Here is a 57671-nt window from a genome sequence, read left to right as displayed (position 1 = left end):
TGAGGTCCTGTGGGCGTCCACGCGCGAGCTTATCAACATTTACCAGGCCGAGGCCTGCGGTTGCCAGATCATCACGGTGCCCAACAGCATCCTGGCCAAGCGCAAGAACATCGGCCGTGACCCGTACGAGGTCTCGCTCGATACCGTACGCGGTTTTGCCAAGGATATCGCCGCTTTGGGTTTCCATATTCTGCCCTAAGCAAGGGTACCCCCTGCGGCGACGTGCAAAATCGCGAGTTTTCAGCATGGTAAAGACTTTTACCAGCTGGTTGAAGCGCGGAACGGCCCCCGTTTTGGCCCTAAAACGCCAAAACGGGGGCCGTTTTTGCTTTTATGGCCCTCTGAAGCGCCGCGGGGCTATCGGGAGATGCTGAATACTCGCAATTTTGCACGCCGCGAAGAGGGGGACGTCCGCTTTGGCGGCTATTTGCCCTGCACCATGGTAAGCGAGATCTTCTTGCGGTCGCGATCGACCTTTTCGACCCACACCTTGACCGTGTCGCCGACGCGCACCACGTCGCTGGGGTGCTTGACGAAGCGGTTGGCCAGCTTGGAGATATGCACGAGGCCGTCCTGGTGCACACCCACGTCGACGAAGGCGCCAAAGTCCACGACGTTGCGCACTGTGCCCTTGAGCTCCATGCCGGGTTCCAGGTCGTCGATGGAAAGTGCTGAGCGGCTAAAGACCACCTCGGGCGCGTCGTCGCGCGGGTCTCGGCCGGGCTTCTTGAGCTCGTTGACGATGTCGATGAGCGTGAGGGTGCCGCAGTCCAGGTCGCTTGCCAGCGCCGAGATGCTGCCGATGCGTCGCTCGATGTCGGGCACGCCGCCGCGGCTGAGCTCGCTTGCCGCCACACCCGCACGCTCCAGGACGGCCGTGGCCACCTCGTAGCTTTCGGGGTGGACGCTCGTCGCATCGAGCGGGTTCTTACCGCCGCTGATGCGCAGGAAGCCCGCGGCGTTGAGATATGCCTTGGGTCCCAGCTTGGGGACCTTCTTGAGCTGGCGGCGATCGGTAAAGGCGCCGTTCTCTTCGCGGTAGGCCACGATGTTTTTGGCTACGCTCGGCGTGATGCCCGATACGTATCCCAGCAGGCTCGCACTTGCGGTGTTTACGTCGACGCCCACGCGGTTGACGACGTCCTCTACCACATGTCCCAGGGTGCGCGAAAGCTCGGCCTGGTCAAGGTCGTGCTGGTACTGGCCAACGCCGATGGATTGGGGCGGAATCTTGACGAGCTCTGCCAACGGGTCTTGCAGGCGGCGGCCCAGGCTCATGGCGCCACGCACGGTGACGTCCAGGTCGGGATATTCCTGACTGGCGAGCTCGGAGGCGGAGTACACCGATGCGCCGGCCTCGTTGACGATGGTGTATCGCAGTCCAGGCGCCTGCTCGGCGATGAACTCCGAGACGACTTCTTCGGTCTCGCGGCTGGCGGTGCCGTTGCCGATGACAATGGTGTTGACGCCGTCCTTCTTGACGAGGCGGGCGAGCTCGCGCTTGGTGCCGGCGACGTCGTGGCGCGGCTTGGTGGGGTAGACCACGCCGTGGTCGAGTAGCTTGCCGGTCTCGTCCATGACGGCGACCTTGCAGCCGGTACGGTAGCCCGGATCGAGTGCGAGCACACGGGCGCCGCGCACGGGGCGTGCCGAGAGCAGGCCCTCGAGATTCTTGGCAAAGACGTTGATGGCCTCGGTCTGCGCGCGGACGGTGAGCTTGGCGCGGGCCTCGCGCTCCAGTGAGGGGGCCATGAGGCGCTTGTAACCGTCGGCGATGGCGGCATCAAAGACGGGTGCGAACACGCCCTGGCGTCGGGGCCAACGGCTGCCGAGGCGTGCCGTGGCGGCAGTGCCGTCGACGTTCACGCGCACGCGGAGTTTGCCCTCGCGCTCACCGCGGTCGATAGCCAGCACGCGGTGGTTGGGTATACGGCGCAGCGGCTCGTCATAGCTGTAGTACGGCTCGTAGGGAGTCTTCTCGGTGGGGTCGGTGGCCTCGACGACGATGTCGGCGGTGTCCTGCGTAAAGGCGCGCAGGTCGGCGACGTTCTCGGGGTCCTCGGCCACCGTCTCGGCCACGATGTCCGCCGCGCCGGCAAGCGCCTTTTCGGGCGTGTCGAAGCCGGCCTCCTCGTTGACGTATGCCGCGGCGGCGTCGAGTGCGCTGCCCTTGGCCGAGGCCTGCATGATGATCATGTTGGCGAGCGGCTCAAGGCCTGCCTCGCGGGCCTTCTGCGCGCGAGTCATGCGCTTTTTGCGGTAGGGCTTGTAGAGGTCCTCGACGCGCTGGAGCTGCGTGGCCTCGCGAATCTGCTGCTCGAGTTTGGGCGTGAGTTTGCCCTGGGCGTCGATGAGCAGGATGACGTCCTCTTTACGCTGCTCAAGATTGCGCAGGTAGGACAGGCGCTCGTCGAGTGCGCGCAGGGCGACGTCGTCCATGCCGCCCGTGGCTTCCTTGCGGTAGCGCGAAATAAAGGGGATGGTGTTGCCCTCGTCGATGAGCTTGACGGCTGCCTCGATGTTGGCGGCCTTAAGGTTGAGCTCGTGGGCAAGCTGGGCGATAAGATCCATGGGACTCCTTGCGTTTAAGGTGCGTTTGCAGCACAGGGCTACCAAGGATACCACCCGACGTTCTGCCAAAGCAGTCTTTTTGGGACGGGGCTTTTTTAGCTACGGGACTGCGGACGGGAGACGGTGGAGTCCCTCTTTACAAAACGAGGCCCTGGCCAAACGGCCAGGGCCTCACCACTTCTCTTCAGGCTGCGATAAAAGACCGTGTGCGCAGGCGCTCCCCGAGGGAGACGGGGGTGTTTGCTCCGCGCGCAGTTTCGCAGCGAAGCGAGAATGTTTGAGCACGGAGTAAACACCCCGTCTCCCTCGGGGAGCTCCGTTGGGAGCGTAGGGGATGTTTTGAGCTACTCCAGCTCAAACGCTCCGGTATAGAGCTGGTAGTAATATCCGCGCTTGGCGATCAGCTCGTCGTGGTTGCCACGCTCGATGATGCGGCCGTGATCCAGGCAGATGATTGCGTCGGCGTTGCGCACGGTGGACAGGCGGTGCGCGATGACAAACGTCGTGCGGCCCTCCATGAGCTTATCCATGCCCGCTTGCACGATGGCCTCGGTGCGGGTATCGATGCTCGACGTGGCCTCGTCCAGAATCATTGCCGGCGGATCGGCGACGGCAGCGCGTGCGATCGAAATCAGCTGTCGCTGGCCCTGCGACAGCTGCGCGCCGTTGCCGGTGAGCATGGTGTCGTAACCGTCGGGCAGGCGGGTGATAAAGTCGTCGGCGCCCGCGAGCTTGGCCGCCGCGATGCACCCCTCGTCGGTAGCGTCCAGGTTGCCGTAGCGGATGTTGTCCATCACAGTGCCGGTGAACAGGTTCACGTCCTGCAGCACCACGCCCAGCGAGCGGCGCAGATCTGCCTTGCGGATCTTGTTGACGTTGATGCCGTCGTAGCGGATCTTGCCGTCGGCGATGTCATAGAAGCGGTTGATGAGGTTGGTGATGGTCGTCTTGCCGGCACCGGTGGCACCGACAAACGCGACCTTCTGGCCCGGCTTGGCAAACACGGACACGCCGTGCAGCACCTCGTGGTCGGGCGTGTAGCCAAAGTCGACGTTGTCCATGACCAGGTCGCCGCGCAGCGGTACGTACTCGATCTCGCCGGTTGCACGGTGCGGATGTTTCCACGCCCACATGCCAGTGTGGTGGTCGGCCTCCTCGAGCTGCCAGGTATCGGGGTTCACCTGCGCGTTGACGAGCGTTACATAGCCTTCGTCGGCCTCGGGCTTCTCGTCGATGAGCTCAAAGATACGGTCGGCGCCGGCGAGACCCATGACCACGGCGTTGATCTGCTGCGAGATCTGACCGATCTGTCCGCAGAACTGCTTGGTCATGTTGAGGAACGGCACTACGACGGCGATGGACAGCGTCATGCCCGAGATGCTCAGGTTGGGCACGCCCAGCGCCAGGAAAATGCCGCCCGCCAGCGCGACCAGCACGTAGAGCAGGTTGCCCAGGTTCATAAGGATGGGCATGAGGATGTTGGCGTACATGTTGGCCTTTTGCGATACCTCGAAGAGCTTTTCGTTGCGCTCGTCAAAATCGGCCTCGGCGGCAGACTCGTGGCAGAATGCCTTTACGACCTTCTGGCCGTTCATGACTTCCTCGATATGGCCCTCGACCACGCCGAGCTCGGTCTGCTGCGCAATAAAGAAGCGCGCGGAGTTGGAGCCGAGCAGCTTGGTCATAAAGGTCATAAAGGCGACGCCGGCAATAATCACCAGACACATCCACACGCTGTAGTACAGCATGATAAAGAACACCGTGACGATGACGATGGTCGTCATGAGCAGGTTGGGCAGCGACTGGCTGATCATCTGGCGCAGCGTGTCGATGTCGTTGGTGTAGTGGCTCATGATGTCGCCGCGCTGGTGCGTGTCGAAGTATCGGATCGGCAGGTCCTGCATGCGGTTGAACATCTTCTCGCGCAGCTTTTCCAACGAGCCCTGCGTGATGATGGCCATGGCGCGGTTCCAGAACAGCGAGGACAGGATGCCGACGCCGTAGATGCAGGCGAGGGTGGTCACGAGCTGTGCGATCTTGGGCTGTGCGGCTTCCCAATCGCCCGACTGCCACGATTCGCTAATAATCTGCAGGGCGCTCTGAAGGAAGGTCGCGCCGATGGAGTTGATGACGGCGCAGAGCACCACGCCGGCGACGACGAGGGGCAAAAGCACGGGGTAGAAGCCAAAGAGCGTCTTGATGAGGCGCGACATGGTGCCGCTCTTGCGGTTGAGCGCGCGCTCGGCGGTGGTTGCCTTACTCATGTGCCTCGCCTCCTTCCTGGTTCTGGGCTTGCGTTGCGGATGCCTCGGTGTCGGCCTCGACGGCCCCTTCGCCCTCGGCAGACATCTTGTTTTGCGAGGTAAAGGTCTCGCGGTAGATCTCGCTCGTCTTGAGCAGCTCGTCATGGTTGCCGATCTGAGCGATACGGCCGCCCTCCATGACGATGATGCGGTCTGCGTCCTGCACGGAGCTGATGCGCTGGGCGATGATGAGCTTGGTCGTGTTGGGCAGATAGCTTGCCAGCCCTGCGCGGATCTTGGCATCGGTCTTGGTGTCGACGGCGCTGGTGGAGTCGTCCAGGATCAAGATCTTGGGGCGACGCAGCAGGGCGCGCGCAATGCACAGGCGCTGCTTCTGGCCGCCGGAAACATTGGAGCCGCCCTGCTCGATCCAGGTGTCGTAGCCCTTGGGGAAGCCGTCGACAAACTCATCGGCGCAGGCCAGATGTGCCGCCTCGCGGACTTCCTCGTCGGTGGCGTTCGGGTCGCCCCAGCGCAGATTCTCGGCGATGGTGCCGCTAAACAGCACGTTTTTCTGCAGCACCATGGCTACCTGGTGGCGCAGGGCGTCCAAGTCGTAGTCGCGCACATCCACGCCGCCCACGCGCACGGTGCCCTCGGTGGCGTCGTACAGGCGGGCGATGAGGTTTACAAGCGTGGACTTGGCCGAGCCGGTGCCGCCGATGATGCCGATGGTCTCGCCGCTCGTAATGTGCAGGTCGATATCGTCGAGCGCCTGGCGCTTCGCATGCGCAGAATACTTAAAGCTCACGTGGTCAAAGTCGATGGAGCCGTCGGCAACCTCGAGCACGGGTTCGGCGGGATTGGCGATCGTGGGCTCGGCGGCCAGCACCTCGGTAATGCGGTGCGCCGATTCGTCGGCCATAGTTACCATGACAAAGATCATCGACAGCTGCATCAGGCTCATAAGGATCTGGAAGCCATAGGTAAAGATCGAGGAGAGCTGGCCCACGTCGAACAGCGTGCCCTGGCTCGTGATGATGAGCTTGGAGCCCAGGTAGATGATGACGACAAATGCGCCGTTGACGCAGATGTTCATCATGGGGTTGTTAAAGGCGAGCAGCTTCTCGGCGCGGGTGAAGTCCATCTGGACGTCGCGTGCGGCGGTCGCGAACTTCTCCTTCTCAAAGTCTTCGCGCACATAGCTCTTGACCACGCGCATGCCGGTGACGTTTTCCTCGACGGACTCGTTAAGGGCGTCATACTTGTGGAACACACGCGAGAAGATGGGGCGCACCTTAAAGATGATAAAGAACAGCCCAAAGCCCAGCAGCGGAATGATAACCAGGTAGACCATGGCAACGCTGCCGCCCATGATAAACGCCATGGTAAAGGCGAAGATCAATACCAGCGGCGCGCGCACGGCGATACGGATGATCATCATAAAGGCCTGCTGCACGTTGTTGATATCGGTGGTCAGGCGCGTGACGAGCGAGGAGGTCGAGAACTCATCGATGTTGGCAAAGCTGAACGTCTGGATCTTGTAGAACAGGTCGTGACGCAGGTTCTTGGCGAACCCGCAGCTTGCATGGCTGCAGGTGACGCCGGCAGCGGCGCCAAAGGCAAGCGACGTCAGCGCGATGAGCACCAAAAAGCCTGTGGTGGGAAGCATTTCGGCTACGGTGGCGCCGTCTTTGATGGCGTCGATCAGGTTGGCGGTGATAAATGGAATCAGCATCTCGCAGAGCACCTCGCCAAGCACGAGCAACGGCGTGGCAACGGTGACTTTCATATAGTCGCGGATGCTGCCCATGAGGGTTTTAATCATCCAGTTCCTCCCAGGTTTTGCGGATTTTATCGAGCATTTCGGCGAGTTGCTCGCGCTCGTCGTGGGTGAGCGCGCTAAAGGCCCGTTCTCTAAAGCGGATGCGGGCCGCCTGGTCGATGCGGGCGTTTTCCCGGCCGATTTCGGTCAGTCGAATGGTGAGTTGCCGTCGATCCTTGGGGTTACGGCTGCGCTCGATGAGGCCGTTGAGCTCGAGCTTGGACAGGATCTCGGAAAGCGACCCCGGCTTGAGGCCGAAGTGCATGCCGAGTTCCTGCTGCGACATCTCGCCGCCGGGCTGCTTGGCCAGTAGGCAGATGATGGGCGCCTTGCCGGACACGCCTCCGCCATGAAAATGCATGTAATGGCCGCAAAAGCCCAGGTTATTGAGGATGCGCTTGGCAAGCTTGTCTTCCGAGCTAACCGCTTCGGATACATCCGCCGGCTGTGACGGGTCGCCGCCGGGCTCGTGCGAACAATGGCTAAGAGGTTCATCGCACATGAATGAGTGCTGCTCCTTTCTTTAGTTAGGTAGTGGAATTGTTTTGTGCCTAACCAATTTAGGAGCGTGAGAAATCAAAGTCAAGGTACCAAACTAGTGGTTACGCGGTTTTACCAAACCGCGTAACGGCTCGACGCTGCAAACCCGCCAGAGCGGCAATCTGCCTTTCAACTTCGGCGGCATGACCAGAAGGTCAATGCCGCCTCGTTTCAAGGCACCTTGCTCACTCTGGCGGGTTTTCGCTGACTTCGCCAAAACATCGGCGTTGCCCTTGTTGGGATAGTCGTTGGGGACGTTCTTGTTTGACTAGTCGTTTAAGAACGTCCCCAACGACTAACTTAAAAACTATGCCGGATTACGGGGCTGAATGACGGATTGCCGACCATGCCGAAATTGGTAAAAAGAAAACCGCAGGTAGAAGGTTCGCTATGATTTGAAAATAAGGGGTGTGGTTGGCTCATTCAGGTTCAGCCCCGTAATCCGGCATAGTTTTGAAATGGCACTGAATAAGTGGCGGCAAATGAGCCGCAATGAAGCAAGCTAGCCCCTCGTTTCCAAAACCTTTCCGCAACAATGTGGCCTCCACGGCGCCGGCGCCCGCCTGCCGTGCTCCCTGCGCTACACTTAGTTGCACTGTGGCGCCGTTGCGCCGCGCCCGATCCAAGGGGGACACTCATGAAGAACACTCAGCTGTTGCTAATCAACGATATGTGCGGCTACGGCAAGGTCGCGCTTTCCGCCATGCTGCCGGTGCTGTCGCACATGGGTTACCATATCCACAATCTGCCGACGGCACTTGTGTCCGATACGCTCAACTATCCCAAGTTCTACATCCACGACACCACGGAGTACGTGCGTCAGAGTCTTGCCATCTGGGAAGAACTCGGATTTGAGTTCGACGCCATCTCGACCGGCTTTATCGTGACCGAGGAAGAGACGCGCATCATCTCGGACTTTTGCCACCGCCGTGCGCAAAAGGGCACCAAGGTGTTCGTCGATCCCATCATGGGCGACAACGGCAAGCTCTATGCGGGCGTGCCCGAGTCCACGATTGGCCTTATGCGGCACCTGCTGGAGTGCGCAGACTACGCGGTGCCCAACTATACCGAGGCGTGCCTGCTTGCCGATAGGCCTATTGCCGAGCAAATTACGCCCGAAGAGGCCCGCGCCCTTGTGGACGCCGTGCGCGAGCTGGGTGCCAAGTCGGTGGTCATTACGAGCACCGTGGTCAATGGCACGAACGCGGTTATCGGTTACGACCATGTAGCGGGGGAGTACTTTACGATTCCCTTTGAGCTCATTCCGGTCTATTTCCCGGGCACGGGCGATACGTTCTCGGCAGTGCTCGTCGGCCGCGTTATGGCAGGTTGGAGTCTGCAGCGCGCGACGTCCGATGCCATGCGTGTGGTGGCCGAGCTTATCGAGCGTAATGCCGACCAAGAGGACAAGTCGGCCGGTCTTCCCATCGAGGCCTGCCTGGATGTGATTGACCATGAGTAATGCTGGCGAGGGCGGCATCAGGCCTGCGGGCGAGAACAAGCCACTCGGCGCGCCGCGTGGCAAGCGTCCGCGTATCCGCGTGAGCTGCGTGGACCAGTTGGGGACGTGCCGCTGCCACCATGGTCACAAGCCGGGCGACGTCTTCGACTTCGACCGCGATCGCGGCAAGATGTGCGCCATGGCCTGTCACGTTGGCTTTCCCTATATCGACATTCTGCGCTATGGCGGAACTGTGCCCGGCAACGAGCCCGGCACGGCAAAGTTCTGCTGCCCCGAGGTCGATACGCTGAACGTCTGGCTTGCCGAGATCGTCGACGAGTAGTTGAGCGCAATGTGACAAAGGGACAGTCCATTTGCCACGTTCGCCGGTGGTGCCCCGTCTTTTTTGCTTATAATCTCAAATCTCTGCATTTCATCCGATTTTAGGTTCTAAAAATTCTGCGTTTCATCGATAATCAATCGTATAAAACTTTGCATTTCATTTGATGACACTGAGGGGGGAGCCTATGCTGCGCAGGAAAATAGCGGCAGAGCTGGAGCGTTGGCTGAAGTCTTCCGAGCAAAAGGCCTTGTTCATTACGGGTTCTCGCCAGATTGGCAAAAGCTATTCGATTCGCGCATTTGGCAAAGCCAACCATGCAACCTACATCGAGCTTAACCTCATGGAAAACCGCCAGGCAAAAGATGCTCTTCTCGAGGCGCGGGATGCCGATGATTTCATCAGCAGGGTGACGCTTCTTTCGGGAAAGTCGATTGCGCCAGGCAAAACACTCGTGTTTATCGATGAGGTCCAAGAGGCCCCCGACATCATGACGATGGCAAAGTTCCTTGTTGAGGACGGGAGGTGCCGTTGGGCGTTTTCGGGGTCAATGCTCGGGACTCAGTTCAAGGGCGTCAGGTCCTATCCCGTGGGGTATGTCCACGAGCTTAGGATGTTCCCGCTCGATTTTGAGGAGTTTTGCTGGGCAATCGGGGTGAGCGAGGGGGCTCGCCAAACGATACGTGACGCGTGTATCAGCGAGAGGCCCATTCCTGATTACATTCATGACGCGATGATGGCAAACTTCAGGACCTATGCCGTTGTCGGCGGAATGCCGGAGGTCGTGCAGCGTTTCCTTGACACGCAGGGCGACCTTGCCTCTGTTCGTCAGCTACAGTCAGAGCTCAACGAACAGTACCGGCGGGATATCTCCAAGTATGCAAGCGGGCGAGCCCTTCAGGTGCAGAGCATCTACGATCAGCTCCCTATTATGCTCGAGGGGGAAAACAAGCGCTTCGTGCTCAATTCCATTGACCCCAAGGCTCACTACGAGAAGTATCAGCGAGATTTTGTATGGCTTGTCGATGCCGGCGTTGCTCTCAAAGCCGATATCGTAACCGAGCCAAAATCGCCCCTGTTCAAGACGGCACGGCCATCGCAGTTCAAGCTATATCAATCGGATACGGGCATGTTGATGGCGCGCTACCCCGTTGGAGTCGCCCAAGCGGCGTATCTTGATAGCAAGGAGCCCAATCTGGGCGGCATTTACGAAAACGTGGTGGCCCAGCAGCTGGCTGCCCAAAATCGCCAGCTTTACTACTATCAGACAAAAAAGCGCGGTGAGGTGGACTTTGTGGTCGATGGACCGGATGGGACGGCTGTTCCGATCGAGGTTAAATCGGGCTCCTATTACCACGCGCACGCAGCGCTCGGTCATGTGCTTGATACGGCTGAATATGGCGTAAGGCTCGGGATTGTTTTCTCGAGAGGCAACGTTGAGCGCAACGGAGCAGTTCTCTATTTGCCGCTATATGCGACCTGGGCCCTTTCGGATGTTTTGGGCGACTCCTGCGCCGAGGGGATAAAGCTGGAGGTCAAGCCGGTCTAGGGCTAGTCCCTTTGTCACATTCATGAGCGTGGGTTTTCTCCCGTTTAGAGCGCACTTGAACGCTCAAAGTGGGAGAAAACCCACGCTCATTTTTCATGTGGAAGATTATCCGCGCTTGTTTCGCGCCGAAGGCGTGGCCCGCGACCTCGCTTGCCTACAGCCGCTCGAGCATGGCCGTGCAGCCGGCGAGCACGTCGCGGTACGTGGCATCGAAATTGCCGGTGTACCAGGGATCGGCCACGTCGCCGGGGCGCTCGGTCCAATCGAGCAAGCGCGTAATCTTGCCGTCGGGGTCGTCGCCAAAGATGCGACGCAGGCCACGCGCGTTCTCGTCGTCCATATAGACAATGTGGTCCCAGTCGCCATATTCCGCGCGACGCACCTGGCGTGCGCGGTGGGCGACGACGGGAATCCCGACTTCGCGCAGCTTGGCAACGGTGCCGTGGTGTGGCGGGTTGCCAAGCTCCTCGGTCGAGGTCGCTGCGGAATCGATGACAAACTCCGCCTCGCGCCCAGCGCGGTGCACCAGCTCGGTAAACACCGACTCGGCCATCGTCGAGCGGCAGATGTTCCCATGGCAGACAAACATGATTTTTATCATTCTATGAAACCTCTCATATATCAGGATATCCGCAGGTAAACGGCATATTGTTGATTCCTCGATTAAATACAGAGTATCAAATCAATTCATAAATGAGCGGGTTTTTTCCGCCGTCAACGTCGTAAGAATCGTCGTAAACAGAGACATTTTACGATTTCCTACGCCGCCCCGGATTCATAACCGAGCATGTCCGCCTTCACGTCCTCGAAACCGAGGTGGGTATACGTATTGAACGTCACCTCTATGTCGGAATGGCCCATAATATATTTCAGTTTCGCGGGATTCATGCCCTTACGTGCCATCTTCGAGCAGAAGGTATGGCGGCAGACATGGGGCGTGATCTTCGGAAGCTCCTCCTTATAGATGCGGTTGTGCTTCGTCACCGCGTACTGAAAATACTTCTGCCAATGCAGGGCGACGCGGGGCATCTCGTTCTTATCGAGAAATAGGAAGCCGCTTACCCCGTCGACCACGGGTTCGCACGCAGGGCGCGGGCGATTCGCGAGAACACGCTTGAAGCTCGCGGAGACGGCGTTCGTCATGGGAACGTAGCGGACACCGCTCTCCGTCTTAGGACGCTCAATGTAATAGCGCATGTCGCTGGATCGCTGGAGCTGCTTGTTCACCCGTATGCTGCCCTCTTTGAAATCGAGATCATCCACCGTGAGGCCGCAGAACTCGGAAATGCGGAGCCCGGTGTTCAAGAGGATGAAGAAGGCGTCGCAATAGCGCTGGTAGTGCTTGTCGTTCGCCACGAAATCAAGGAACCTGCGCTCCTGCTTGGGGGTAAGGGCCTCGCGTGCGACCATGTCGTTCACCAACACGGTGGCAAGCTCGAAGTTGAAGGGGTTCCGGCGGATGAGGTCGTTCTCCTCCGCCATCTGAAACGCGGGCCTCAAGACCCCGCGTATTGTGTGAATGGAGCTGTAGCGCTTCCCGTGGACGTTTTGGAGGTCGATGAGCCATTTCTTGGCCTCGAAAGACGTGACGTCGCCAATACGGCGCGAGCCGAACTCGTCCTTTGCAAGGTAGTTGAGTACAGTCTTGTAGCCAGCGCGGGTGGTTTGCTTGACCGCGGTTTTCGTCTCGGTGTAGCGCAATGCGAGATCGTAGACCGTCATGTCGTCCGGCGCGACGTTATCGAACAGGTCGCGCTGTATTCCCTTCTCAAGATCCCGCAAGCAGGGGCCGGTCTTCTTCCCTTTCGGTGTAAGGTCGCGAGTTGTCAAGGTCCACGAGTAGACGCAGCGCGTCCGCCCCTTTACGTCGACGTACTTGTAGCAGTAGCGCCCGTCTTTCCTCTGCGTCTCCCCACGTCGGAGGAGGCGGCCTTTGCTGTCCTTTCTGATAGCCACTTTTCGGCTCCTTTCGGTGTTGAAAAGAGCCCCGATGCGATAGTCCGATTCTATCGCACGGGGCCAGAATTGTTAGTCTGCCGAGTCGGCACTGGTTCCGAGGATCGACTCGTAAACCTTCGTGGGGTCAGCGGAGGAATCGTCGCCGCGTGCGAATCTCGAATACGGGTTCGGGCGGGTGTAATCGGGCATGGGCAAATACCAGCCGTTTCCCGCATACTGGCAGAGGCATATCTCTCGCTGCTGCATCTCGATCACCGCGGCGAGGCGTCTCTCCAGCTGATCGAAGCCGTCGGTATCGGCGTTGTTGCCCTGTTCATGGAAGAACTCGTAAGGGCTATAGGGGGACGTGATGACGATGAGATCCGCCGCCACGGGTTTGTCCGAGTAGCGGGACGGTGCCATTACCTCGTGCCCTATGGCGAAGGGGTCCGTGAGGCGGAGCAGGTCGGCGTAGGGGATGGATTTGGGGCGGAGCTCGTCGAGGATGACGGAGTGCTCGCCCGCATAGCCTTGAAAAATGTCGCGGGTAGATCCCGATACGAAGCAGCGACCTCCCTTGCGACGCGCGTACTGCTCGGCAAGGGTCGACTTGCCGGTCCCCGCGGGGCCGAAAATCCACACCGTCTGGACCCTGCGGCCCTCCTCGACCATCTTCGCGCGCCATTCGACGGCCTGGACCTGCAAGCGTCGTGCGTAAACGTCTTCGACCTGGCGCTTCGCACGGGCGTATTCGGAGCCGGAAAGCTGCGAGACCAGCGCTTCCTTGTCGATCCGCCCTTCAAGGAGGTCGTCGAGCAGAATCTTGATGTTACTGTGCGATCGCGCCCGGGTCACGCGGGATTCGATGGAGGCGAGCAGGGCGGGATAATCGAAGTTGGCGCGAACGAGGCCCGGGTCGTACTGGTGCTTCGATCTCGCGCCGTCGGTCTTATGGCATAGATACGAGAAGCCGTTCTCGACCCCGGCCTTCCACGCCTCGATGCGCTCGGGCTTGTCGCCAAGCGCCTTCGCGATGCTTCGGACGGAGCGCGGGTTCGCGAACTCCATCATCACATGCAGATGCGCGGCGGTAGGTCGGCCTGCGTCGGTCTGGTCGCAGTCGTGCACGATCCCCGCATAGCGCTTCGGCGAAAGGGCCGCGATCTTGCCATACATGTCATCGACGGAAGCCGGCAGATGGGAGAGCTGCTGCTCGTACATCATCGCACGAGTCTTAATAGGTGAAGAGCCACTCATGGTTCCACTCCCTTTCTCAAATACGAGGCTTTTTGCCTGTTTTCTGGAACGCGCACCCAGGTGCGCCTTGGGATAACAAGCCCCCCCAAGGCGCATGTCTAGGCGAAATTTCAAAAAATGGAACAATGCGGTGGTGCCCGCCTTTGCTGCGCTCGGCGGGCACCACGTTAGTTACTTGATGAAGTACAGGTCGAGAAGACGCCCAAGCTCGCGGTACACGCGGAACCTCATCACGGGAAAATGCACGAAGCTGATACGGTCGTGCACGCCGTCCGTGCTGCTGAACCATGCATCGCCCGGACCGTAAGTGCGGGGAGCCGCGAGGTCGGCCAGCCTGTCCGCGTCCCATATGAGGCGCGCCTCGGGCAGGGTCGGGCGAAACAGTATGCGGGTGCTGCAAGCGGACCGCACCATCGACGGAAGCCCGCCCTCCTCGACCGACGCCTCCGCGATCGAGATGATGGCGTAGCACCCGGCGCTCGCGCCCATCGTCACGATGCGCTTGACAAGCCCGTCGAACGTGGCGAGGCAGTAATCGGGGTCCTCCTTGCTGGCGCGCTTGGGGAACATGGTGCGCAGCGCCACGTATTCGTCCAGGAAGAGCACAGAGACATGGAATCCCGCATCCCACCAGTGAACCGCGTCCCCTGTTTCGGCAGAGCGGTCGTTGAGGACGCTCTGCCGCTTCTTGATGCTATCGGCGAAAAGGGCGAGCGCCTCGAGAATCGCATGGGCGTCCCCATCCGGCCCCAAGGAAACGACATGCGGCAGGCGGGAAAGCTCGGCCTGCTTCGGGTCGATGATGAGCACTTGAGAACCGTATTCGTCCGGCCCGGAAAGGAGGGCCTGGATCAGCAGGGCGATGACGCCCGTCGTCTTCCCGCTTCGGGTCTTTCCGGCCACCAGCATGGAGCCGGAGGTGCGAAGGTCTATATTGGTGCCGTCCTGGACCCGAAGCTCGTAGGCGCTTGGAGGCGACATCTCTTCGACGCTGCTCGCCTCAATCTCATGGTGAAGCGTCACATCCTGGACGAAGAACGTCACGTGGTTGCTCGCCACGTCGGCTTCCGTGAGAACGACCGCATAGCGCGAGAACCGACCGCAAAGTCGTGCGCTGATGCACTCAGCGAGCTTCGCCACCTCGTCAACGGTAGAAGACAGGGTGGAGATTGAGATCTCGAATCTCCCCGCCTCCGTTTCCTTGCATACCACGCGAGGAACAACCTCCCCATCGCGAAGATGCAAGGGGTTACCGAATCGCGGATCGAATATCCCGGCACGCACGCGCGTGCAAAGCTTCTTCGAAGCGGGCAGCTTGGAGTTGATCGCAATCCCAGCTATTACGGTAATGCCCCCGATAGCGCCAAGCGCAATTGCAGCGGCGACGTAGTTCCCATGAGCCATCAGAACGTCTGATGATTCAGCGGCGATGGGCGCGAACCATTCAATGATCAGGTGTCCGATACCGAGCAAGCAACCGGCAATCAATAACAGTACGGCCCCCAGCACGAAAAGCTTCGTGCCGAGGGCCGCATACAGAATAGCCGGTGCGTTAATGCTGTAACGCACGGCTTCTCACCTAGCCCTTCTTGGCAATGACGGTGAGACCGCTTGCCGTTACGGAGAGAAGATTGTGATAGTCTCCGTAGACCTTGGCAACTACCCCGGTGGGCATCACGTACTGATCGACCGGAATGTCGATATCATCCGAAACCTTGATGGCGAGCTTCTCGAAACGATTGCTCACAATCTCGCCCTCGGCGTGTCGATACTCCGTGTTATCTACAGCGATCACCACTTCGATCTTCGTGCCGCGGTGCTCCTTGGTGGCGTAGTCGACCCACTCGCCGCCGCCCGTGCAGAGAAAACGCTTGTCCTTCGCGAAGGCGGCCCAGTCAAAGGACATAAACTGATTGAGCTTCTTCATACTAGAAAACCCCTCTCAAATCTAAAAGCGCCCGCTGTCGCTCGCCTGGTCGTCGTGTACCGCAAGAAAAAAGCCCATGGCATCATTCAGAATCGCGGAGGCCTCTCCCAGAGAAGCCTTCGTGTTCGAATCGATCTCGCTGCGGCACACCGCCCCCTGAATCTTCACGTCGGCCTTCGCCATCTGGCGATACATAATGCGCGCAACCATCGTCTCGGCCTTCAGCGCACGATTAGCGATGCGCTCGCCATAAGTAGAGACGCGTTCGGCGGGCTTGCCTTCGCTAAACGTGGGCGGGGTCCCCATGGGCTCAATCGCATGGGCCTGGGTCTCATTCGCGTGCGAAGTAGAAACGATCTTCATTTGATCCTCCTTTTCCAGAGTCTGCTTAACGTAATGGGCAATTCGTCAATCGCCACCAGGAAATCCTGTGATTGCATCATTGCATAAGCGTTTGACCTGCGATTATTCTGTCGGGCTCGATATAATCGGCGTCTCCGCCGTGTGTCTAGAAGTTCGCGAGAATGAGAATCTTCCCGAACCATAAAACCAACACATTATCCAGTCCGACAGTGCAGACGTAATAAGGGGGCATACGAAAGTTCAACTGCAGGGACAAAGACTGAGAAAGAAGTCGTTGACCATGCAATAAAATGGTCAGAAATGAATTATTCATAGGACACAGGAAGCATAATGAACCGACAGAAGATTGTTGAAACGATTGGCACGGAATACCATCGCGCAAACATAGAGGAAGATGAGTGGAGCTACGCAAAGGATGCCGGCTCTTTGGCAAGCCTCACCGAAAAACTGGGCGGTGTAAAGCCGGCGCATTATAAGCTCGATCGAAGATTTACCGACGTAGATGATACGGGATCGTATGCGGTTTTAGTTGAAACCAAGCAAAGCTTTACTGATGCTGATGCGTCGCAGTTAGCTACATATGTTGAGGAAGAATATGCTCTTCATCGAGGCACTAAAGTCATCGCGATTCTGGCTAACACTACTGATGATCGCATCCGTGTCTGGAAGTCTGAAATTAATGAAGAGCATCTATTGCCTGATGAAACAGTTCTCGATTGCATGGCTCACTACAAGCGCCTATTCTCCGTCGACCAGCAAAACGACAGAGAGTCGGTCATGCGCAATACTTTCCTATTAAATGAGCTTTTACATCGTAAGGATATCGACGAACGAAATCGCAGCCAATTCGTCGGCACTTGCCTCCTTTACGTCAAAGATGAAGTCACAAAGTATTGTCATGGCGGTAGAGTCACATCTGAAACTTGCAATCGTCTTAATGCCCGATGGAAACAATTCTCACCAAAGCAAATACGCGAAGGAATCAGTGAGGTTCTCGAAAGTCTACTGGATGGTTCCAAGAACAAGGAAAAGAAGGTAAAGCTTCTAAACAGAGATGTTCTTGGCGATCAGAAGGTCCGTGCGCTTTCAACCGATGAATGGGTGGACGTACTCTCCTTTATCCTTATGAAGATATATCGGTTCATTGATTCTGACTCTTCCGAAGGACAGGATATTCTCAATCTTTTCTTTATTACTTTCAACAAATATGTTGGAAAAGCTGATAAGAATCAGGCGTTTACACCAGATCACATAACAAATTTCATGGTAAGGCTTACGGACATTACCTTCAAAGATATCGTTCTGGACGAATGCTGCGGGTCGGGATCGTTCCTTGTTCAAGCAATGGTGCATGAGCTGGCAGATGCAAGACGAGGACATACCGACGCTGAATTTCAGCAGTTGGCTGAAGAGATTAAGCAGCATCATATTTTCGGCATCGAGTCAGAGGAAAAGGCGTACGGCCTATCGACTACGAACATGCTTATCCATAGCGATGGCAATAGCAACGTAGAGTTCGGCTCCTGTTTCGATAAGCGAGCTTTTATTAAAGCCGCCAGACCGACAGTCATTCTGATGAATCCACCCTATAATGCCAAGCCAAAAACTATTCCTGACTTTTACAAGAAGGATTGGACGAAAAAGGAAAAGGATGGTAAGTCTGATCCGACAAAAGGAATGGTTTTTGTCAAGTATCTTTCCGATATAGCAAAGTCGGAGGATTGGGATGGAGTGCGTTTAGCGGTGCTTCTTCCAATGGCAGCTGCCATTGGAACTGGGACGCGTCTGGCGCAAATGAAAGCAGACCTTTTGGAGAACAATACGCTGGAGGCGGTATTCTCGCTTCCAGCAGAAATATTCTACCCGGGAGCTTCGGTTCAGGTATGTTGCATGTTGTTCACGCTAAACCGATCCCATTTTGAGATCGACGGCAGAACTCCGCGCAAGAAAACCTTTTTCGGATATTACAAAGATGACGGCTTTATCAAAAAGAAGAACTTGGGCAGAGTCGAGCAATTTGACGAGGACGGGCACAGCATTTGGAAAGCTATAGAAAAGCGCTGGATTGACCTCTTCCGAAATAAAACAGTTGAAGCGGGATATTCCGCCATGCAGGCGGTGTGCTCTACAGACGAATGGCTTGCCGAAGCATATATGGAGACAGATTATTCGAAATTAACAGATGCGGACTTTCAGCGCACAATCAACAATTACCTCGCTTACCTCGTAACGGAAGGTAATGTCTATGAAGATTGATACCGGAGCCTGGAAGGCATATAGGCTGGGTGATCTTTTCAATATAAAAAAGGGCAAACGCTTGACTTCGGAAGATCAGACAGATGGGTCAACGATTTATGTTGGAGCAATTGACTCAAACAATGGCGTTGCCAACCATATCGGCCAAAATCCTATTCATGAAGGCAATACGATCTCGTTGAGCTATAACGGGTCAATCGGTGAAGCGTTTTATCAACCCGAACCATATTGGGCTACAGATGACGTTAACGTTTTATACCTTAAGAAAGACCAGGGAGTACTAACTCCGGAAACAGCACTATTCATATGCACGGTTCTGCGTCTTGAACAATATAGATATTCCTATGGGCGTAAGTGGACTAAAGACGTAATGGAGGACACTGTTATTCGCCTGCCGGAAGATGGCGATGGAAAGCCAGATTGGAAGTGGATGGAGGGATATATTCACTCGCTCCACTGGAAACCCATCACCACAAAATGCGGACAAGCGAAATCGCTTCCACTTAAGGACATGCGATGGGGCGACTTCAAAGTAAAAGATTTATTCGATGTCAAATACGGCATCAATATGGAACTCAATGCCTGTGAAGAGACCTCCATGGAAGATCCGGAGGGAATAGCATTTGTTGCTAGAACGGCAGAAAACAATGGGGTAAGCGCATATGTAAAACCAGTCCCAGGAAAAAGGCCGCAAGAACCCGGCACAATTACTGTAGCAGGGGGAGGAAGCGTCTTATCGACATTCTTGCAGAACCGCCCATTCTACAGCGGACGCGATCTCTACCTGCTCATACCAAAAGACAAAATAGGAACAGCCGCAAAGCTTTTTGTCATAACGGCGCTTAAAGCAGAAAAATATCGCTTCAACTACGGAAGGCAAGCAAATAAGACTCTTCCTGATCTCAATCTCCATCTACCAATTACGCCGAACGGCAATCCTGACTGGGACCTAATGGAGCGCTATATAAAATCGCTTTCGTACGGCGACCGAATTGGCTAAACGAAATAGCTTTAACACCGAGGTACCATTTCGCCTTACGGTCGGAAAAACGGTTTTCGCATCGAGGCTCAAAAGTCGTAAACCGTTATATCGCGATAGGCGTTCCGTTCATTTACAAGGATTTACAAGGCGGTTTACCCTTACTGTCAGATGTTGCCGTGACCCGAAGATATTTTCTATTGTGCCATGTCCTTGCTCACGAAGCATTATCTTAGTTATAAGCAGGTCAACTAAGAACCGTAAAAGAGAGTGCTGAACAATGAGATTAGCAAAGATAATCATAAGGAACTACAGGCTGCTCACTAACGCAGAACTGGAAGTTGACCCCAAAACAACTTTGATCGTAGGCCGGAACAATACAGCGAAAACCTCATGCTTTGCATGCATCAATAAAATTTTAAGCAAAGACCCATTTCCTTTTTCTTTCGATGATTACCCTTTGCAAAAAAGAAGCTCACTTTATGATAATGTTGCCCAATTCCTGGCAGAAAAAATATCCATTGAGGATTTGTGTAAGCAGGTTGAGTCAATTTCCATCGATTTTATAGTGAACTATGCACTTGACGATCCAGAGGATAATCTCGGTGCGCTATCTCCATTCATTATAGATCTAGATGCGGATACCACTACAGCATTGATCCGGATCGAATGCAAATTAAAATCGGACGAGAAAATAATTTGGAACGCCTTTAAGCAATTTCGAGATGAATCGATTCGCGAACCAAATGATTTACAGAAAGCAATAAAGAATAATTTTCAAAAGATTTTTGAAATGGCGGTTTATGCTATAAATCCGAACGATCCGGAGGATGTTCAGAGGAAGAAACACAAAGAGCTGGTAGATTTGTTCCCAACTCATTTTATCCAAGCAGAGCGCCGGCTTGGGGAAGACGGGACGCAAGATAATTCTCTGTCATCTCTAATTGCTACTTACTTCGAAGTGAGCGAGGAAGAACTCGATGAATCTATAGTTGAGAGAGTGATGGAGCTGCGAAATACCGTTAAAGACAGCAGCGATGAAATCCAGCATCATAGTGATGAGATCTTAAGCACGCTTGTTAACGACGCAATTGGATTTGGTTATCCCAACGCAGAAGAACTGCAATTGGGCGTCACGACTCAGTTAAGCATTGATGAGCAGATTAAGAACAGGACACAACTAACTTATACCGCCGGAGCATGTAAGGAGACATTACCCGCAAACTACAATGGACTGGGCTATAAGAATCTAATAAAAATGGAGTTTCTTCTTTCGGCATTTGCAAAGAAAATCGAAAGTAACGGTTGTGCCGGCATACCATTACTTTTCATTGAAGAGCCGGAATCTCACATGCATCCACAAATGCAGCGTGCTTTTGCAGAGTACCTTGAATCTTTTCTTGAAAAAATATCAACTGCAGGAATCCAGACTTTTCTAACCTCACATTCTGCGCATATCGCCAACACAATGGACTTCTCTAAAATCCGATATGCGCGAAAAACAGCAAATGGAATCGTCTACAAAAACCTGAGCACATTCGCCAAACAAAATTCCAAAAATATAGACTTTATCAAAAAATATCTTACCTTAACTAGATGTGACTTATTTTTTGCAGATAAGGCAATCTTTGTCGAAGGCGCATCAGAGCGCCTATTAATACCAGACATGATTGAAAAATGCGCCAAAGCAGGGGACTTTAACTCCCAGACATACAAGCTGCCTGAACAGTACTATACCCTGATTGAAATCGGCGGCGCATATGCTTATCTGTTTATTCCATTTACTGAATTCTTGGGTATTCCGTGTCTTATTCTCACCGATTTGGATTCCGTGGCTGCGCGAAAGGATAGCCAGAATAGAGCTCGAAATCATTCCGTTCCCGTTTCGGAAGGCGAAACCACTTCTAATGAGACATTGAAATGGTGGGTACGAAAAGTTAAAGGAATTAAGAACGATGGGGTCAAAATCACATTATCTGATATTACATCGCTGTCTTTCGAGGACAAAACTCTCGGTAAATGTCATCTTGAATTTCAAGTGAAAGAACACGGACTGTGCGGGCGTTCGTTAGAAGAAGCGATTCGAAATGTTAACCGCTCCTACTTCAATATTGAATCAAATGCCACTGAGAAGGATATAGAATTTACCGGAAATAGCAAAACTGACTTCGCCCTCAATCTCATATACGAGCACGGAGAATACATCATTCCTTCCTATATCAGAGACGGATTAGTATGGCTCAATGACCAGAGAACACTCGAATAGGAGAGGCAAGAGCGAATGGTCAAGCAACATAATGCCGCGAACTACAGACAAGCAAAAGTCGAAGCTGACAAGGTTGATGAATTAATAATATCAGCACTAGAAAATGGTAATAGTTTCCGCGTGGAGGCTGGCGCGGGATCCGGTAAAACATACTCGCTTAACAAAGCGATTGAATGGATTCAGGCAAACAGATGGACAGAATATAGTCGAAAAAAACAAACCGTAGCCTGCATTACGTATACCAATGCTGCTGTTGATGTTATTGCGGGGCGATTGCCGAGCGACACATTCATCTTGCCTTCAACGATTCATTCATTTGCTTGGGACTCAATAAAACAATATCAGAGCTATCTGATCGATATTGTTACAACAGAACCTGAATTCGCTTCGGAAGAAGGAGACTTTTCTGCAGTCACCCAAGTTGCGTACACTTTAGGTCATCGCTATATAGAGCATGGAATTCTATACCTATATCACCGTGACGTTCTAGAGCTCTTTTGCAGACTGCTTGATAATTATAAATTTCGACGTATTTTCGCTGATAAATATCCTTTAATCTTGATTGACGAATATCAAGATTCATATCAGCCAATCATTGATCGTTTTATTAAGTTCTATATCGCAAATAATGAGGGACCGCAATTCGGTTTTTTCGGCGATGCATGGCAAACCATTTATCAATCAAGTAAAGCTTGTGGTCTTATCGAAAACGATAACATTGAAGTTATTAGCAAAGGATCGAATTTCAGATCGGCTCCACGGATTGTTCAGCTTCTAAATTACTTGCGACCAAATTTGCCTCAAACATCTGCAATAGACGATTTTGAGGGAGAAGTTGCAGTAATTACCTGCGATGATTATTCAGGAGATCGTCGAACAGACCGTAATTTCAAGGGCGATTTACCGGCAGAAGAAATAAAAATACGACTATGTGGGATCCAAGAAAAGATTGAGAAAGAATCCGATGAGAAGGATAGTTTAAAGATTCTGATGATTACCCATAAAGTTCTTGCTGCGCAACAAGGATACGAACAGCTTTTAAGTATATTAGACGACGGGTTAAGAGATAAAGAAGACCCGTTCCTGCTGTTCTTTATGAATACAGTTGAACCAATTTACAGAGCGTTAAGAGATTCTAAACCACAGCAGCTTTTTGACGCATTGGGAGTCAGGCGTTCCCCAATTATTAAAAAATCAGAGAAGCTGAAGTGGCAGAGACTACGGCAGCAACTTGAAAGCATCCGAAGCAAAAGAGCAATCGATGTTTTTGAGCTTATTAAGCAAAGTGAGCTTGTTCCTATTCCCCCGGAATTGGCTGGATGGTATTGCCTGTATCTCGATGCCCCTGATACTTTGTATTCATCCAATACTTCGATTAAAGCGTTTTTAGAGCTAAGTTATTTGCAATTTGTAGCAGCGATCGATTTCTTATATCCCAATGCGATTTTTTCTACTGAACATGGTGTCAAAGGCGAGGAGTATGACAATGTTGTTTTTGTCATTAGCAAAGGCTGGAATTTATATCAGTTCGACATTTATGCACCCATGATAGCGGGGTTCGTCGATATTCCCAAAGAGAAGCAAAGCTCTTTCGAAAGGAATCGAAACCTATTTTACGTTTGTTGTTCAAGAGCAAAAAAGAGATTGTTCTTTTTTATCACGGTTCAAATAGATTCAGTATTCAGGTCATTTTTAACCGAAATGGTCGGTTCGGAAAACATATATACATATAGTCAATTTTTGAATTCCAATCCGCACTAGCAGATATTAAAGAGGCTCGCAGAGATTAACGAGCCTCTTTTAATTAGCAAGTAATTTTTCGCTGCAAATCTTTCTAGACTGTATTTGTGAGGCAAAACAGCCCTTCTTGCATAACTTGTAGACACACGATCGCATCGGAGCTCATTGTCGTAAAAACGTCGTAAGATTCTATTTGAATTTGAGGTAATGCCCATTTACGAGGCGTTATTACCCAATTAGTAGATGTTGCCATGGCAGATAAACAGTACGCGGTGCATAGGGCGATACCTTTCATATAGAAGGCTGCTAAAGAGTCGAAGCCGGGCGCATGCCAAGTTTTATTTCTTGGCCAGTTTGAAGTAGCGCTCAAATATCAATTCGAAAACGTAATAGAACATCAATCGACTGTCGAGGTCCATGCTGCCCAAGCGGATTTCTTTTTGCACGGTGTAGATAGGGTAGTCGGCTAGTTTCGAGAGGGAATTTCGAGAAAAGCCGGTGAGCGTGACGACCTTGCATCCGCGCGTTTTGGCTATCGATGTGGCGTCAATAGACACCTGCGTCTCGCCGCTTACGGAAACGCTGAAGACCAGGTCGTTTTTGCCGAGGAGTTCTGCGTAATGCCTCATGACGTGGCGTTCACTGAGCGTGTCGGTGTTCTTGCCCATTATTTTGAGCTTTTCAGCCATCTCGAGGCACGGGTATTTCGAAAAGCCCGAGCAGAAGAACACGATATGCGAGGCGTCCTGGATAAGACTCACAACCGAATCGATGACCCGGTCGTTAAGCAGATCTTTGGTCTGTACGAGCTGGGTATCAAGAGGAAGTGCCTCGATAGTGAATCGATTGCGATCGAGCGAGGCGGAATACGATTGTTTGAGCTCCGTAAACCCCGAGAAGCCAAGTTTATGGGCAAGCCTGACAATTGTATTGGGAGCGACGAAGAACCGTTCGGCAACGCTCTTAAGCGTGACATCGTCAATATCATCACGCAGCTCGATGATGTAGCGCATGATCTCGCTTTCGAGATCGTTGAGCTTGCTCTCGCCAGCTCGCACATGATCATAAAAGGATTCTTGATCTTTCATAAGATGTTTCAGCCCCTCGCACCTCGCCGTACATATGGTACCGCTTTGTGTAGCCAGGTGAGAAATCGGTAATCGGTCAAGATTGCCTATTGCCCATGAACTGGGAAAACGCGCGTGTCTGCCTACACATATCTGTGTCGTGAGCGAAATCATGTGTCCCCGTTTCGCATTGGCCCACACGGGGACTTGCAAATGACCTTATGTCGCAAAATACCAATCGAAACGAAGCAAGCCGAGGACAGCCGCGGAGCCCAAGGTCTTCGAGAACACCGATCAGCCAACCCTGGAGGGACGGAACATGAAGGACAAGCTCAATATTGTGATTGTTGGCGGCGGCTCCACGTGGTGCCCTGGCATTCTTAAAGCCCTGACCAAGCACATGGACATTCTGCCGCTGAACCGCGTGATGCTCTATGACATCGATGCCGAGCGCCAGCGTCCGATCGGCGAGTTTGGCAAGATCCTCTTCGCTGAGGAGGAGCCCGGTGTGGAGTTTGGTTACACCACCGATAAGGACGAGGCTTACACCGACGTCGACTTTGTGCTCTGCCAGATTCGTACCGGCGGCTACGAGATGCGTAGCAAGGACGAGAAGATTCCGCTGCATATGGGAATCATCGGCCAGGAAACGGTGGGCCCTGGCGGCATGGCTTACGGTATGCGCTCCATGCATGACATGGTTGAGATCGTCAACGACGTTCGCGCCCATAGCCCGGAGGCGTGGATTATCAATTACACCAATCCGGCTGCTATTGTGGCATATGGTCTCGAGCGCGTCCTGCCCGATGAGCATCGCGTTCTCAACATCTGCGACCAGCCTGTCAACCTCATGCGCTCTTACGGTCGCCTGCTCGGTCGCGATATGAGCAAGACGGAGCCCGTGTACTTTGGCCTCAATCACTTTGGTTGGTTCAAGCACATCTACGATGAAGAGGGCCATGACCTCGTCCCGCAGATTAAGGAGTACACGAAGAAGAACGGCTTCCTTCCTGCCGATGCCGAGCAGCGTGACCAGTCCTGGCTTGATACCTACGCCATGGTCAAGGACATGCTCGAGGACTTCCCCGACTATCTGCCCAACACTTATCTGCAGTACTATCTGTATCCCGAGTACAAGGTCGCTCACCTCGACCCCGACTACACTCGCTCCGACGAGGTTATCAACGGTCGTGAGAAGCGCGTGTTCGCCGAGTGCGAGCGTGTTGCCAAAGTCGGCACCGCAAAGAACTCTTCGGTTGTGCAGAACGATGCTCATGGCGATATGATCGTGGAAATCACCTCGGCCATTTATCGCAACACCAATAAGACCTTCATTGTCATCGTGCCCAACAACGGCATTATCGAGGGTATGCCCGATGACGCCATGGTCGAGGTCGCGGCAAGCGTGGGCGCCAATGGCCCGCAGCCCTATGCTGTTGGCAAGATTGGCACCTTCTATCGCGGTCTTATGGAGAACCAGTACGCCTATGAGCGCCTGACTGTTGAGGCTTGGATGGAGGGTTCCTACGAGAAGGCCCTGCAGGCACTCACGCTTAATCGTCTGGTCGGTGACGCAAAGAAGGCGCGTAAGGTGCTCGATAAGCTCATCGAGGCCAATAAGGATTACTGGCCGGAGCTTAAGTAGCTAGTTCCATAGCGTTAGATAACTGTTATGGGGCGTGTGGGTTGTAGAGCTGCACGCCCCGTTTCTTTAAGAGGGGTATCCCATGAACAAAGATGAGCTGCTGGCAAAGTTCCAGCGCCTGGGCAAAGTCCTCATGACGCCTGTCCTAATCCTGCCAATCGCCGGTATCCTTCAGGGCTTTGGCAATGCCTTTACCAGCCCCACCCTTACGGCAGCTGTTCCCTGGCTTGCTGCTCCGGGCTTTGCGATTTTCTTTTCGATTCTTAAGGCCGCAGCCGGCATCGTTATGAGCAACATCCCGGTTATCTTCTCGATTTGTCTCGCCTATGGCTTCGCCAAGTCCGAGAAGGCTACCGCGGCGCTTTGTGGCTTTTTGGGCTACATGTGCATGAACTCCGTGATGGGCACGTTCCTCACGGCGACCGGCGTTATCGATCCCGCCAATCTTACGACGGGTCAGAGCACGATCCTCGGTATCACCACGCTCGACACGGGCGTTATCGGCGGTCTTCTGGTGGGTGCAATCGTCGCATGGCTGCATAACCGTTACTACAAGATTGAGCTGCCTGCCGTGTTCTCCATCTTCAACGGCACACGCTTTATCCCGGCGGTAACGCTGCTCTCATGCAGTGTCCTCGCATTGGTCATGTCCTTTGTTTTCCCGTTTATCCAGAACGCTCTCGGTGCGCTGTCCGAGTTCATCAAGACTACGGGTGCCTTTGGTGCATTTGTCTACGGCGCTGGCGAGCGCATGCTCCTGCCTTTTGGTCTGCATCACTTTGTCTATTTACCGTTCTTCTTCACGTCGCTCGGTGGCGTCGAGACCATCGACGGCCAGACCGTTCAGGGCGCTATCAATATCTATAACGCGATCCTGGGCTCTCCTAGCACGCCGTTTAACATCGAGGTCAGCCGTTTTGTCATGAACGGTAAGGTTATCTTCGCCATGTTCGGCCTGCCCGGTGCTGCACTCGCCTTCTACAAGACGGCGCTTCCCAAGAACAAGAAGAAGACCGCAGCGCTCATGATTGCCATCGTGGTGCCTTGCATCCTCTCCGGCATTACCGAGCCGCTCGAGTACTCCTTCCTGTTTATCGCGCCCATCCTCTACGTGTTCCACGCTCTCATGGCTGGTCTTGCCTATGCGCTGACCTATATCCTGCAGTTCAACGTGGCCGGCTCCGCATCCTTTGGCGGCCCGCTCTTGTCGTTGATCTTTAACGGCATTATGGGTGCAGCCAAGGGCTCCAACTGGCAGGTTATCCTGTTCCTCGGCCCCATCTATTTCGTGGTGTACTACTTCGTCTTCAAGTTCATCATTCTTAAGAAGGATCTAAAGACCCCTGGCCGTGAGGAAGAGTCTGGCGATGAGGCCGAAAAGGCTCCCAAGACCGTGATCAGCGACCTCATTCCCGCCATCGTTGAGGCAGTGGGCGGCGACAACAACATTAAGTCTGTCGAGGCCTGCTTCACCCGTCTGCGCATCCAGCTCAATGACTGTGACAAGGTGGTTGATGACGCCGAGTTTACCGAAAAGCTCGAAGCGCGTGGCATCGTGCATGTTAACGGCGGCGTGCAGATTGTCTACGGCAACATGGCATCTAACTACGCAACCCAGATGCGCGAGCTGCTGGGTATGGAGTAAACGCCCCACATATCTATAAAATCCTGTATAAAAGGCGGTGGCAGACAATGTGTCTGCCACCGCCTTTGAGTTGCCCCACGCGCATTTCGTGTATTTGAAATACACGAAATTGCACTGTCGGAGCTTGCAGGCGGATAGACACTACTCGAATGGGACGGTTTTCACCGGTTGCTCGCCACCTTGGGCTATGTTCGCCCCTATGCCTGCATCCGGGGCTGTGTTGATTGACGACGGTGTTCCCAGCGGGCAAGCTTAATCGGCACCAGCGTGAGCGCCCAGGCCACAAGCGAGATCGCGGCGCCCACTGCGCCTACGTACGCAATGCCAACGCTGCCTACCACGGTGCCGCCCACTGCGGTGCCGAACGAGATGCCGACGTTAAACCCATGGGCTTAACCGAGCTTGCGAGTACCATCGACTTGGGATGGCGGCGGCGTGCCACGTCCATGAAGTGCGTGATGCATGACACCGAGAACAGGCACATGAGCAGCGCAAAGCTAATGTGACAAAGGGGCAGTCCGTTTGTCACATTCCATGCCTTATAAACTTGCAAATTCTTCAAGTTACTAAGGTAAAATCTTATAAACTTGCAAAAAATGCAAGTTTATAAGATTTCATGTCTGGTCGGGCGCTAGGGAGACTCCATGGATATCGTTCGCCGAAGCCGTTATCTTGATCGACTCATTGCTTTTCAGGATACCGACCTCATCAAAATCGTGACGGGCATACGCCGTTGTGGCAAATCAACGTTATTGGACATGATGAGGGACTATCTGGCGCAACGGGGGGTGCCAGCCGAGCGTTTGCTGGCCTTTAAGATGGAATCTCTAGAGTACGCGGGAATTACGGATTATCTGACGTTTTATCGTATGGTTCGGGAGCGCATCGACGGCATCGATCATCCCTACCTGTTCTTTGACGAGCTCCAGAATGTCGAAGGTTGGGAAAAGGCGGTCAACTCGCTTCGAGTGGATTTGCCGTGTGATATCTATGTCACGGGCTCCAATGCCTTTTTGCTATCGAGCGAGCTCGCAACGCTTATCTCGGGCCGATATGTCGAGGTCAATATGCAGCCTCTCACGTTTGGCGAATATCTTGATTTTCGCTCGATTGATGCGATCGCCGCTGAAGGGCTTGGTGAGAGGGTCGAACTTGTTTCCAAGACGGGCGATCGCCTTAATTCAAATACCGTGCTTGAGCAGTACATAACCTATGGCGGCATGCCGTTTCTGGCCCATGATGAGCCGAGACGTGAGCTGTGTCGCGACTATATCCGTAGCCTCTACCAGACGATCGTCGCGCGCGATATCCTGTCGCGTGTGACGCGTAGGGGTCGCGGAGCTATCACCAAGCGCGATGTTCTCGAGCGGCTCTGTGCGTATCTGGCAGACAACATCTCCAACCAAACCTCGGTCAACAAAATCGTAGGGACGCTCAACGAATCAGCGGGTGGTAAGACCAACGCATCGACGGTGTCGGCATATATTGACGCTCTGGAAGAGACGTACCTGTTTACCAAAGTAAAAAGGTATGACATCAAGGGGCGGGAGCTTCTTAAGACAGGCGGTAAATATTACATAGCTGATACGGGAATTCGCAGCTATCTTGACGGATATAGAGGTAGCGATAGCGGAAGGATGCTCGAGAACGTTATCTACAACCAGCTTGTCTTTGAAGGATACGAAGTGTTTTGCGGCCATCTACGCGCGGGGGAAATCGACTTTGTCGCAATCGGCGAGGGATCAGACCGCAAATATATCCAGGTTACCGAACGGATCGATGCCGAGGCGACGAGGGAAAGAGAGCTGCGACCGCTCAAGCTAAGCACGCTAGGAAAAATTCCTGATTCGTATGAGAAGATCCTGATTGTCAGGGATGGCGACCATCCAACGGACATCGATGGCATCAGAATCGTGGGGGCAGTCGACTTCTTGTTGAGAAATAAGATTACCCGCGGCTAAACGTAAACAGATCCGTTTCGATGCGACAAAGGAGCAGTCCTTTTCGCATTCCGTGCGAGCCCTCGTGCCGTCTGGGGGTATAAGGCTAGCAGGTGTTTATTTGCGAGGCCTAAGGGGCGCCCCGTATGGATATCGATAACTTTGAATGGTGGTATAGCGAGGGCGAGGTTCCGGACGAGGAGTGGGACGAGCCCGCGCCGCATGACGTGTTGAGCGACGAGGACGAGAGCGGCGACGATGCCGTCGAGACGGATGCCGCTTCCGACTCGGCCGAACCCCTAACCTTTGAGCAGGCCTGGGCCCAGGCTGAGGCCGACGAGGCAAAGGCCGACGCCACGGCCACACTGGGTGAGCCGGCCGACATGTCCATCTCGCCGGCAAAGACCCCGCAGCCGCGTCACACTATCGACCCCGACAGCACGGCATCCTTCAGCATTCTCGACGTGCCCGCGCAAGGCGCTCAGGCGCCTGCGCCCACGCATCGCCCCGATCTGGCTCGCGAGGAAGGCGCGGGCCGGCGCTCTCCGCTTGGTCCCATCCTCATCGCCTTCATGGCCGGCGTTATCGCCTGCTCGGCAATCGGCAGCGTTTGGAGCCATGTTGAGCAGCAGCGCCAAGACGCCGCCAAGGCCGAGATCTCCGTCGAACAATCGCTCAGCCGTACGCGCTCGGTGCATGTGTCGGTCGAGGTCAAGGACGGTGCGACGTGGGATACCGCGCGCGGCGACAGCCAGATGCTCATCCATATCGTGGGCCGTACGCTCAAGGGACAAGCGATCGACGAGCACCAATACGTCAATTCCGAAGGCGACGGTATCGAGCTCAAGCCCGGCGACTACGAACTTACGGTCGATGAGCCACCTGTCGCCACCGACGGCACGCGTTTTCGTGCCTCGAAAAGAATGGTTCCCGCGAGCTTTAACTCGCGGGCGCCCGATACGGTCGACACCACCTCGCAGGGCGGGTTTGACCTTTACGTGGATACCCAGTAGGCGCTCGCCGCCCATTTCCACTATGGCTACTCAATAATCGCCTGCCGTCCCGCCCCGCCGCCAAGAGTGGGACAATAGTCCTCGACACTATTGTTTACTTTTGGAGGAAGTAGCATGTCTACCGTCACTACCATCAGGCGCGGCGGCCTCACCGCGGCCATCGATTCCATGGGCGCCCAGCTCACGAGCCTTGCCCTCAACGGCAACGAGTATCTGTGGCAGGGCGATCCCGCCTTTTGGGGCAAGCATGCGCCCATCCTGTTCCCCATTGTGGGCTCGCTGCGCAACAACACGGCGACGTCTGCGGCCGGCAGCTGCGAGATGGCGCGCCACGGCATCGCGCGTATCGTGGAGCACAAGCTGGTCGAGGTGTCGGAGGACGGTTCGTCCGTCACCTACGAGATCACCGATACGCCCGAGTCGCTCAAGGCCTTCCCGTTCCACTTTAAGCTCAACATGACCTATGCCCTGACTGGCGACGCCACTCTTACGCAGACCTTTGCCGTCACCAACACCGGTGACGTGGACCTGCCGTTTTCGGTGGGCGGCCACCCCGCATTTAACGTGCCCGTTCCCGGTGCCGAGGACGAGGCGTTCGAGGATTACGAACTGGCGTTTACCGAGGCTTGGACTAACGAGGCCCCCATCATCACGCCCGATGGCCTTATGACGTTCGAGGGAAGCTACAAGGCTCCCGATAACTCGGACGTGCTGTCCATCACGCACCGCAGCTTCGACAACGACGCCATCATGTTCACCGATACCCCGGGCTCCACGCTCACGCTGCGCGGTCGCAAATCGGGCCACGGCGTCAAGATTGACTTTGAGGGCTTTAAGTACATCGGCGTGTGGTCTGCCGCCAACGACGCCCCGTTCGTGGCGCTCGAGCCTTGGACCGGACATACCACCATGGACACCGAGGACGACGTCTTCGAGCACAAGGTCAACACCATCACCTTGGCTCCCGGCGCCACCGACAAGCGCGCCTTCGAGGTTACGCTGCTCTAGAGGTTCCGTCGTTCTAACGAACGGCGGACCGGCCGACGCTGCGCGCCGCCCAGAGCGACAATTTGCCATTCAAAAGGCAAGGCATGACCAGAAGGTCTATGCCTTGCCTTTTTCATGCCAACTTGTTCGCTCTGGGTGGCGCTCGCTGGCATTGCCGAATCATCGACGTTCCCAACGACTGTCCCCGATGACTACTTGTTTGACCAGTCGTTTAAGAACGTCCCCAACGGCTACCAATCGTTTTCAGTTTGTTAATTTGTATATATGCATCTGCTGGAGGTAACGCTGAGCGATATCCTGTTAAGTCGTTAGCATACGATTCAACAGGGAAGGCAGATTATGCATTCTCCCCATCAGCGCGACGTGCATCCACAGCCGGTGTGCAGCCGTCGCATCTTCTTGGGTAGCGCTCTTGCCGCGAGCGCTTCCGTCGTCGCCGGCGCGCTCGCCGGCTGTCAGCGCCCGTCCACGCTCAAGGTGGTTCAGCCCACGACGGGTGGCGGTCGCGACGACCTGTCCGATTCCGTGATCGGCAAGGATAAGATCCGCATCGGCATGGAGGCGGCCTACGCCCCGTACAACTGGCAGGTTTCCGAAGCCAGTGAGTACACCATCCCCATCGACAACGTACAGGGCGCCTATGCCGATGGCTACGACGTGCAGATCGCCAAGATCGTCTGCAAGGCCCTCGGTGGCGAGCCCGTTGCCGTCAAGCAGAGCTTCTCGGGCCTTATCGATTCGCTCAACAACGGCCAGATCGACCTCATCATCGCCGGTATGAGCGCCACGCCCGAGCGTGAGGAGTCGGTCGGCTTCTCCGACCCGTACTTTATTGGCTACTTCGGCCTGTTCGTAAAAGAGGGTTCCCCCTACCAAAACGCCACCAAGCTCAGTGACTTCAGCGGCGCCACGGTGCTCGGCCAAAAGGACACCATGCTCGATACCGTCATCGACGAGATCCCGGGCGTCGTTCACAAAAACCCGGTCGACTCCGTCCCCACGGTGTTCTCGAACCTGCTGCAGGGCACCTGCGACGCCGTGACGTACAACACCGAAAACGAAAAGGGCTACATGGCCCAAAATCCCGGTATCGTCCCCATTCATTTTGCCGAGGGCGAGGGCTTTAAGCAGGAGGTCGCGGCAAACGTCGGCTGCCGCAAGGGCTCGGACAAGCTGCTTAAGCTCATCGACAAGACGCTCAAGGGCGTCAGCCAGGAGGAGCGCGACCAGATGTGGGACGCGTGCCTCGACCGTCAGCCGGCATAGGGAGGCAGCATGAAAGCCATCAATCGTCTGGTCTCCTTTATCAAAGCCGACCATCGTTATGTGTACCTGGGCACGAGCGTCATCGCGGCGCTCGGACTGGCGTTTAGCCAGCGCAACCCCACGCCGCTGAGCTTCCTGGCCCCCACGGGCGTGTTCCAAGATTGCCTTTGGGCGATCCTGTGGGCGTGGCTCGTCGTGTCGGCGGCGGCGCTGGTCACCAAGCTTATGCACTGGAGCGACTATCGCGAAAAGTCGCCGTTCGCATCCGAGCGTTTCCGTCGTGGAGCACGCTTGGGCAGCTACGTCGCGGTCACCATCGCGGCAGTTTTCTTTATCGACCGCTGCGTCATGTCGTTTATCGACCTGGTGCAGGTGAGCATTGTCTCGGATTCCAACCCCAGCGACTTTTTGTCGAGCCTGGTCTACATGACCTACAAAAGCGGAGACTTCTTCATTCGTGGTATCGAGATCACCATCGCGCTTGCCACCTTCGGCACCGTCATCGCCTTTTTCCTGGCACTGCTCTTTGTGTTTTTGCGCATTCAGACCTTCGATCGCGTGGACAACGACCTGGTGCGCTTCTTTAAGAGCATCGGCCGCGGCTTTACGACCGTCTACTCCACCATCGTGCGCGGCACGCCCATGATGGTCCAGGGCCTGCTCATCTATTACGCGGGCTTCACCGTTTTGCGCGGCATGGGCTTCGAGACCGCCCAGGCCAACCAGATTTGGAGTACCTTTACCGCCGGCCTCGTCACCATCTCGCTCAACTCCACCGCCTACATGATGGAGGTCCTGCGCGGCGGCATCGAGTCCATCGATTCCGGTCAGGCCGAGGCGGCGCGCTCGCTGGGTCTGTCGCAGTGGCAGGCTATGCGTAAAGTCGTGTTTCCCCAGGGCATTAAAAACGCGATTCCGGCGCTCACCAACGAGCTCATCATCAACATCAAGGACTCGTCGGTGCTCTCGGTCATCGGCGTGTTCGACCTCATGTACGCCACTACCACCGTCGCCGGCGTGTACTACCGCCAGATGGAGGTCTACTGCGTGGCACTCGTGGTCTACCTAATCCTGACGCTCGTGGCGAGCCGCCTGCTCGAGGCCTTTGGCAAAAAGCTCGGCGCCGAGGCCCCGGCCACGCTGCCCAGCTCCAACTAGGCTCAAGACGAGGAGAATCATCATGGCAGATACCGCCACTACCGGCGCTGCGGCCGCCGCACAGATCAATGAGCCGCTCATCCGCGTCGAGGGCCTGCACAAGAGCTTCGGCTCGCTCGAGGTGCTCAAGGGCATCGACCTGTCCGTTAACCCCGGCGAGGTCGTTACCATTATCGGCGCTTCGGGTTCGGGCAAATCGACCTTTCTGCGCTGCCTCAACCTGCTCGAGACCCCGGACGCGGGCCATATCTGGTTCCATGGCCAGGACCTCACGGCCGAGCGCTGCAACATCAACAAGCTGCGTGAGGACATCGGCATGGTGTTCCAGGGCTTCAACCTGTTTAACAACATGGACGTGCTCGATAACTGCACGCTTGCGCCCGTCACGCTCAAAAAGATGAGCAAGGCCGAGGCCGAAAAGGTCGCTCTGGAGCATCTGACGAGCGTGGGACTCGAAAAGTTCGCGCACGCCGCCGTGGGTCGCCTGTCCGGTGGTCAAAAGCAGCGCGTGGCCATCGCTCGTGCCCTATGCATGAATCCGCAGATCATGCTGTTCGACGAGCCGACCTCCGCACTCGACCCCGAGATCGTGGGAGAGGTGCTCGAGGTCATGCGCAAGCTCGCTGCCGACGGCATGACCATGGTCGTCGTCACGCACGAGATGGCCTTTGCCCGCACCGTGTCCGATCGCGTGGTCTTTATGGACAAGGGCGTGGTCCTCGAGGACGCCGCGCCGGCGGAGCTCTTTGGCAACCCCAAGCACCAGCGTACCCGCGAGTTCCTCTCGCGCTATCTTGAGGACAAATAACCAACCGCAAATGTTTGCATGGCAGGGCCGTTCCGGTGGGGCGGCCCTCGTCATCACAATCGAAAGGATGTCATGGCCGAGGTTTGGCGCTTCTTTGCGCATGAGGATGATTTTGCCGATTTGGACGAAGTTGGCGCGTGCGAGCGCCTGGGGCGCGTGCTGTCGTTTCCGACCGTTTCGAGTATGGATGCCGAGGCGGTGAACTGGCAGCCGTTCGATGACCTGCGCGCCTATATGCAGCAGGCGTGGCCACATGTGTTCGCGGCGGGCGAGGTCGAACTCATCGACCACTCGCTGCTGGTGACACTTGGCGGTTCCGACCCTGCCCTCAAGCCCGTTATGCTCATGGGCCACATGGACGTGGTCCCCGTGGTGCCCGGCACCGAGGCCGACTGGACGCATGCCCCCTTTAGCGGTCACGTGGACGACACCTACATTTGGGGTCGCGGCGCTATCGACATGAAAGACCAGGTCGCAGGTATTCTCGAGGCGGTTGAGTATGCGTTGGTGCACGGCTGGGAGCACGAGCGGACGCTGCTGCTCGCCTTTGGCCAGGACGAGGAAACCACGCAGTATGGAGCGGGGGCCATCGGCCGCGTGCTCGAGGAGCGCGGCGTTGAACTTGAATACCTGATCGACGAGGGTGACTACCGTATTGTTTCGGCTGCCGAGTACGGCGCGGGCGAGGGCTGGCTTATGCATGCCGACCTTGCCGAGAAGGGCTATGCCGATATCGTGCTCAAGACGAAGAGCGAAGGCGGACATTCGTCCAACCCCTACGGCGGCACATCGCTCGAGGTATTGAGCCGCGCTATCGCCGCAATCTGCGATATCGAGTGGCCGACGCGCGTGACCGATCTGCTTGCCGCGCAGCTTGTCGAGTTGGGGCTCTACACGGCGGATGAGATTGCCGCCAACGGAGGCGTCATTGTTCGCGACTGCCTCGCCAGCAACAAGCTCTATCCGCTCGTGACCACTACCTGTGCGCCCACGCAGATTGAGGGCGGCAGCACTGGCGCCAACGTGATGCCGCAGGATATGTGGGCCAATATTAACTTCCGCATGCTCGAGAGCACGGGCGTGGCTGATGTTGTTGACCGTTGCCGCGAGGCCGTTGCCGCTGCGGGCCTTACCGGGCGCGTGGAGGTCGAACTTGGCCCCGGCAGCTCAGAACCTTCGCCGTCCCCACGTGTTGGCGGACCGGGGCTCGAGGCCGTTCGCACTATTGCCGCCCGCTACTTTCGTGATCAAAAGGGGGCGGAGGAAAACGTACCGAATGCGGCGGGCGGGGCTGCTGTCGGCATTGTGCCCTCAACTGTGATCGGTGCCACCGATGCGGCTAACTATCAGCGTATTTGCTCTGAATGCATTCGCTTTTCGGCGTTTGTGGTCGACGATGACGAGTGCGATCGCGGTGTCCACGGCACCAACGAGCGCATTACCCGCCGTGCCTACCTCCAAGGTGTCCACTTTTTCATCGCCCTGCTTCAAACGCTCTAGAATGTGACAAAGCGACAGTCCCTTTGTTAGCCGTTGTAGTCGTTGGGGACGTTCTTAAACGACTCGTCGTTAAGGAACGTCCCCAACGACTACGTCCACTCATTCCGTGCGGGTTATATGCAGGTTTGCCTGCGCACGCTATCATATATGGGTTAGACCGCAACTATGTACCCTATACGCGAAGGGATACGCATGTATCTGAAAATCGACATGTTCTAGCTGGGCTTACCCCGCAACGGCGCCATGCGCCCCATCAATTCCGCCGATTTTCACCTTCACGCATATAAAGGAGTTCCGCCATGCGCGACAAGCTCGAAAAGATCATCAAGGCCTACGAGGAGCTCGAGAAGAAGCTTTCCGACCCGGCCGTCGCCTCCGACATCAAGGAGTTCACGCGTCTCAACAAGGAGTACGCGCACCAGTCCGACCTCATTGCCGCTGCGCGCGAGTACATCGGCGCGCTCGACGACATCGAGGCTGCCAAAGAAATGTTCCGTGACACTACCGATGCCGACGAGAAGGAGATGCTCCAGATGGACATCTCCGAGAACGAGGACAAGCTTCCCCAGCTCGAGGAAGACATCAAGTACATGCTCATCCCGAGTGACCCCAATGACGACAAGAACACCATCGTCGAGATCCGCTCCGCCGCAGGTGGCGACGAGGCGGCCATTTTCGCCGGTGACCTGTACAAGATGTACCAACGCTTCTGCGAGTCGCGCGGCTGGAAGACCACCGTGCTCGACTCCAGCCCCAGCGAGGCCGGCGGTTTTAAGTCCATCGAGTTCAAGGTCGAGGGCGACCGTGTCTACTCCGTCATGAAGTTCGAGTCCGGCGTGCACCGTGTCCAGCGCGTTCCCAAGACCGAGTCCCAGGGCCGCATCCAGACCTCCACGGCAACTGTCGCCGTGCTTCCCGAGGCCGAGGAGATCGACGTTCAGATCAACCAGTCCGACCTGCGCATCGATACCTACTGTGCCTCCGGTCCTGGCGGTCAGTGCGTTAACACCACCTACTCCGCCGTGCGCATTACCCACCTGCCCACCAATACCGTGGTGCAGTCGCAGGAGCAGCGTTCCCAGATTCAAAACCGCGAGGTCTGCATGCAGATGCTGCGTGCCCGTCTGTACGAGATGGAACTCGAGAAGCAGCAGGCCGAGCTCGGCGCCGAGCGCCAGAGCCAGATTGGCCACGGAAACCGTTCCGAGAAGATCCGTACTTACAACCAGCCCCAGGACCGCGTGACCGACCACCGTATCGGTTTCAACTCCACCTACAACGGCGTCCTTCTGGGCGACCAACTCGGTGCCGTCATCGAGGCGCTTGCCGCCGCCGAGCGTGCCGAGAAGCTGGCACAGGCCGTATAAGTTACGGCGTTTTACCAAACGCCGTAACGGCTCGACGCTGCGCGGGCCGCACCTGTACAATCTGACGTTCAACTTCAAGGGCGCGACCAGAAGGTCAGCGCCCTTTCGTTCCACGTCACCTTGTCTCAAATGCGACCCGCTCGCTGTCCGTCCTCTACCTGCGGCGGGTAGTCATTGGGGACTTATGCTCAACCTGCGGCGCCTTAGAGGCAGTCATTGGGGACGTTCTTAAATGACTAGGTTGGGTAAATTACTTTTCGAGTTTATTTAATCTACTTTGTTGGAAATTAAGCTGCCTGCCTGCTCAAAGTAATTAACAGCCTTCATCTGCAATTGAAAATATTGCTCGAAAAATCGTCCAAGAAGTCGCGGGGCCCTTTTTGGTGCGTCGCACGTCAAGTGATTTGGCAAGTTCTTGGTTAGATATTGGTTAGTTTTGGGGCAACCTTGCCAAAAGCTTGACGAATGCAAATCTAGACGTCGGCGAATGAACACTTTGAGCGAGCCCGGTGCAAAATTCTGGGCTGATTCTCGATAATCGCTTCCAATCGTCTCTCGCCGCGTGCCGCCCTCGCGTACAATCTGCTCCGACATTCGCGCGCCGCCCGGCGCTTAAGAGGGGAGGACCCATGGCAAACGAGATCTGGACCATCAGGCGTTGTCTCGAGTGGACCAAGGAGTACCTAGCCGAGCGCGGCGAAGAGCACCCCCGTCTTTCTGCCGAGTGGCTGTTGTGCGCAGCCACGGGCCTAGCGCGCATCGACTTATATATGCGTATGGACGACACGCTCGATGCAGCGCAGCTCGAGACCATGCACGCGGCGGTTGTCCGTCGCGCCAAGGGCGAGCCGCTGCAGTACATCACCGGCAGCACGCAGTTCCGCATGATCGACGTCGCGTGCGCCCCCGGCGTGCTCATTCCACGTCCCGAGACCGAGATGCTCGTCGAGGAAGTCCTCAATTATCTGGATGCCGAGGTTCTGAGCCCCGAGGCTGTCACCCGCCAGCGCGTAGAGTTGCCATGGAACGACGAGGTCGAGCAGGCGCGTAAAGCCGAAGTCGCATTGGCTGACGAACGCGCGACTGCCGAGCGCCGTGCCGCCAACCTCACGGCTGCCGATGAGGCGGCGTTGGGCGGAGACGTGCTGGGCAGCCGAGCTTATGCCGAGGAGCTGGCCGATCGTGAGGCCGAGGAAGCCGCCGCGCAGGCAGCTGAGGCCGAGACCGCGGAAGTCGCTGAGCCCGAGCTCGACGAATACGGCATTGCCATCGAAGGCGTCGAACAAGAGACGGCCCCAGTGCAGGATGCCGCCGCGTCTGTGCCTGCCGACCCCCGCATTGCCCGCGTTCTCGAGGTCGGCTGCGGCACGGGCTGCATTTCGCTCTCCCTTGCTTGGGAGCGTCGCGGCCATGTCGCCTGCACCGCTACCGATATCGAGCCGCGCGCCATCGACCTGGCCACCAAAAACCGCGATGCACTCGGGCTGACGTCCGATGAGGTCGCCTTCAGCCTCACGAACCTGGTGAGCTCTATCCCCCGCGAGGAGTGGGGCACCTTCGACGTGCTCGTTTCCAACCCGCCTTATATCCCGACTGACGTCATGCGCTCGCTGCCGCACGAGGTCAAGGACTTTGAGCCCGATTTGGCGCTCGAGGGCGGCGCCGATGGCCTTGATATCTTCCGCCGCCTGCTCAATGCGGCGCCCTATATGCTGCGCGCCGGCGGCCTGTTTGCCTGCGAGCTCTATGAGGGCGCCCTCGACGCCGCGGCCGAGCTCTGCCGCCAGGCGGGTCTTTCGGACGTACGCATCGTCCGCGACCTCACCGATCGTCCCCGCATCGTTCGAGCTATCGTCACCGAGCCCAAGCAACGTCAGTAAAGTACGAAGCGTATTGGTGGCGCGGTGGCGAGAGCGCTGCGCCGGAAATGTAAAGAGGCTTGTCACGGCTCAATTACCCCTCACTTTCACCGACTGCTATAGCCGCTCACCAAACCAACATGCGCTGTGGACAAATAGGTTAAACGTTTCGTGCGAGAATGCCCCTCAGTAAACAAACTTTCACCAGAGTGTAAGGGGCTGGCATACACATGCAGACGGTCTATCGGGTATTCGAGGGAGCGCGCGAGCCGCATCGGCTCGCCGTCGAGCGTACGGCCGAGGTGCTCGGCCGTGGCGGCCTGGCCCTGATTCCAACCGAGACCGTCTATGGCGTCGCTGTGGCAGTCAACGCCTTCTCGGACGCCGTGCCCCAAGATACAAGCGAATCTCTGCCGTGGCCGCGCGATCCGCAGGCTGCCGTCAACGGCGCCGCGGTGCCCGCGCTCGGTACCGGCTACCGTCGCATCTTTACCCTCAAGCAGCGTGAGCTCACCCAAACGGTCGCCTGGCTGGTCGATGATGCCGAGGCCCTCGACCGCTACGGCGTGGATATCCCAGAAGAGGCACGCATACTTGCCCGACGATGCTGGCCGGGCGCCCTGACTATTGTGGTCAAGGCGGCTCCCTGCGTGCCGACCTTTATGCGTGCCGCCGACGACACGGTGGCTCTTCGCGCGTCGGCATCGCCCGTGGTACAGGCGCTCATTCGCACCTGTGGCAGCCCACTTGCCTGTACGAGCGCCAATACACACGGCGCGCCCGCGCCGGCAAGCTTTGCCGACGTTGAAGACCGCATTCTAGAAGGGGTCGACGTGGCCGTCGACGCGGGCGAGACGCCGTGCCGCGACGCTTCGACCATCGTGTCGTTCCAGCACGGCGGGCTTCAGATCCTGCGCCAAGGCGCACTTCCCGCATCAGAGATTGAGCGGGTCCTGTTCGACCCGATGCAACAGAAAGGTGTAAGCGATGTCGTTGAATCTGGGCAGCCTGGGCATGGAAGATGCCTCGTTTGACTTTGGCGGTTCCTACATCATGGCGCTCGACTGCGGCACCACCTCGGTACTTGCGACCATCGTCGACGAGTACGGCTGCATCGTCGCCCAAGCGCGCCGCAGCGTCAAAACCAGCTTCCCGCGTCCCGGCTGGGTGGAGCAAGACCCCATGGCGGTCCTTGCCAGCCAGATTGCGGTCATGATGGAGGTTCAGTTTAAGAGCGGGATTCATTCCGATCGCATCGCCGCCATCGGTATCTCCAATCAGCGTGAGACCACGGTGGTATGGGACCGCGTGAGCGGCCAGCCCATCTATAACGCCATCGTATGGCAGTGCCGTCGCACCGCGTCTCTGATCGATAATTTGGTTGAGCAGGGCGCAGAAGAGCTGGTGCGCTCCCGCACGGGGCTTACGCTCGACCCGTATTTCTCGGCCTCCAAGGTGCAGTGGATTCTCGACAACGTTGACGGCGCACGCGAGAGCGCGGCGGTGGGCGACCTCATGTTTGGCACCATCGACACCTGGCTCATCTACAACCTCACCGGCGGTCAGGTTTTTGCCACCGACTACACCAATGCCAGCCGCACGGCACTCTTTAATATCCATACGCTCGATTGGGACGACGACCTGCTGGCGCTCTTTGACGTTCCGCGTTCCATGATGCCCGAGGTTCGCTGGAGCTCGGGCGACTACGGCCGCGTCGCGAGCGACATCATGACCAACATGCCACCCATCATGGGTGTGGCGGGCGACCAGCAGGCGTCGCTGTTCGGCCACTGCTGTTTCCGTCCCGGCCAGACCAAAAACACCTATGGTACTGGTTGCTTTATGCTCATGAACACCGGCGACGAGGTCGTCGAATCCAAGAACGGTCTGGTCTCCACCATCGGTATCGCCGCGGACGGGAAGATCAGCTATGCACTCGAGGGTTCCATCTTTGCCGCCGGCTCCACCATGAACTGGCTTCGCAACAACATGGGCATCATCTCGAGCGTGAGCGAGTCTGCACAACTCGCCGCTTCGATTAACGACAACGAGGGCTGCTACTTCGTTCCCGCCTTTGCGGGTTTGGGCGCTCCCTGGTGGGACCCGCGTGCCCGCGGTATCGTGTGCGGTCTGACCGGCGCCTCGAGCCGTGCGACCATCGTACGTGCCGCCTGCGAATCCATGGCATATCAGAGCTACGACGTGCTGCGCGCCATGGAGCAGGACGTGGGGCTTTCGATCGAACGCCTGTCTGTCGATGGCGGCGCGTCGCGCAACGAGTTCATCATGCAATTCCAGGCCGACCTGCTGGATATCCCCGTGCTGCAATGCGAGACGGTGGAGACCACGGCAATCGGTGCCGCGTACTTGGCGGGCCTTGCCGTCGGCTATTGGGAAGACCTGGAAGAGCTGGAGCAAAATGCCCAGATCGTTAGGACCTTCCTTCCCCACATGTCCGCCGAGCGCCGCGAGCAAAACCTTGCGGGCTGGCGCGATGCGGTCAAGCGCTCACTCAGTACCGCACAGTAGGGCTGCGACGGGCCACTCGATACAGCAAACCGCTAAACTTGTGTATGGCGCGCGGCGGCAACATCGCTGCGCGCCATGCCAGCAAGGTCGTTTTATGGCCGCAACGAAAGGGGCAATCAACTCATGACCGTTACCTACGATGCGTCCCGTGTGACGCTTGTCGATCATCCGCTCGTCCAGCACAAGCTGTCGATCCTGCGCGACAAAAACACCGGCACCAATCAGTTCCGCCAGCTCGTGCGCGAACTCGCGCTTTTTGACGGCTACGAGGCCATGCGCGACCTGCCTATGGAAGACGTCGAGGTCGAGACCCCCATCACTACCGCCACGTTCAAACAGCTCGCCGGCAAGAAACTCGCCATCGTGCCCATCCTGCGTGCGGGCCTTGGCATGGTCGACGGCATCCTCGACCTGGTGCCCTCCGCTCGCGTGGGCCACATCGGTATGGAGCGCGACGAGGTTACCCACGAACCGCATGAGTATTACTGCAAGATGCCCAAGGATATCGACCAGCGCATCTGCCTGGTTGTCGACCCCATGCTCGCCACGGGCGGTTCGGCCGAGATGGCCATCAGCTACCTGCGCGAGCGCGGTGTCAAGGACATCCGCATGCTGTGCATCGTCGCGGCCCCCGAGGGCCTCAAGTCGCTGACCGAGAAGGACCCAGATGTGCATATCTATACCTGTGCCATCGACGACCATCTCAACGAGGCTGCCTACATCGTTCCCGGCCTCGGCGACGCCGGCGACCGCATCTACGGCACGCTCTAGTCGCTGGGCATGGGCAGCTGCACGTGCTCATTCGTGCATGATTGGTGCGTGCGGGTGTACGAGTGACGCCTGCACGCATATTTATGAGTGTCGTCGCAGTCACAGAGGGCCCAAAACGCGCTATACCGTAGGTACGGTATAAAGAGTGTCTTAAGAAAATGTACAGTTGTGTATTAACTTACGTTTTCCCACTTGTCATCGCGTGTTCGGTTCGTACAATAGTCAACAACGCTGTCGCGCTGCGCTTACGCGGGTGCGGCGGCGTTTGTCAAGTACGCTCGTCGGCCATCGCGACCCATTCGTCCTCAGTGCTCGGCCTTTTGTCCGTTTGACACCCCAAGGGGCTAAAGACGCGATTAAGGTTGGGTAACAGTGCATTGATTTTGCAATCATGCGCCCTAAAATACTAGGACGATGTGAGCGGGGTATGGCTCCATGTGGGCTATATGTCGCGAGAAGGGAACGCACATGCCGGTTGAGCTGGCAGGCCACGTGCCGTTCATCGCAACGGGATTCGTCGTCGGTCTTGTTGCATTTTTGCCGTTGTACCTTGCGCTTGCTTCGGTGCTGGCGCATCGACGCGATGCCAACATGACGGTAGGCATGTTGGGTATCATGGTGTCGTTTGCGGTGCTCTTTATGGGCGTCGTAATTGTGCACCTGGTAGCCCCCGTGGCGCTCATCGCCTTTTTGTGCGGCGAGCTCGCCGGGTTTTTGATTTGTTGGATCGTGATCGCCTGCATGGTGATTATGAAGGATTAAAGGCGTTGCCCCACCTTGGTGCGGGCAAACAGGGAAGGTGGAATCTTGGACGCATTTGCCAAGTTACCCAGCGCGATCGCCGAGCTCGTCGCTGAGTTCTCCTCGGCTCCGGTCGTGGGTGACCTTAACGCGGGCCTGACGCAGTACTCGTTCTGGCTGCTTATCGCCGCTGTCGTCATGTTCGTGGTCTTTTTCGCGTTTACTAAGAAGCAGAAGGTTGTCCCCGAGGGCTTCTTCGTTAACGGCGTCGAGTGGGTCATCGAGTACGTGCAGGACGATATCGCCAAGGGTGTCGTTGGCGACAACTGGAAGAAGCACTTCCCGTTTTTGGCCTCGCTGTTCTTCTTTATCCTGATCAACAACTTTATCGGCCTCATCCCCGGCATGAAGCCCGGCACCGGTGCCATCGGCTGTACCGCCGCCCTCGCACTCGTATCGTTTGTGTACTTCATCTATTTCGGTATCAAGAAGCACGGCTTCTTTGGGTACTTCAAGAGCCTCGCCCCTGCGGGCGTCGCCTTCCCCATGAACGTCTTCGTGTGGGTCATCGAGCTCTTCTCGCTGTGCCTGCGCCTGGTCACGCTCGCCGTCCGTCTGTTCTGCAACATGTTCGCCGGCCACATCGTCATGGGCTCGTTCGCCATCATGGCCACGCTCTTTGCCCAGCCGATGCTGGAGCACTTTACGGCCATGAACGCCGTGGGCGCCCTGCCCAGCGTGGCGTGGGTTTTGATTCTTTTGGTAATCTACGCCGTCGAGCTGATCGTTGCCTTTGTTCAGGCATACGTTTTTACGGTCCTCGAGGCCGTGTACATTCAGATCGCAGAGGCTGACGCCCACTAGCGGTCGCATTTATTTGGTGTTCGGAGGCGCGGCACCCGCGTGCGCCTCTACAACATAGGTATTTATCCTGCGCACACGCGCACGACAAAGGAGGAATCGTGGGAGTTATCGGATATGGTCTCGGCGTTATCGGTGCCGGTCTCGCAATTGGTCTTGCAGCATTCGGTGCTACGGGCGCTATGGCTCGTCAGCCTGAGGTCCAGGGCCGTGCCTTCACCGTCTTCATTCTTGCATCTGCATTCACCGAGGCTCTGGGCCTGATCGGCTTCGTCGTTACGCTGATTTCGTAATTGAGCACGAAGGTAGTCGCCATGAAGCATTTCAACCACGCGAAAGTCGCTGCTGCGCTGACGGGCGCCATGCTCGCCATGCCGGTGTCGGCATTCGCCGAGGAGTCTGAGAACAAGGCCGAGATCCTCGTCCCCAAGATGGCGGAATTCGTCCCTGCACTCATTGCCTTCCTCATCATCTTCATCGTTTTGGCCAAGTTCGCCTGGCCGCAGATTCTGCAGACGATGGAAGAGCGCGGCAAGCGCATCAAGGACAGCCTCGATGAGGCTGAGACCACCAAGCGCAAGGCCATCGAGGCCCGCAAGGAGTCCGACGCCCTCCTCACCGACGCCCGTCGTCAGGCTGCCGACATCGTGACCGCCGCCCGTCAGGACGCCGAGTCCGAGCGCGCCCGCATTGTCGCCAAGGCTCACGAGGAGGCCGAGGACATCATTGCCAAGGCCCACGCCAACGCCGAGGACGAGCGCAACTCCATCTATGCCGCCGCTGCCGGCTCCATCGCCGATCTTTCCGTCTCCGTTGCGACCAAGATTGTCGGCGAGGCCCTCGAGAACGACGACGAGCAGCGTCGTCTGATCGAGCGCTACATAAAGGAAGCAGGTAGCCTGAATGCCTAACAGCCGCATGGAGAACAGGGTTCTCGAGACCTATGCACGCACCCTCCTGGAGGCCGCTAAGGCCGAGGGCCGTGTGTTCCGCGATCTTCACGAGCTTGAGGTCATCGCGAACGCCAGCCCCGAGGTGCTTGCTGTCCTCGGTACCGTGTTCGAGCGCGGCCAGCTCGATCTTCTGCCGCAGATTGCATCGGCTTATCGGATGGTAACCGCGACCGACGAGGACGTCGTAGGCGTCACCGTCACCACGGCTGTCCCGCTCGATGACGAGCTGCGCCGCACGATTACCGAGAAATGCGAGGCCGATCTAAAACGCAAGGTGTTCCTGATCGAGAAGGTCGATCCGTCCATCATCGGCGGTCTGATTCTCGAGGCCCGCGGCCAGCGTCGCGACGTTACCGTCAAGACCCAGCTGCGCGCAGCGCGTGAGGCCCTCGGTTCCACGATTTTGAATAACGGAGGTGAAGCCTAGTTATGTCCGATACCCTCAATGCCGAAAGCATCGCCCGCGCCCTGCAGGCGAAGCTCGATGGCCTGGCGGCTACCGTCGACACGCAAGAGGTTTCCCATGTTGACGAGGTTGGCGACGGCATCGCGCGCGTCTCGGGACTGCGCAACGCCATGGCCGGCGAGCTCTTGGAGTTCAAGAGCTCCGAGACCGGCGAGACCGTCTACGGCCTTGCCCAGAACCTCGACCGCGATGAGGTCGGTGCTGTTCTGTTCGGCGCCGTCAACGTCATCAAGGAAGGCGACGAGTGCCGTACCACCGGTCGCGTCATGGATATTCCCGTGAGCCGCGCCATGCTCGGTCGCGTCGTCAACCCGCTGGGTCAGCCCATCGACGGCCTGGGCGATATCGTCGCCACGCACCGTCGCCCCATCGAGTTCAAGGCCCCCGGCGTTATCGACCGCACCCCGGTCTGCGAGCCGGTTCAGACTGGTCTGCTCGCTATCGACTCCATGGTTCCTATCGGCCGTGGCCAGCGTGAGCTCATCATCGGCGACCGTAAGACCGGCAAGACCGCCATCGCGATCGATGCCATCCTCAACCAGCGCGGTAAGGACATGGTCTGCATCTACGTCGCTATCGGCCAGAAGGCCTCTACGGTTGCCAACATCCGTGAGACCCTCGCCCAGCACGGCGCACTCGACTACACCATCATCGTCTCGGCTACCGCTGCCGACTCGGCCCCTATGCAGTACATCGCCCCTATGGCCGGTGCCGCTATCGGCGAGTTCTTTATGTACAACGGCGAGAACGGCGAGCCCGCCAGCGAGACCAACCCCGGCGGCCATGTGCTCGTCATCTACGATGACCTATCCAAGCAGGCTGTCGCCTATCGTCAGATGTCGCTGACGCTGCATCGTCCGCCCGGACGCGAGGCCTATCCTGGCGACATCTTCTACCTGCACTCTCGCCTGCTCGAGCGTGCCGTCAAGATGTCCAAGAAGAACGGCTACGGATCCATGACGGCCCTGCCGGTCATCGAGACCCAGGACGGCGACGTTTCGGCCTACATTCCGACCAACGTCATTTCCATTACCGATGGTCAGATCTACCTGCAGTCCGAGCTCTTCTTCCAGGGCCAGCGCCCGGCAGTCGACGTCGGCATCTCGGTGTCGCGCGTCGGTGGCTCCGCTCAGACCAAGGCCATGAAGCAGGTCGCCGGCAACCTCCGTCTGGACCTTGCCGCCTACCGTGAGCTCGCCGGTTTTACCCAGTTCGGTTCCGACCTGGATGCAGCCACCCAAAAGCAGCTTACCCACGGTGCGCACATGACCGAGCTTCTTAAGCAGCCGCGCTTTAAGCCGTTCGACGTCGCCGAGCAGATCGTTACGCTGTTCGCCGGCAACGAGGGCTTTATCGACGACCTGCCCCTTTCCGAGGTGCTGCCGTTCCGCGCCGAGCTGCTCGAGTACATGAATGCTGGCTTTGGCGGCTTGCTGCAGAAGGTCCGTACCAACAAGATCGACGGCGAGACCAAAGAGCAGCTGCTTCAGGCCATCACCGATTTCAAGAACGAGTACGCCTCCAAGCATGCCTCCACCGCGAGCGCAGCTGAGGGCGCAGAGGAGAACTAAGCTCTATGGCTAACCTTCGCGACATTAAGAAGCGAATCTCCTCGGTCACGAGCACCAAGCAGATCACGCGCACGATGGAGATGGTCTCTACGGCCAAGATCCGTCGCGCGCTCGATCGAGCCACGCAGGCTGAGCCCTACAAGAAGGCGCTCACCGACGTCATGCACACCGTTGCGAGCGATACAGAGACTGTCGGCGACAACCCCATGCTCAAGACGCATGAGGAGTTCAAGCGCGGTCTGATCATCGCGATCACGTCCGATCGCGGTCTGGCGGGCGGCTTCAACGTCAACGTTGAGCGCACCTGCGAGAAAATCGCTCGCGAATGGGCACATGATGGCGCCGAGTGCGAGATCATCGCATGCGGTCGCAAGGCGAGCGAGTATTTCCGCAGCCGTGCCAACACGGTCATGCACTTCGAGGGTTCCTCGGCCGACCCGAGCCTCGAGGATGCCCGCATGATCGCGAGCTATATCTGCGACGAGTACTCCAAGGGTCAGCTCGACCGCGTCGAGATCGTGTACCATCACGCTCGCAACCGCGTCGATCAGGTTCTTCGTACCGAGCATTTGCTTCCGCTCGACCCCGAGATGATCGCCATGGCACATGGCCCGCGCAAGAACGCAGACGAGGGCCCCGAGCGCGTTTCGTCCTCGTTCAAGTTCGTGCCGAGCGCCCAGCATGTGTTGGCTGAGCTGGTCCCCAGCTACATCCTGACCGTCATTCACCAGGCGCTGATCGATTCGGCCGCCGCCGAGCAGGGTGCGCGCCGTAAGGCCATGCACTCCGCCACGGAGAACGCGTCGTCGATCATCTCGACTCTTACCCGTACGTATAACCGCGTGCGTCAGGCTTCCATTACCACGGAGATCAACGAGATCGTGGGCGGAGCCGCAGCATTGGAGGAACACTAATGGCAGATACCACCGTTAAAGCGGCGGTCGAGGAGGCCACGGCACGTCAGACGGCCGGTGAGGGACGTATCGTCCGTATCATCGGCGCAGTTGTCGACGTTAAGTTCGATGGCGCTGTCCCCTCGATCTACAACGCGCTCACGGTCGAGGCCGATACGCCGATGGGTCACATCAGCACCATCCTGGAGGTTGAGTCTCAGCTTCCCGGCGGTGTCGTTCGTACCGTCGCCATGACGTCGACCGACGGCTTGCAGCGCGGCGTCGTCGCGGTCGACACCGGCGCACCCATGAAGATGCCCGTCGGCCCCGAGACCCTCGGCCGCATTTGGAATGTTATGGGCCAGCCTGTCGATGGCAAGCCCATGCCCCAGATCGATGAGTTTTATCCCATCCATCACCCGGCACCTCATTTCGACGAGCTCACTACCAAGACCGAGATCTTCGAGACCGGCATTAAGGCCGTCGACCTGCTCGAGCCCTACATCCGTGGCGGCAAAACTGGTCTGTTTGGCGGCGCCGGCGTCGGCAAGACCGTTCTGATTCAGGAGCTCATCAACAACCTCGCCCAGGAGCATGGCGGCACCTCGGTGTTCACCGGCGTTGGCGAGCGTACCCGTGAGGGTACCGATCTGTTCCTCGAGATGAGCGAGTCTGGCGTTATCGACAAGACCTGCTTGGTCTACGGTCAGATGAACGAGCCGCCTGGAGCGCGTCTGCGCATCGGTCTGGCCGGCCTCACCACCGCTGAGTACTTCCGCGATCGTGGCCAGGACGTCCTGCTGTTCATCGATAACATTTTCCGCTTCTCCCAGGCCGGTTCCGAGGTTTCCGCCCTTCTGGGCCGTATGCCGTCCGCTGTTGGCTACCAGCCCACGCTGGCTACCGAGATGGGCGACCTCCAGGAGCGCATCACCTCGACCAAGACGGGTTCCATCACCTCCGTTCAGGCTGTCTACGTCCCTGCAGACGACCTGACCGACCCGGCTCCCGCCACGACGTTTACGCACCTCGACGCCACGACCGTTCTTTCGCGTTCCATCGCCGAGCTCGGTCTGTATCCCGCAATCGACCCCTTGGCTTCCTCTTCCGACGCCCTGGATCCCTCGATTGTCGGCGAGGAGCACTATCGTGTGGCCGTCGCAGTCCAAGAGCTGCTCCAGGAGTACTCCGACCTGCAGGACATCATCGCCATTCTGGGTATGGACGAGCTTTCCGAGGAGCAGCGCCTTACGGTCAACCGTGCCCGTAAGCTCCAGCAGTTCCTGTCTCAGTCCTTCCACGTCGCCGAGCAGTTCACCGGCAACCCCGGTGTCTACATCCGTGTCGAGGACACGGTCCGCTCGTTTGCCGCCATTGTCGACGGCGAGTGCGACGACCTGCCCGAGCAGGCGTTCCGTTATGCGTCCACGATTGACGACGTGCGCGAGCGCGCCGCCAAGATGGAGGAGAAGTAGTGGCTATGCAAATCCGCATCGTGTGTCCGGAGAGCTGCGCCTATGAAGGCGAGGCGGCATTTGTCGCCCTGCCTTCCACGGACGGTGAGTTCGGCATTCTTCCGCGTCACGCTAGCGAGATCTGCACGATCGATCGCGGCTACGTTCGCGTTTGTGATAAGCAAATGGGCACCGTCGACCACACGTTTGCTGTGGACGGCGGCTATGCCCAGGTTGCGGACGATGTCGTGATTGTCCTCGCCGAGCGCGCTTGCGATTTGGCGACCGTCGATGCCGACAAGCTTAAAGCTGATATTCAAGGTTTTGAAGAGAAGCTGGGTAATTTGTCGGAGGATGATGCACGTCGCGCCTACCTCTATAATGAAATCGCATGGTGTAAGCTCATGCTTGCCCAATAGTCAAACGATTTGGCGTTCGACTATTTGCGAACACATCATGCCCGGGATGGCCCAGCCATCCCGGGCATGCTTTTTGAAAGGGTAGACCTTGGATATTATCCGTGTTGAAGGTGGCCACACCATCGGAGGCTCCGTGCCTGTTTCGGGTGCAAAGAACTCTGCACTCAAACTCATGGCGGCAACGCTTCTGGCACCGGGGAAGACGACGCTGCAGAACGTGCCCGATATCTCGGATGTCCATGTTATGGGCAAGGTGCTCAAGGGTATGGGCGCCAAGATTGACGTTCTCGATGAGCATACGCTCGAGATCGACACTTCTCAGGTTGATTCCTGGGAGGCTCCCTACGAGCTTGTCGCCAAGATGCGCGCCTCCACGGCCGTGATGGGTCCCCTGCTGGGCCGTTTCCATCGTGCCAAGATTGCCATGCCGGGTGGCTGCAATCTGGGTGCCCGTAAGATCGACATGCACATCTTGGGTCTTGAGGCGCTGGGCGTAGAATTCGACACTGCACACGGTTACATCAATGCCAACGCTCCTCAGGGGTTGCGTGGTACCACGGTTACGCTTGAATTTGCCAGCGTCGGCGCTACCGAGAACCTCATCATGGCGGCCGTGCGCGCACAAGGCACTACGGTTATCGATAATGCGGCTCGCGAGCCCGAGATCGTCGACCTTGCCAACATGCTCAACGAGATGGGCGCCAAGATTGTTGGCGCCGGCACGCCCGTCGTGACCATCGAAGGTGTGGACGAACTGCATCCCGTTACCCATCGCGTGGTGGGCGACCGCATCGAGGCCGGCACCTTTATCGTTGCCGGTGCCCTGATGGCCGATGACCGCGGTGTCGACGTTACGGGCTTTTGCCCCATTCACTTGGGCATGGTGCTCAAGAAGATGGAGCTCATGGGTATCGAGTGTGAGCGAATCGAGAATGGCGTTCACGTGAGTCGTGTCGAGCGCATCAGGCCGGTCGATATTCAGACACTTCCGTTCCCGGGCTTCCCGACGGACATGCAGGCGCAGATCATGGTGCTTTCCGCTCTTGCTGATGGCAGCTCTGTGATTACCGAGAATATCTTCGAGAACCGCTTCATGTTCGCGTCGGAGCTGGTCCGTATGGGCGCGGATATCCGCATCGAAAGCCATCACGCCATGATTCATGGCGTCAAGGGATTCTCGGGTGCACAGGTTACCTCGCCTGATCTGCGCGGCGGCGCCGCGCTCGTCGTTGCTGGCCTTATCGCCGACGGCGTTACCGAGGTCTCGGCCATCCATCACATCAAACGTGGCTATGAGCAGTTTGTCGAAAAACTGCAGGCACTTGGTGCAAACGTCGAGCACGCCACTGTTCCCGATCCCGTCATCTACTAATGCAGGTTGCCTATGTTTAATAATAAGAAGCCCTTAGCGGATACTCGAAGACCTTCAACCGGCGCACAGGCCAAGATCTACAGTCGCGATAATGTTGCACGCTACTCCGAGCGCGCTCGTCAGCGCCGCCGCGGCCAGACAATCCGTCGCGTTGCGCTTATCGCCGTGCTTGGCGTGCTGCTGAGCGCTACGACTGCCGCCGGGCTGTGGTTCGCCAACATTATGGGCAAGCTTGGCGATTCCAATGTCATTACCGACAATCTGCGCCATATCTTGGTGGATACCAATGAGGCCAAAGATCCGTTCTACGTGCTTCTTTTGGGTACCGATGGTCGTCCGGGCGAGGACACGTATCGCGCCGATTCAATTATCTTGGCGCGCATCGACCCTACGCAAAAGCAGGCTACGCTTATATCCATTCCACGTGATACCAAGGTTGTCTATAACGGCGAAACCATGAAGGTCAACGCCTGCCATACCTATGGCGGTGCCGAGGCCATGGTTCAAGCGGTCAATGAGCTGTGCGGCGTGCAGATTTCCCACTATGCCGAGGTTAGCTTTGACGGTATGCAATCATTGATTGACTCTGTGGGCGGTATCGACATCAACGCCACCGACGATGTCGATGACCCCGAGCATCTGGACATTAAGATTACGGCAGGCCAGCAGCACATGGACGGTGCTACCGCGCTCACCTATGCCCGTTGCCGCTATACCTATGCCGACGGCGACTATACGCGCATGCGTCACCAACGCCAGGTGCTTGGTGCCCTTGCCAACCAGATTCTCAACAACTTTGATGCTACGAAGGTCTTCGACCTGGTTAATTCGCTGTCCGATATGCTTGTGACCGATATGAGCGTTCAGGACATCGTGTCTACGGTCAATGCTATGCGCGGCATGGATGTCGATGGCATCTATTCGGCGAATCTGCCTTCCTACGCAGATGAAACCACCATGATCGACGGCCAGAGCTATGTCTTTGTCTACGAGGACGAGCTTAAGGAGATGATGGCGCGCGTCGATGCCGGCAAGGATCCTAAGGGACCAAACACCATGGGCCTATCCGACGGAACCAGCTCCACAATCGGTGATTTGAGCAACCATACTTCTGACGATTACGCCTACGGTACGGCCGGTTCGTCGGAAAGCTCGGACGATTCTAGTTATTCGGACGATTCGAGCTATTCGGACGATTCGGATTACAGCTCATATTATTACGAGGAGCCCACTGGCGACGGCAACGGTTACGAAGCCAACTACTAGGGTTGCGCGGGCTTGCCAGCCCGTGCAACGGCTCGACGCTGCGCGCCGCCCAGAGCGACAATTTGTCATTCAAAAGGCAGGGCATGACCAGAATCAATGTCCTGCCTTTTTCATGCCAACTTGTTCGCCCTGGACGTCGCTCGCTGACGTTGATTCAACCAGCGATGCCGACTACTCCCCTTGCACCAAAAAATCGCCCCGTTCTCGGTTTTGAGGACGGGGCGATTTTGCTTACCTAGATTATTCGAGTTCCTTATGCGAAGCGGGCGACGAGCTCTTGCAAGACGTCGGTCATTTTGACAAGCGAGCTGACCGGAACAAACTCATTGACGCCGTGGTAGCAGTAGCCGCCCGTCGAAAGGTTGGGACAGGGCAGGCCGCGGAACGACAGCTGTGCACCGTCGGTGCCGCCGCGAATCGGCAGCACCTGGGGCTCAACATCGCAGGCAAGGAAGGATTCCTTGGCGACATCGATCAGCTCTGGGTAGTCGCGGACAATCTCGGCCATGTTACGGTACTGGTGCTTGATCTCGACCGTTACGCGCTCCTCGCCCAGACGCTGGTTGAGCAGCGCGGCGGCAGCATCCATCAGATCGAGCTTCTGCTGGAACTTGGCGGCATCGTGATCGCGGACGATATAGCGCGCCGTGGCATGGTCGACTGTGGCAGAAACGCCCTCAAGGTGATAGAAGCCCTCGTAGCCCTCGGTGTATTCCGGACGCTGCACGTAGGGGAGCAGGGCATTGAAGTCGCAGAACAGATTGCCCGCGTTAACCATGCGGCCCTTGGCGTCGCCGGGGTGAATGGACTGGCCCTCAAAGCTAACGGTAGCCTCGGCGGCGTTGAAGCACTCCCACTCAAGCTCGCCAACCGGACCGCCGTCGACTGTGTAGGCATACTTACAGCCAAAGTCCTCGATATCCAACAGCTCGGCACCGTGGCCGATTTCCTCGTCCGGGCAGAAACAAATACCAAGCGTGGGGTGGGGCAGGCTGGGGTCTTGTGCAATGCGTGCGACGAGCGCCATAATCTCGGCGACACCGGCCTTATCGTCGGCGCCCAGCAGCGTGGTGCCGTCGGTGCAAACCAGGTCCTCGCCCAAAAGGTTGTTGAGGGCGGGGAGCTTGGCGGTGCTCATGGACACGGGCTTGCCGTCGACGATGCCGCAAACCAGGTCGCCGCCCTCGTAGTGCACAATGTGCGGCGCTACGTCGGCGCCCGGTGCGACCTCGGTGGTGTCGAGGTGCGCGATCAGGCCCAGGGCGGGCTTATTCTCGGAGCCGGCGCTCGCGGGAATGTGAGCGCAGACATAGGCGTTTTCGGTTACATGGGCATCGGTTGCACCAAGCTCGCGCAATTCCTCGGCAAGCACATTGGCAAGATCAAACTGGACGGTGCTCGACGGAACCTGGTCACAGTTGGCATCCTCGGACTGTGTGTTGATCTGGACGTAGCGCAAAAAACGCTCGAGTACGTCGGGGTTCGTGGTGGTGTTTTCCATAGAGACCGCTCCAATCTTGGTTGTCGTGTGCAACAAGAACTCTAGCACGGTATGCCGCGGCATACCGCGACGCTTGGATGGGGTAGAATCAGCCATTGAATGCAGAAGGGACGGATGTTCATGGATACGACAAATAGCTCGCGCGAGCTACATCTAACGGTGGCAAACGAAGACTACTTGGAGTGCATGGTTCGCATCGAAAGCGAGGATGGGGAGACTAATGGCGTGCGGTCGGTCGATATCGCACAGCGCCTTGGCGTTTCGAAGGCATCGGTCAACAAGGCGGTTTCGGCTCTCAAGGCATCCGAACTTGTCGAGCAGTCTCACTACGGCAAGGTTATCCTGACCAACCGTGGGCGCGAGGTCGGTTTGGCTATCTGGTATCGCCATCGCCTGATTCGCACATTTTTGGTCCAGGAGCTCGGCGTCGACTTTGAGCGCGCCGATGCCGAGGCCTGCATGATGGAGCACGCGCTTTCCGAGGACACAATGGTCCGTTGGCTCGCCTATCTCGAAAAGCAGGGAATCAGCATCGAGGAATAGCGAAACATATATATGGATACGAGTTATTACAATCGCTTCGGCGGCGAGGAGCTTATGCGCCGACTTGCCAGCGAGACGCTGCTGGCACAGGGTCCGATGGGCAGCGTGCTGCTGAGTGAATACGGTGCCGCCGATATTCCGCCGGCATTTTGGAACCTCGCCGAACCGCAGACGGTTTCTCGCATCCACCGACTGTATGCCGCCGCTGGTGCACAGGTGCTTATTACCAATACGTTCCAGGCATCGGGTTTTGCGCTCGATCGCGATGAAATCGCTCCATCTATGGCAGAGATCAATCGCGGGGCGGTCGACGATGCCCGCCAGGCAAATCCCCAGCTATTGCTGGGGTCCATGGGACCTATTGCGATTGAGTGGTTTGTCGAGGATTCTTCCGAGTATCGAGAGATTCGCGCAAATGCTCGCGAGCAGGCGTCCGCCCTGCTCAACGCCGGCGTCGACGGGATTCTGGTCGAGACGATCACGTCTATCCGCAATCTGCAGCCCGTGCTCGCCGGTGCCCATGATGCCGCTGATGGCATGCCCGTTCTGGTGAGCTTTGCTATTGATGACAAGGGCGACCTGCTGGGTGATGGCCTAAACATCGAAGGTGCCATCTTGTATGCCGAGAAGCACGGTGCGAGCTCGGTTGGGGTCAATTGCTGCACCCTGACAGCGGCTACCGCTGCGGTACCAAGAATGGTCAAGATAGCCACGACGCCCGTTACTGTACGTCCCAATGCGGGAAATCCGGTCCAAGCGCAAGATGGGCCTGTGTGGCACGAGGACCCCGAAGCTTTCGCGCGCGCATGCGTCGAGTGGAAGCGGGCTGGCGCCGCAATGGTTGGTGGCTGTTGCGGAACCACGGCGATCACGACGGCTGCTATGGCAGACGCGCTCGATATATAGAGTCCTAAGAAAAGCACATTCGAATTACCGCCCCAACCGGGGCGGTTTTTTTGTCTATATGCGCCCTCGACGGCTTTTGCCTAAACGGTGAATGCGTGCGCCGGCGGCTTGCCGAGCGCTCGTTGCGGGTATACCACTTGCGTACCATGATCCAAACACTGCGAGGTGTCTGCGTGTGTGCGCGATAATTCATTTTGGAACTGATGGCTGGCGCGCTCGCGTCGGCGAGGATTTTAACGCTGACAATGTTGCCCGTATCGCTGATGCCGCCGGCGAGCTCTGGCAAAAGACATATCCCGGCAAGACGGTATATATCGGGTATGACACCCGTCCCCGGGCGCGCGAGTTTGCAGAACTTGCAGCTGGCGTGCTTGCGGCCCATGGCCTTGATGCCGTGCTTGCGGCCCGTTTTGTACCCACGCCTGCCATCACGTGGGCTGCCGCATACGATGGCGAGGCGTGCGGGGCGCTCATGGTGACCGGTTCACATCATCCGCAGGGCTATCTCTGTCTCAAACTGCGCATGGGCGATGGTTCCACGGCAAACCAGGACGTCATCGAAGAACTCGAGGCAACGATGGCCGCCGAACCTCTGGGGCTCGAGGAGCAGTATCGCACGGTGGATATCATTCCCGACTATATGCGAGCGGTAGCATCGTTTGTCGATGCCGATGCCATTCGTGCCGCTCATCTGCGCGTGGTGGTCGACCCCATGGGGGGAGCGGCTCAAGGTTATCTTGCCGATTTGCTGCGCGAGCTGGGTGTTGAGGTCCATGAGACTCATGCGGGGCAAGCATCGGATTGGAGGGATATCTGTCCCGATCCCGTAGAGCCGTGGGTGGATGCCTGCGAGCGTGCAGTTATCGAAGACGGTGCGTGTGCCGGCCTGGTGACCGATGGCGATGCTGACCGTATTGGCGCGGTCGACGAGCGCGGTAGATATATACATCCGCATCAGATCATGGCGCTCGTAATGGGCGAATTGGTTCAGTTTCGCAATTTGAAGGGGCGAGTCGTCGTCAATCTATCGTGCTCGACGCTTGTGCGTCGTGTTGCCGAGGCACTCGGTTGCCGCGTGACCGTAAAACCGGTTGGCTTCAAATATATAGCCGCCGAGATGAAAAAAGACGGGGTGCTTATGGGCGGTGAGGAGGCCGGTGGCATTGGCATTGCCGCGCATATGCCCGAGCGTGACGGCATTCTCGCTTGCCTACTCCTGTGTGAGCTCATGGCAAAGACGGGGGCTTCGCTGGGCGTGCTGGTCGATCAGCTCGAGGCGAGTTTTGGAAAAACAAGTTATGGCCGTCGAGATTTACGACTTGAGGCAGAAGATGCCGAGTCGCTGCGCACGCTGCTTCCCGGTGTGAATCCCAAGTCGATTTGCGGCAAGGCGCCGCAGAGCGTAAGTCACATGGACGGCTTGCGTTTGGCATTTGAGGATGATACCTGGCTGTTGGTTCGCCCGAGTGGCACTGAGCCGGTGGTGCGAGTGTACGCCGAGGGCTTTTCGGTGGAGGAGCGCGACGAGTTGCTTGATGCCGGCTGCGCTTTGGCTCGGGGCGCATATCGGCTCTAGCCATGGGGCTGATCAATATAAAGATATGCTCGGCGAGTGGTAGGTAACGACTGGCAAGCGTCAGCTGCGGGTATAAATATGTAGGAGCTGTGTGCAACCAGATTCCCGCCCCCGGGGCCCCTCCGGTCTGGCAATATATCTCCTTGCCGCGCGGCCCGGTCGGACGAGATGGACCGCGGGGCGTGCACCTTGAGAACCGGATACTGCGAGGATGGACACTTACTTCAGTGTCGCATCCGGGCAGACATCGAACCATTTGAAATGGTCTGACTTGGATTCGTTTTTCGCAAGGCCGCCGAGAGGCGGCCCCGAGAAATTCCTTTTCCTATACAGAACCA

The 57671-nt window shown here is 57.1% G+C and carries 49 protein-coding genes (1 of these 49 running past the window's edge); 36 read left to right on the top strand and 13 right to left on the bottom strand.

The genetic code is table 11. The features are described 5' to 3' along the window. Window positions 1-199, top strand: the 3' end of a protein-coding gene (locus ACTQZF_RS07330) for a transaldolase (RefSeq protein WP_441554951.1). The gene continues 506 nt to the left of window position 1, outside the view; only the last 199 of its 705 coding nucleotides appear in the window; the start codon falls outside the window, past its left edge; its stop codon occupies window positions 197-199. Between the two features lie 224 nt (window positions 200-423). Here ACTQZF_RS07330 and ACTQZF_RS07325 read toward each other — a convergent pair whose 3' ends face one another. From ACTQZF_RS07325 to ACTQZF_RS07310, 4 genes are all read right to left on the bottom strand, one after another. Beyond that, window positions 424-2571 carry a Tex family protein gene (locus ACTQZF_RS07325; RefSeq protein WP_441554950.1) on the bottom strand — a complete coding sequence of 716 codons (2148 nt, stop codon included), beginning with the start codon at window positions 2569-2571 and terminating at the stop codon, window positions 424-426. A gap of 344 nt (window positions 2572-2915) precedes the next feature. Continuing rightward, the gene (locus tag ACTQZF_RS07320) at window positions 2916-4835 is read right to left on the bottom strand and encodes an ABC transporter ATP-binding protein (RefSeq protein ID WP_441554949.1); all 1920 of its coding nucleotides are present in this window, start codon (window positions 4833-4835) and stop codon (window positions 2916-2918) included. Beyond that, window positions 4828-6642: an ABC transporter ATP-binding protein gene (locus tag ACTQZF_RS07315; RefSeq protein ID WP_441554948.1), complete on the bottom strand. Its 1815-nt coding sequence runs from the start codon at window positions 6640-6642 to the stop codon at window positions 4828-4830. The genes ACTQZF_RS07320 and ACTQZF_RS07315 overlap by 8 nt, the downstream gene beginning before the upstream one ends. Beyond that, window positions 6635-7141: a MarR family winged helix-turn-helix transcriptional regulator gene (locus ACTQZF_RS07310; RefSeq protein WP_441554947.1), complete on the bottom strand. Its 507-nt coding sequence runs from the start codon at window positions 7139-7141 to the stop codon at window positions 6635-6637. The genes ACTQZF_RS07315 and ACTQZF_RS07310 overlap by 8 nt, the downstream gene beginning before the upstream one ends. Window positions 7142-7816: 675 nt before the next feature. Between ACTQZF_RS07310 and ACTQZF_RS07305 the strand changes: the two genes are divergently transcribed. The 3 genes from ACTQZF_RS07305 to ACTQZF_RS07295 all read left to right on the top strand — a co-directional run bounded on the left by ACTQZF_RS07305 (window position 7817) and on the right by ACTQZF_RS07295 (window position 10509). Further along, window positions 7817-8641 (top strand): PfkB family carbohydrate kinase, encoded by an 825-nt coding sequence (locus ACTQZF_RS07305; RefSeq protein WP_441554946.1) that lies wholly within the window; start codon window positions 7817-7819, stop codon window positions 8639-8641. Continuing rightward, complete coding sequence (locus tag ACTQZF_RS07300) at window positions 8634-8963, top strand: TIGR04076 family protein (RefSeq protein ID WP_427747806.1); 330 nt, start codon at window positions 8634-8636, stop codon at window positions 8961-8963. Before ACTQZF_RS07305 ends, ACTQZF_RS07300 begins: the two co-directional genes overlap by 8 nt. A gap of 184 nt (window positions 8964-9147) precedes the next feature. Beyond that, the gene (locus ACTQZF_RS07295; RefSeq protein ID WP_441554945.1) at window positions 9148-10509 is read left to right on the top strand and encodes an ATP-binding protein; all 1362 of its coding nucleotides are present in this window, start codon (window positions 9148-9150) and stop codon (window positions 10507-10509) included. Between the two features lie 154 nt (window positions 10510-10663). On the opposite strand, the gene ACTQZF_RS07290 is transcribed toward ACTQZF_RS07295, so the two are convergent. The 6 genes from ACTQZF_RS07290 to ACTQZF_RS07265 form a co-directional block, all read right to left on the bottom strand. Continuing rightward, window positions 10664-11110, bottom strand: a complete 447-nt coding sequence (locus ACTQZF_RS07290) for a low molecular weight protein-tyrosine-phosphatase (RefSeq protein ID WP_441554944.1) — start codon at window positions 11108-11110, stop codon at window positions 10664-10666. Window positions 11111-11268: 158 nt separating this feature from the next. After that, window positions 11269-12465, bottom strand: a complete 1197-nt coding sequence (locus tag ACTQZF_RS07285; RefSeq protein ID WP_441554943.1) for a tyrosine-type recombinase/integrase — start codon at window positions 12463-12465, stop codon at window positions 11269-11271. A gap of 72 nt (window positions 12466-12537) precedes the next feature. Then, the gene (locus ACTQZF_RS07280) at window positions 12538-13671 is read right to left on the bottom strand and encodes a Rep family protein (RefSeq protein ID WP_441554942.1); all 1134 of its coding nucleotides are present in this window, start codon (window positions 13669-13671) and stop codon (window positions 12538-12540) included. A gap of 204 nt (window positions 13672-13875) precedes the next feature. After that, window positions 13876-15273 (bottom strand): FtsK/SpoIIIE domain-containing protein, encoded by a 1398-nt coding sequence (locus tag ACTQZF_RS07275; protein WP_441554941.1) that lies wholly within the window; start codon window positions 15271-15273, stop codon window positions 13876-13878. A 10-nt stretch (window positions 15274-15283) separates the two neighbouring features. Then, window positions 15284-15631, bottom strand: coding sequence for a hypothetical protein (locus tag ACTQZF_RS07270; RefSeq protein ID WP_441554940.1), 348 nt, complete (start codon window positions 15629-15631; stop codon window positions 15284-15286). A 21-nt stretch (window positions 15632-15652) separates the two neighbouring features. Next, window positions 15653-15994 (bottom strand): hypothetical protein, encoded by a 342-nt coding sequence (locus ACTQZF_RS07265; RefSeq protein ID WP_441554939.1) that lies wholly within the window; start codon window positions 15992-15994, stop codon window positions 15653-15655. Between the two features lie 330 nt (window positions 15995-16324). Between ACTQZF_RS07265 and ACTQZF_RS07260 the strand changes: the two genes are divergently transcribed. The 4 genes from ACTQZF_RS07260 to ACTQZF_RS07245 all read left to right on the top strand — a co-directional run bounded on the left by ACTQZF_RS07260 (window position 16325) and on the right by ACTQZF_RS07245 (window position 23256). Then, window positions 16325-18250, top strand: coding sequence for an HsdM family class I SAM-dependent methyltransferase (locus ACTQZF_RS07260; RefSeq protein ID WP_441554938.1), 1926 nt, complete (start codon window positions 16325-16327; stop codon window positions 18248-18250). After that, on the top strand, window positions 18240-19250 hold the full coding sequence (locus tag ACTQZF_RS07255) for a restriction endonuclease subunit S (protein WP_441554937.1): 1011 nt from the start codon (window positions 18240-18242) through the stop codon (window positions 19248-19250). Before ACTQZF_RS07260 ends, ACTQZF_RS07255 begins: the two co-directional genes overlap by 11 nt. 259 nt (window positions 19251-19509) lie before the next feature. After that, window positions 19510-21495 carry an ATP-dependent nuclease gene (locus tag ACTQZF_RS07250; RefSeq protein ID WP_441554936.1) on the top strand — a complete coding sequence of 662 codons (1986 nt, stop codon included), beginning with the start codon at window positions 19510-19512 and terminating at the stop codon, window positions 21493-21495. A gap of 15 nt (window positions 21496-21510) precedes the next feature. After that, the gene (locus ACTQZF_RS07245; RefSeq protein WP_441554935.1) at window positions 21511-23256 is read left to right on the top strand and encodes a UvrD-helicase domain-containing protein; all 1746 of its coding nucleotides are present in this window, start codon (window positions 21511-21513) and stop codon (window positions 23254-23256) included. 317 nt (window positions 23257-23573) lie between these two features. On the opposite strand, the gene ACTQZF_RS07240 is transcribed toward ACTQZF_RS07245, so the two are convergent. Beyond that, window positions 23574-24323, bottom strand: a complete 750-nt coding sequence (locus ACTQZF_RS07240) for a MurR/RpiR family transcriptional regulator (RefSeq protein WP_117757480.1) — start codon at window positions 24321-24323, stop codon at window positions 23574-23576. Window positions 24324-24621: 298 nt separating this feature from the next. Here ACTQZF_RS07240 and ACTQZF_RS07235 point away from each other — a divergent pair, with 298 nt between their 5' ends. Continuing rightward, window positions 24622-25947 (top strand): 6-phospho-alpha-glucosidase, encoded by a 1326-nt coding sequence (locus ACTQZF_RS07235; RefSeq protein ID WP_441554934.1) that lies wholly within the window; start codon window positions 24622-24624, stop codon window positions 25945-25947. An 82-nt stretch (window positions 25948-26029) separates the two neighbouring features. Further along, complete coding sequence (locus ACTQZF_RS07230; RefSeq protein WP_427794056.1) at window positions 26030-27592, top strand: PTS transporter subunit EIIC; 1563 nt, start codon at window positions 26030-26032, stop codon at window positions 27590-27592. A 334-nt stretch (window positions 27593-27926) separates the two neighbouring features. On the opposite strand, the gene ACTQZF_RS07225 is transcribed toward ACTQZF_RS07230, so the two are convergent. After that, window positions 27927-28121: a hypothetical protein gene (locus ACTQZF_RS07225; protein ID WP_441554933.1), complete on the bottom strand. Its 195-nt coding sequence runs from the start codon at window positions 28119-28121 to the stop codon at window positions 27927-27929. A gap of 115 nt (window positions 28122-28236) precedes the next feature. Here ACTQZF_RS07225 and ACTQZF_RS07220 point away from each other — a divergent pair, with 115 nt between their 5' ends. From ACTQZF_RS07220 to ACTQZF_RS07110, 23 genes are all read left to right on the top strand, one after another. Then, the gene (locus tag ACTQZF_RS07220; RefSeq protein WP_441554932.1) at window positions 28237-29553 is read left to right on the top strand and encodes an ATP-binding protein; all 1317 of its coding nucleotides are present in this window, start codon (window positions 28237-28239) and stop codon (window positions 29551-29553) included. A 125-nt stretch (window positions 29554-29678) separates the two neighbouring features. Beyond that, entirely contained in the window at window positions 29679-30545 is an 867-nt protein-coding gene (locus tag ACTQZF_RS07215; protein ID WP_441554931.1) for a hypothetical protein, read from the top strand. Window positions 30546-30659: 114 nt separating this feature from the next. Next, complete coding sequence (locus ACTQZF_RS07210; protein WP_441554930.1) at window positions 30660-31553, top strand: aldose 1-epimerase family protein; 894 nt, start codon at window positions 30660-30662, stop codon at window positions 31551-31553. A gap of 339 nt (window positions 31554-31892) precedes the next feature. Continuing rightward, window positions 31893-32819, top strand: coding sequence for a transporter substrate-binding domain-containing protein (locus tag ACTQZF_RS07205; RefSeq protein ID WP_441041446.1), 927 nt, complete (start codon window positions 31893-31895; stop codon window positions 32817-32819). Between the two features lie 9 nt (window positions 32820-32828). Next, window positions 32829-33977: an amino acid ABC transporter permease gene (locus ACTQZF_RS07200; RefSeq protein WP_441554929.1), complete on the top strand. Its 1149-nt coding sequence runs from the start codon at window positions 32829-32831 to the stop codon at window positions 33975-33977. A gap of 22 nt (window positions 33978-33999) precedes the next feature. Then, window positions 34000-34785, top strand: coding sequence for an amino acid ABC transporter ATP-binding protein (locus ACTQZF_RS07195; protein WP_427747814.1), 786 nt, complete (start codon window positions 34000-34002; stop codon window positions 34783-34785). Window positions 34786-34857: 72 nt separating this feature from the next. Then, complete coding sequence (locus ACTQZF_RS07190; RefSeq protein ID WP_441554928.1) at window positions 34858-36285, top strand: M20/M25/M40 family metallo-hydrolase; 1428 nt, start codon at window positions 34858-34860, stop codon at window positions 36283-36285. A gap of 299 nt (window positions 36286-36584) precedes the next feature. Then, window positions 36585-37652 (top strand): peptide chain release factor 1, encoded by a 1068-nt coding sequence (gene prfA, locus ACTQZF_RS07185; protein WP_441554927.1) that lies wholly within the window; start codon window positions 36585-36587, stop codon window positions 37650-37652. Between the two features lie 629 nt (window positions 37653-38281). Next, entirely contained in the window at window positions 38282-39532 is a 1251-nt protein-coding gene (locus ACTQZF_RS07180) for a N5-glutamine methyltransferase family protein (RefSeq protein ID WP_441538259.1), read from the top strand. 209 nt (window positions 39533-39741) lie between these two features. Next, the gene (locus ACTQZF_RS07175; RefSeq protein WP_441554926.1) at window positions 39742-40545 is read left to right on the top strand and encodes an L-threonylcarbamoyladenylate synthase; all 804 of its coding nucleotides are present in this window, start codon (window positions 39742-39744) and stop codon (window positions 40543-40545) included. Next, window positions 40499-42040, top strand: coding sequence for a glycerol kinase GlpK (glpK, locus tag ACTQZF_RS07170; RefSeq protein WP_441554925.1), 1542 nt, complete (start codon window positions 40499-40501; stop codon window positions 42038-42040). The genes ACTQZF_RS07175 and glpK overlap by 47 nt, the downstream gene beginning before the upstream one ends. Before the next feature lie 123 nt (window positions 42041-42163). Continuing rightward, a complete protein-coding gene (gene upp / locus ACTQZF_RS07165; protein ID WP_040359658.1) occupies window positions 42164-42811 on the top strand; it encodes a uracil phosphoribosyltransferase in 648 nt (215 codons plus the stop codon). Window positions 42812-43279: 468 nt separating this feature from the next. Further along, window positions 43280-43573: a hypothetical protein gene (locus ACTQZF_RS07160; protein WP_441031998.1), complete on the top strand. Its 294-nt coding sequence runs from the start codon at window positions 43280-43282 to the stop codon at window positions 43571-43573. Window positions 43574-43618: 45 nt separating this feature from the next. Next, complete coding sequence (gene atpB / locus ACTQZF_RS07155) at window positions 43619-44416, top strand: F0F1 ATP synthase subunit A (RefSeq protein WP_441032000.1); 798 nt, start codon at window positions 43619-43621, stop codon at window positions 44414-44416. A gap of 98 nt (window positions 44417-44514) precedes the next feature. Beyond that, the gene (locus tag ACTQZF_RS07150; RefSeq protein ID WP_303941830.1) at window positions 44515-44706 is read left to right on the top strand and encodes an ATP synthase F0 subunit C; all 192 of its coding nucleotides are present in this window, start codon (window positions 44515-44517) and stop codon (window positions 44704-44706) included. A 21-nt stretch (window positions 44707-44727) separates the two neighbouring features. After that, the gene (atpF, locus tag ACTQZF_RS07145; protein ID WP_441554924.1) at window positions 44728-45324 is read left to right on the top strand and encodes a F0F1 ATP synthase subunit B; all 597 of its coding nucleotides are present in this window, start codon (window positions 44728-44730) and stop codon (window positions 45322-45324) included. Between the two features lie 7 nt (window positions 45325-45331). Beyond that, complete coding sequence (locus ACTQZF_RS07140; protein ID WP_441038863.1) at window positions 45332-45793, top strand: F0F1 ATP synthase subunit delta; 462 nt, start codon at window positions 45332-45334, stop codon at window positions 45791-45793. A gap of 2 nt (window positions 45794-45795) precedes the next feature. Beyond that, the gene (atpA, locus tag ACTQZF_RS07135; protein ID WP_427727745.1) at window positions 45796-47403 is read left to right on the top strand and encodes a F0F1 ATP synthase subunit alpha; all 1608 of its coding nucleotides are present in this window, start codon (window positions 45796-45798) and stop codon (window positions 47401-47403) included. A 5-nt stretch (window positions 47404-47408) separates the two neighbouring features. Then, window positions 47409-48317 (top strand): ATP synthase F1 subunit gamma, encoded by a 909-nt coding sequence (atpG, locus tag ACTQZF_RS07130; protein ID WP_441041458.1) that lies wholly within the window; start codon window positions 47409-47411, stop codon window positions 48315-48317. Further along, complete coding sequence (atpD, locus tag ACTQZF_RS07125; protein WP_427727748.1) at window positions 48317-49771, top strand: F0F1 ATP synthase subunit beta; 1455 nt, start codon at window positions 48317-48319, stop codon at window positions 49769-49771. The genes atpG and atpD overlap by 1 nt, the downstream gene beginning before the upstream one ends. A 5-nt stretch (window positions 49772-49776) precedes the next feature. Further along, window positions 49777-50169: an ATP synthase F1 subunit epsilon gene (gene atpC, locus ACTQZF_RS07120; protein ID WP_427727755.1), complete on the top strand. Its 393-nt coding sequence runs from the start codon at window positions 49777-49779 to the stop codon at window positions 50167-50169. An 88-nt stretch (window positions 50170-50257) separates the two neighbouring features. After that, window positions 50258-51541: a UDP-N-acetylglucosamine 1-carboxyvinyltransferase gene (gene murA, locus ACTQZF_RS07115; RefSeq protein WP_441017009.1), complete on the top strand. Its 1284-nt coding sequence runs from the start codon at window positions 50258-50260 to the stop codon at window positions 51539-51541. 12 nt (window positions 51542-51553) lie between these two features. Beyond that, on the top strand, window positions 51554-52807 hold the full coding sequence (locus ACTQZF_RS07110) for an LCP family protein (protein WP_441538264.1): 1254 nt from the start codon (window positions 51554-51556) through the stop codon (window positions 52805-52807). Between the two features lie 253 nt (window positions 52808-53060). On the opposite strand, the gene pepT is transcribed toward ACTQZF_RS07110, so the two are convergent. Continuing rightward, complete coding sequence (gene pepT, locus ACTQZF_RS07105) at window positions 53061-54308, bottom strand: peptidase T (protein ID WP_441554923.1); 1248 nt, start codon at window positions 54306-54308, stop codon at window positions 53061-53063. A 120-nt stretch (window positions 54309-54428) separates the two neighbouring features. Between pepT and ACTQZF_RS07100 the strand changes: the two genes are divergently transcribed. The 3 genes from ACTQZF_RS07100 (at window position 54429) to ACTQZF_RS07090 (ending at window position 57333) form a co-directional block, all read left to right on the top strand. Further along, entirely contained in the window at window positions 54429-54851 is a 423-nt protein-coding gene (locus ACTQZF_RS07100) for a metal-dependent transcriptional regulator (RefSeq protein WP_154518396.1), read from the top strand. Window positions 54852-54863: 12 nt separating this feature from the next. Beyond that, window positions 54864-55757 carry a homocysteine S-methyltransferase family protein gene (locus tag ACTQZF_RS07095; protein WP_441554922.1) on the top strand — a complete coding sequence of 298 codons (894 nt, stop codon included), beginning with the start codon at window positions 54864-54866 and terminating at the stop codon, window positions 55755-55757. A gap of 175 nt (window positions 55758-55932) precedes the next feature. Beyond that, entirely contained in the window at window positions 55933-57333 is a 1401-nt protein-coding gene (locus ACTQZF_RS07090; RefSeq protein WP_441554921.1) for a phosphoglucomutase/phosphomannomutase family protein, read from the top strand. Window positions 57334-57671 lie beyond the last annotated feature (338 nt).

This window comes from Collinsella sp. LCP19S3_H3 (assembly GCF_052119145.1).
GTDB lineage: Bacteria > Actinomycetota > Coriobacteriia > Coriobacteriales > Coriobacteriaceae > Collinsella.
Note: the sequence above shows the minus strand (reverse complement) of the source record. Positions and strands in the feature narration are given on the sequence as shown.

What these genes read in the sequence shown, in the direction of transcription:
- ACTQZF_RS07325 (WP_441554950.1), bottom strand. Translation starts at nt 2,571, where the DNA reads ATGGATCTTATCGCCCAGCTTGCCCACGAGCTCAACCTTAAGGCCGCC.
- ACTQZF_RS07320 (WP_441554949.1), bottom strand. Translation starts at nt 4,835, where the DNA reads ATGAGTAAGGCAACCACCGCCGAGCGCGCGCTCAACCGCAAGAGCGGC.
- ACTQZF_RS07315 (WP_441554948.1), bottom strand. Translation starts at nt 6,642, where the DNA reads ATGATTAAAACCCTCATGGGCAGCATCCGCGACTATATGAAAGTCACC.
- ACTQZF_RS07310 (WP_441554947.1), bottom strand. Translation starts at nt 7,141, where the DNA reads ATGTGCGATGAACCTCTTAGCCATTGTTCGCACGAGCCCGGCGGCGAC.
- ACTQZF_RS07305 (WP_441554946.1), top strand. Translation starts at nt 7,817, where the DNA reads ATGAAGAACACTCAGCTGTTGCTAATCAACGATATGTGCGGCTACGGC.
- ACTQZF_RS07300 (WP_427747806.1), top strand. Translation starts at nt 8,634, where the DNA reads ATGAGTAATGCTGGCGAGGGCGGCATCAGGCCTGCGGGCGAGAACAAG.
- ACTQZF_RS07295 (WP_441554945.1), top strand. Translation starts at nt 9,148, where the DNA reads ATGCTGCGCAGGAAAATAGCGGCAGAGCTGGAGCGTTGGCTGAAGTCT.
- ACTQZF_RS07290 (WP_441554944.1), bottom strand. Translation starts at nt 11,110, where the DNA reads ATGATAAAAATCATGTTTGTCTGCCATGGGAACATCTGCCGCTCGACG.
- ACTQZF_RS07280 (WP_441554942.1), bottom strand. Translation starts at nt 13,671, where the DNA reads ATGATGTACGAGCAGCAGCTCTCCCATCTGCCGGCTTCCGTCGATGAC.
- ACTQZF_RS07270 (WP_441554940.1), bottom strand. Translation starts at nt 15,631, where the DNA reads ATGAAGAAGCTCAATCAGTTTATGTCCTTTGACTGGGCCGCCTTCGCG.
- ACTQZF_RS07265 (WP_441554939.1), bottom strand. Translation starts at nt 15,994, where the DNA reads ATGAAGATCGTTTCTACTTCGCACGCGAATGAGACCCAGGCCCATGCG.
- ACTQZF_RS07260 (WP_441554938.1), top strand. Translation starts at nt 16,325, where the DNA reads ATGAACCGACAGAAGATTGTTGAAACGATTGGCACGGAATACCATCGC.
- ACTQZF_RS07255 (WP_441554937.1), top strand. Translation starts at nt 18,240, where the DNA reads ATGAAGATTGATACCGGAGCCTGGAAGGCATATAGGCTGGGTGATCTT.
- ACTQZF_RS07250 (WP_441554936.1), top strand. Translation starts at nt 19,510, where the DNA reads ATGAGATTAGCAAAGATAATCATAAGGAACTACAGGCTGCTCACTAAC.
- ACTQZF_RS07245 (WP_441554935.1), top strand. Translation starts at nt 21,511, where the DNA reads ATGGTCAAGCAACATAATGCCGCGAACTACAGACAAGCAAAAGTCGAA.
- ACTQZF_RS07240 (WP_117757480.1), bottom strand. Translation starts at nt 24,323, where the DNA reads ATGAAAGATCAAGAATCCTTTTATGATCATGTGCGAGCTGGCGAGAGC.
- ACTQZF_RS07235 (WP_441554934.1), top strand. Translation starts at nt 24,622, where the DNA reads ATGAAGGACAAGCTCAATATTGTGATTGTTGGCGGCGGCTCCACGTGG.
- ACTQZF_RS07230 (WP_427794056.1), top strand. Translation starts at nt 26,030, where the DNA reads ATGAACAAAGATGAGCTGCTGGCAAAGTTCCAGCGCCTGGGCAAAGTC.
- ACTQZF_RS07220 (WP_441554932.1), top strand. Translation starts at nt 28,237, where the DNA reads ATGGATATCGTTCGCCGAAGCCGTTATCTTGATCGACTCATTGCTTTT.
- ACTQZF_RS07215 (WP_441554931.1), top strand. Translation starts at nt 29,679, where the DNA reads ATGGATATCGATAACTTTGAATGGTGGTATAGCGAGGGCGAGGTTCCG.
- ACTQZF_RS07210 (WP_441554930.1), top strand. Translation starts at nt 30,660, where the DNA reads ATGTCTACCGTCACTACCATCAGGCGCGGCGGCCTCACCGCGGCCATC.
- ACTQZF_RS07205 (WP_441041446.1), top strand. Translation starts at nt 31,893, where the DNA reads ATGCATTCTCCCCATCAGCGCGACGTGCATCCACAGCCGGTGTGCAGC.
- ACTQZF_RS07200 (WP_441554929.1), top strand. Translation starts at nt 32,829, where the DNA reads ATGAAAGCCATCAATCGTCTGGTCTCCTTTATCAAAGCCGACCATCGT.
- ACTQZF_RS07195 (WP_427747814.1), top strand. Translation starts at nt 34,000, where the DNA reads ATGGCAGATACCGCCACTACCGGCGCTGCGGCCGCCGCACAGATCAAT.
- ACTQZF_RS07190 (WP_441554928.1), top strand. Translation starts at nt 34,858, where the DNA reads ATGGCCGAGGTTTGGCGCTTCTTTGCGCATGAGGATGATTTTGCCGAT.
- prfA (WP_441554927.1), top strand. Translation starts at nt 36,585, where the DNA reads ATGCGCGACAAGCTCGAAAAGATCATCAAGGCCTACGAGGAGCTCGAG.
- ACTQZF_RS07180 (WP_441538259.1), top strand. Translation starts at nt 38,282, where the DNA reads ATGGCAAACGAGATCTGGACCATCAGGCGTTGTCTCGAGTGGACCAAG.
- ACTQZF_RS07175 (WP_441554926.1), top strand. Translation starts at nt 39,742, where the DNA reads ATGCAGACGGTCTATCGGGTATTCGAGGGAGCGCGCGAGCCGCATCGG.
- glpK (WP_441554925.1), top strand. Translation starts at nt 40,499, where the DNA reads ATGTCGTTGAATCTGGGCAGCCTGGGCATGGAAGATGCCTCGTTTGAC.
- upp (WP_040359658.1), top strand. Translation starts at nt 42,164, where the DNA reads ATGACCGTTACCTACGATGCGTCCCGTGTGACGCTTGTCGATCATCCG.
- ACTQZF_RS07160 (WP_441031998.1), top strand. Translation starts at nt 43,280, where the DNA reads ATGCCGGTTGAGCTGGCAGGCCACGTGCCGTTCATCGCAACGGGATTC.
- atpF (WP_441554924.1), top strand. Translation starts at nt 44,728, where the DNA reads ATGAAGCATTTCAACCACGCGAAAGTCGCTGCTGCGCTGACGGGCGCC.
- ACTQZF_RS07140 (WP_441038863.1), top strand. Translation starts at nt 45,332, where the DNA reads ATGGAGAACAGGGTTCTCGAGACCTATGCACGCACCCTCCTGGAGGCC.
- atpA (WP_427727745.1), top strand. Translation starts at nt 45,796, where the DNA reads ATGTCCGATACCCTCAATGCCGAAAGCATCGCCCGCGCCCTGCAGGCG.
- atpG (WP_441041458.1), top strand. Translation starts at nt 47,409, where the DNA reads ATGGCTAACCTTCGCGACATTAAGAAGCGAATCTCCTCGGTCACGAGC.
- atpD (WP_427727748.1), top strand. Translation starts at nt 48,317, where the DNA reads ATGGCAGATACCACCGTTAAAGCGGCGGTCGAGGAGGCCACGGCACGT.
- atpC (WP_427727755.1), top strand. Translation starts at nt 49,777, where the DNA reads ATGCAAATCCGCATCGTGTGTCCGGAGAGCTGCGCCTATGAAGGCGAG.
- ACTQZF_RS07110 (WP_441538264.1), top strand. Translation starts at nt 51,554, where the DNA reads ATGTTTAATAATAAGAAGCCCTTAGCGGATACTCGAAGACCTTCAACC.
- pepT (WP_441554923.1), bottom strand. Translation starts at nt 54,308, where the DNA reads ATGGAAAACACCACCACGAACCCCGACGTACTCGAGCGTTTTTTGCGC.
- ACTQZF_RS07100 (WP_154518396.1), top strand. Translation starts at nt 54,429, where the DNA reads ATGGATACGACAAATAGCTCGCGCGAGCTACATCTAACGGTGGCAAAC.
- ACTQZF_RS07095 (WP_441554922.1), top strand. Translation starts at nt 54,864, where the DNA reads ATGGATACGAGTTATTACAATCGCTTCGGCGGCGAGGAGCTTATGCGC.